Source organism: Helicobacter aurati, assembly GCF_003364265.1.
Lineage (GTDB): Bacteria > Campylobacterota > Campylobacteria > Campylobacterales > Helicobacteraceae > Helicobacter_A > Helicobacter_A aurati.
In genome coordinates this window covers 1-43,868 of sequence record NZ_NXLW01000016.1, presented here as the reverse complement: position 1 = coordinate 43,868, position 43,868 = coordinate 1, and the positions used below count along the sequence as shown (strand labels likewise).

47 protein-coding genes are annotated in these 43,868 nt (G+C 36.0%); 22 read left to right on the top strand and 25 right to left on the bottom strand.

Annotated elements, in window-relative coordinates:
• Positions 1-83: 83 nt before the first annotated feature.
• On the bottom strand, positions 84-524 hold the full coding sequence (locus tag CQA66_RS07635; RefSeq protein WP_104763353.1) for a DUF2603 domain-containing protein: 441 nt from the start codon (positions 522-524) through the stop codon (positions 84-86).
• Complete coding sequence (gene argF / locus CQA66_RS07630; RefSeq protein WP_104763358.1) at positions 488-1,468, bottom strand: ornithine carbamoyltransferase; 981 nt, start codon at positions 1,466-1,468, stop codon at positions 488-490. Before argF ends, CQA66_RS07635 begins: the two co-directional genes overlap by 37 nt.
• Before the next feature lie 447 nt (positions 1,469-1,915).
• On the opposite strand from argF, the gene CQA66_RS09320 reads away from it, so the two are divergent.
• Together CQA66_RS09320 and CQA66_RS07625 are read left to right on the top strand one after the other, a co-directional pair.
• Positions 1,916-2,086, top strand: a complete 171-nt coding sequence (locus CQA66_RS09320) for a hypothetical protein (RefSeq protein WP_181882256.1) — start codon at positions 1,916-1,918, stop codon at positions 2,084-2,086.
• 66 nt (positions 2,087-2,152) lie between these two features.
• Positions 2,153-4,276, top strand: coding sequence for an FUSC family protein (locus CQA66_RS07625; protein WP_104763352.1), 2,124 nt, complete (start codon positions 2,153-2,155; stop codon positions 4,274-4,276).
• A gap of 258 nt (positions 4,277-4,534) precedes the next feature.
• Here the strand turns inward: CQA66_RS07625 and CQA66_RS07620 are convergent, their stop codons facing one another.
• The gene (locus CQA66_RS07620) at positions 4,535-4,897 is read right to left on the bottom strand and encodes a flagellar protein FlaG (protein WP_104763351.1); all 363 of its coding nucleotides are present in this window, start codon (positions 4,895-4,897) and stop codon (positions 4,535-4,537) included.
• 154 nt (positions 4,898-5,051) lie between these two features.
• On the opposite strand from CQA66_RS07620, the gene CQA66_RS07615 reads away from it, so the two are divergent.
• The gene (locus CQA66_RS07615) at positions 5,052-6,407 is read left to right on the top strand and encodes a sodium-dependent transporter (protein WP_104763350.1); all 1,356 of its coding nucleotides are present in this window, start codon (positions 5,052-5,054) and stop codon (positions 6,405-6,407) included.
• Between the two features lie 153 nt (positions 6,408-6,560).
• Positions 6,561-7,814: an aminofutalosine deaminase family hydrolase gene (gene mqnF, locus CQA66_RS07610; protein ID WP_104763349.1), complete on the top strand. Its 1,254-nt coding sequence runs from the start codon at positions 6,561-6,563 to the stop codon at positions 7,812-7,814.
• A gap of 567 nt (positions 7,815-8,381) precedes the next feature.
• Here the strand turns inward: mqnF and acpS are convergent.
• The 8 genes from acpS to purM all read right to left on the bottom strand — a co-directional run bounded on the left by acpS (position 8,382) and on the right by purM (position 16,279).
• Positions 8,382-8,912 (bottom strand): holo-ACP synthase, encoded by a 531-nt coding sequence (acpS, locus tag CQA66_RS07605; RefSeq protein WP_158657024.1) that lies wholly within the window; start codon positions 8,910-8,912, stop codon positions 8,382-8,384.
• A 102-nt stretch (positions 8,913-9,014) separates the two neighbouring features.
• On the bottom strand, positions 9,015-10,823 hold the full coding sequence (locus CQA66_RS07600; RefSeq protein ID WP_233707763.1) for a lytic transglycosylase domain-containing protein: 1,809 nt from the start codon (positions 10,821-10,823) through the stop codon (positions 9,015-9,017).
• Between the two features lie 13 nt (positions 10,824-10,836).
• Complete coding sequence (locus CQA66_RS07595; protein WP_233707762.1) at positions 10,837-11,124, bottom strand: YggT family protein; 288 nt, start codon at positions 11,122-11,124, stop codon at positions 10,837-10,839.
• Between the two features lie 18 nt (positions 11,125-11,142).
• Positions 11,143-12,510, bottom strand: coding sequence for a glutamate--tRNA ligase (gene gltX, locus CQA66_RS07590; protein WP_104763347.1), 1,368 nt, complete (start codon positions 12,508-12,510; stop codon positions 11,143-11,145).
• A gap of 229 nt (positions 12,511-12,739) precedes the next feature.
• Positions 12,740-14,143, bottom strand: a complete 1,404-nt coding sequence (argH, locus tag CQA66_RS07585; RefSeq protein ID WP_104763346.1) for an argininosuccinate lyase — start codon at positions 14,141-14,143, stop codon at positions 12,740-12,742.
• Positions 14,144-14,213: 70 nt separating this feature from the next.
• On the bottom strand, positions 14,214-14,597 hold the full coding sequence (locus CQA66_RS07580; RefSeq protein ID WP_147289219.1) for a hypothetical protein: 384 nt from the start codon (positions 14,595-14,597) through the stop codon (positions 14,214-14,216).
• A 1-nt stretch (position 14,598) separates the two neighbouring features.
• The gene (locus CQA66_RS07575; protein WP_104763344.1) at positions 14,599-15,273 is read right to left on the bottom strand and encodes a hypothetical protein; all 675 of its coding nucleotides are present in this window, start codon (positions 15,271-15,273) and stop codon (positions 14,599-14,601) included.
• Between the two features lie 10 nt (positions 15,274-15,283).
• Positions 15,284-16,279: a phosphoribosylformylglycinamidine cyclo-ligase gene (gene purM, locus CQA66_RS07570; protein WP_104763343.1), complete on the bottom strand. Its 996-nt coding sequence runs from the start codon at positions 16,277-16,279 to the stop codon at positions 15,284-15,286.
• A 180-nt stretch (positions 16,280-16,459) separates the two neighbouring features.
• Between purM and ffh the strand changes: the two genes are divergently transcribed.
• Both ffh and CQA66_RS07560 read left to right on the top strand, forming a co-directional pair.
• On the top strand, positions 16,460-17,791 hold the full coding sequence (ffh, locus tag CQA66_RS07565) for a signal recognition particle protein (protein WP_104763342.1): 1,332 nt from the start codon (positions 16,460-16,462) through the stop codon (positions 17,789-17,791).
• A gap of 12 nt (positions 17,792-17,803) precedes the next feature.
• Positions 17,804-18,532, top strand: a complete 729-nt coding sequence (locus CQA66_RS07560; RefSeq protein WP_104763341.1) for a tetratricopeptide repeat protein — start codon at positions 17,804-17,806, stop codon at positions 18,530-18,532.
• Positions 18,533-18,811: 279 nt separating this feature from the next.
• On the opposite strand, the gene CQA66_RS07555 is transcribed toward CQA66_RS07560, so the two are convergent.
• The 5 genes from CQA66_RS07555 to CQA66_RS07535 form a co-directional block, all read right to left on the bottom strand.
• A complete protein-coding gene (locus CQA66_RS07555) occupies positions 18,812-21,463 on the bottom strand; it encodes a peptidoglycan D,D-transpeptidase FtsI family protein (RefSeq protein WP_233707761.1) in 2,652 nt (883 codons plus the stop codon).
• A gap of 26 nt (positions 21,464-21,489) precedes the next feature.
• Complete coding sequence (fliE, locus tag CQA66_RS07550; RefSeq protein ID WP_104763340.1) at positions 21,490-21,792, bottom strand: flagellar hook-basal body complex protein FliE; 303 nt, start codon at positions 21,790-21,792, stop codon at positions 21,490-21,492.
• Between the two features lie 77 nt (positions 21,793-21,869).
• Entirely contained in the window at positions 21,870-22,361 is a 492-nt protein-coding gene (gene flgC / locus CQA66_RS07545) for a flagellar basal body rod protein FlgC (RefSeq protein WP_104763339.1), read from the bottom strand.
• 36 nt (positions 22,362-22,397) lie between these two features.
• A complete protein-coding gene (flgB, locus tag CQA66_RS07540; protein WP_104763338.1) occupies positions 22,398-22,856 on the bottom strand; it encodes a flagellar basal body rod protein FlgB in 459 nt (152 codons plus the stop codon).
• Positions 22,857-22,979: 123 nt separating this feature from the next.
• Positions 22,980-23,960, bottom strand: coding sequence for an alpha/beta fold hydrolase (locus CQA66_RS07535; protein ID WP_104763337.1), 981 nt, complete (start codon positions 23,958-23,960; stop codon positions 22,980-22,982).
• A gap of 134 nt (positions 23,961-24,094) precedes the next feature.
• Here CQA66_RS07535 and CQA66_RS07530 point away from each other — a divergent pair, with 134 nt between their 5' ends.
• Complete coding sequence (locus tag CQA66_RS07530) at positions 24,095-25,714, top strand: methyl-accepting chemotaxis protein (RefSeq protein ID WP_104763336.1); 1,620 nt, start codon at positions 24,095-24,097, stop codon at positions 25,712-25,714.
• A gap of 127 nt (positions 25,715-25,841) precedes the next feature.
• Positions 25,842-26,444, top strand: coding sequence for a dephospho-CoA kinase (coaE, locus tag CQA66_RS07525; RefSeq protein ID WP_104763335.1), 603 nt, complete (start codon positions 25,842-25,844; stop codon positions 26,442-26,444).
• On the opposite strand, the gene CQA66_RS07520 is transcribed toward coaE, so the two are convergent.
• Entirely contained in the window at positions 26,445-26,945 is a 501-nt protein-coding gene (locus CQA66_RS07520; RefSeq protein ID WP_104763334.1) for a hypothetical protein, read from the bottom strand.
• Complete coding sequence (locus CQA66_RS07515; protein ID WP_104763333.1) at positions 26,945-27,226, bottom strand: HP0495 family protein; 282 nt, start codon at positions 27,224-27,226, stop codon at positions 26,945-26,947. Before CQA66_RS07515 ends, CQA66_RS07520 begins: the two co-directional genes overlap by 1 nt.
• Before the next feature lie 175 nt (positions 27,227-27,401).
• Here CQA66_RS07515 and purS point away from each other — a divergent pair, with 175 nt between their 5' ends.
• The 4 genes from purS (at position 27,402) to CQA66_RS07495 (ending at position 30,646) form a co-directional block, all read left to right on the top strand.
• Positions 27,402-27,695 (top strand): phosphoribosylformylglycinamidine synthase subunit PurS, encoded by a 294-nt coding sequence (gene purS, locus CQA66_RS07510; RefSeq protein WP_104763332.1) that lies wholly within the window; start codon positions 27,402-27,404, stop codon positions 27,693-27,695.
• Positions 27,696-27,705: 10 nt separating this feature from the next.
• Entirely contained in the window at positions 27,706-28,386 is a 681-nt protein-coding gene (purQ, locus tag CQA66_RS07505; protein ID WP_104763331.1) for a phosphoribosylformylglycinamidine synthase subunit PurQ, read from the top strand.
• An 87-nt stretch (positions 28,387-28,473) separates the two neighbouring features.
• Positions 28,474-29,979 (top strand): tetratricopeptide repeat protein, encoded by a 1,506-nt coding sequence (locus tag CQA66_RS07500; RefSeq protein WP_104763330.1) that lies wholly within the window; start codon positions 28,474-28,476, stop codon positions 29,977-29,979.
• 82 nt (positions 29,980-30,061) lie between these two features.
• Positions 30,062-30,646, top strand: coding sequence for a type II secretion system protein (locus CQA66_RS07495; protein WP_233707760.1), 585 nt, complete (start codon positions 30,062-30,064; stop codon positions 30,644-30,646).
• 63 nt (positions 30,647-30,709) lie between these two features.
• On the opposite strand, the gene CQA66_RS07490 is transcribed toward CQA66_RS07495, so the two are convergent.
• The 5 genes from CQA66_RS07490 to CQA66_RS07470 form a co-directional block, all read right to left on the bottom strand.
• Entirely contained in the window at positions 30,710-31,045 is a 336-nt protein-coding gene (locus tag CQA66_RS07490) for a CiaD-like domain-containing protein (protein ID WP_104763329.1), read from the bottom strand.
• Complete coding sequence (locus tag CQA66_RS07485) at positions 31,036-31,281, bottom strand: hypothetical protein (RefSeq protein WP_104763328.1); 246 nt, start codon at positions 31,279-31,281, stop codon at positions 31,036-31,038. The genes CQA66_RS07490 and CQA66_RS07485 overlap by 10 nt, the downstream gene beginning before the upstream one ends.
• A 47-nt stretch (positions 31,282-31,328) precedes the next feature.
• Positions 31,329-32,444 carry a 3-isopropylmalate dehydrogenase gene (gene leuB, locus CQA66_RS07480; RefSeq protein WP_104763327.1) on the bottom strand — a complete coding sequence of 372 codons (1,116 nt, stop codon included), beginning with the start codon at positions 32,442-32,444 and terminating at the stop codon, positions 31,329-31,331.
• A gap of 8 nt (positions 32,445-32,452) precedes the next feature.
• Entirely contained in the window at positions 32,453-32,944 is a 492-nt protein-coding gene (locus CQA66_RS07475; protein WP_104763326.1) for a 3-isopropylmalate dehydratase small subunit, read from the bottom strand.
• 91 nt (positions 32,945-33,035) lie between these two features.
• A complete protein-coding gene (locus CQA66_RS07470; RefSeq protein ID WP_104763325.1) occupies positions 33,036-33,308 on the bottom strand; it encodes a metal-sensing transcriptional repressor in 273 nt (90 codons plus the stop codon).
• 94 nt (positions 33,309-33,402) lie between these two features.
• Between CQA66_RS07470 and CQA66_RS07465 the strand changes: the two genes are divergently transcribed.
• Both CQA66_RS07465 and CQA66_RS07460 read left to right on the top strand, forming a co-directional pair.
• Complete coding sequence (locus tag CQA66_RS07465) at positions 33,403-34,401, top strand: tetratricopeptide repeat protein (protein WP_104763324.1); 999 nt, start codon at positions 33,403-33,405, stop codon at positions 34,399-34,401.
• Positions 34,402-34,516: 115 nt separating this feature from the next.
• Positions 34,517-35,209: an outer membrane beta-barrel protein gene (locus tag CQA66_RS07460; protein WP_104763323.1), complete on the top strand. Its 693-nt coding sequence runs from the start codon at positions 34,517-34,519 to the stop codon at positions 35,207-35,209.
• A 200-nt stretch (positions 35,210-35,409) separates the two neighbouring features.
• On the opposite strand, the gene aspS is transcribed toward CQA66_RS07460, so the two are convergent.
• Together aspS and CQA66_RS07450 are read right to left on the bottom strand one after the other, a co-directional pair.
• Complete coding sequence (gene aspS / locus CQA66_RS07455; RefSeq protein WP_104763322.1) at positions 35,410-37,176, bottom strand: aspartate--tRNA ligase; 1,767 nt, start codon at positions 37,174-37,176, stop codon at positions 35,410-35,412.
• A gap of 110 nt (positions 37,177-37,286) precedes the next feature.
• Positions 37,287-38,507, bottom strand: a complete 1,221-nt coding sequence (locus CQA66_RS07450) for an NAD-dependent epimerase/dehydratase family protein (protein WP_104763321.1) — start codon at positions 38,505-38,507, stop codon at positions 37,287-37,289.
• Between the two features lie 392 nt (positions 38,508-38,899).
• On the opposite strand from CQA66_RS07450, the gene aroA reads away from it, so the two are divergent.
• The 8 genes from aroA to CQA66_RS07410 all read left to right on the top strand — a co-directional run.
• Positions 38,900-40,267: a 3-phosphoshikimate 1-carboxyvinyltransferase gene (aroA, locus tag CQA66_RS07445; RefSeq protein WP_104763320.1), complete on the top strand. Its 1,368-nt coding sequence runs from the start codon at positions 38,900-38,902 to the stop codon at positions 40,265-40,267.
• A gap of 1 nt (position 40,268) precedes the next feature.
• Complete coding sequence (locus CQA66_RS07440) at positions 40,269-40,727, top strand: hypothetical protein (protein WP_104763319.1); 459 nt, start codon at positions 40,269-40,271, stop codon at positions 40,725-40,727.
• A gap of 75 nt (positions 40,728-40,802) precedes the next feature.
• A complete protein-coding gene (locus CQA66_RS07435) occupies positions 40,803-41,054 on the top strand; it encodes an RNA-binding S4 domain-containing protein (protein WP_104763318.1) in 252 nt (83 codons plus the stop codon).
• On the top strand, positions 41,051-42,040 hold the full coding sequence (gene holA / locus CQA66_RS07430; RefSeq protein WP_104763317.1) for a DNA polymerase III subunit delta: 990 nt from the start codon (positions 41,051-41,053) through the stop codon (positions 42,038-42,040). The genes CQA66_RS07435 and holA overlap by 4 nt, the downstream gene beginning before the upstream one ends.
• 66 nt (positions 42,041-42,106) lie before the next feature.
• Positions 42,107-42,592 (top strand): 30S ribosomal protein S6, encoded by a 486-nt coding sequence (gene rpsF, locus CQA66_RS07425; protein WP_104763316.1) that lies wholly within the window; start codon positions 42,107-42,109, stop codon positions 42,590-42,592.
• Between the two features lie 8 nt (positions 42,593-42,600).
• A complete protein-coding gene (locus CQA66_RS07420) occupies positions 42,601-43,194 on the top strand; it encodes a single-stranded DNA-binding protein (protein WP_104763315.1) in 594 nt (197 codons plus the stop codon).
• Positions 43,195-43,284: 90 nt separating this feature from the next.
• Positions 43,285-43,539 carry a 30S ribosomal protein S18 gene (rpsR, locus tag CQA66_RS07415; RefSeq protein WP_104763314.1) on the top strand — a complete coding sequence of 85 codons (255 nt, stop codon included), beginning with the start codon at positions 43,285-43,287 and terminating at the stop codon, positions 43,537-43,539.
• Positions 43,540-43,595: 56 nt separating this feature from the next.
• Positions 43,596-43,868: SIS domain-containing protein (locus tag CQA66_RS07410; protein WP_244910959.1), on the top strand; the 273-nt coding region annotated here is incomplete at its 3' end.

Below are 43,868 nucleotides of genomic sequence, written 5' to 3'. Positions count from 1 at the left end.
ATTGAGAATATAAAGAATATAATAAGTAGTGATTTAATTGCGTTTTATTTAGATAAATTTATTGTTGTAGTTTGCCCTCTAAATTAGCGAAAGAGGTTGTCTAGCTGCAGAAACAAATTAGGATGATTGGTTTTGATTTCGTGTGCAAGATTTTTAACGTTCACCATCGGCAAATTACCATCATCTTGTCGGTATTTTTCTAATTCGTAAACAGCCACAGTCATGGTATCTTCTAAGTCAATTGGCATTAAATCACGTATTTCATGTCGCAGAAGAATTTTTAACTTTTCCTCATGGCTCATACGCAAATGTCCTAGTAAACTGTTGAGCGCATTTTGAGGGAGTACAACAAATTCCTTGTTATCTTCGGTTTTAAGAAACCAAGCTTCATCACTTTTGAAACTACCCTCTACAAATTCTAAAAGCCATTTATTTGTGTCAAGTGGAGCAAGATAGGCGATATTGCTTGCATTATGTAAACTAGAGACTAAATTATGTTTTTTTTGTTTTGCCTGTTTAGCCATACCATTACTCCTTTTTGTGCATGTAATCTATTATGCGCTTCTTCGATAATTTTGCTTTGTGTGCCATCAATAACTTCTTCTGTAACCTCTAATCCTCTGTAAGCGGGCAGACAGTGTAAGAAAATCGCCTCTTTATCTGCATTAGCCATAATTTCAGAATCTACTCTGTAATTTTTGAAGTCTTGCATTCTTTGCTTTTTTTCGTTCTCTTGTCCCATGGATACCCATGTATCCGTTGTTATTACATGTGCTCCGTGACTTACGGCGTAAATATCATCAGTGAGAATAATTTTAGCACCACTTTTCTTTGCATTATCTTGTGCAAGCGCAAGAAACTCTTGTTTTGGCATGTAGTTTTTAGGGCAGGCAAGACGTAGCTCAAACCCTAATTTCGAGGCAAGCATAAGCCATGAGTTTGCCATATTGTTGCCATCTCCTATATAAGCTACAATGGGTTGATGGAATTTTGACTTATAAGGTGTAGAATCCAAAATTGCATCGGAAACAAAAATCCCACATTCTATCATCGTAAGGTAGTCGGCTAAAAGCTGCATAGGGTGAAAAGCATCGCTTAATCCATTTATTACACTTACACTTGAATGACGTGCAAATTCTTCTAATCTTTCGTGCATATGTGTGCGCACCATAATCATGTCTACCATAGAGCTGATAACTGCCGCGCTATCACGTATAATCTCTCCTCTACCCAACTGTAAATCGCTATTTGAAAGAAAAATTCCAAAACCACCTAATTGGTAGATTCCAACCTGAAAGCTTACACGTGTCCTAGTGGAGCTTTTTTCAAAAACCATAGCAAGTGTTTGCCCAGACAAATAAGGAGTAGCAATGCCTCGAGCGTGTTGCGACTTAATGGCAATTGCTAGAGAGAGCATTTCCAATAGCTCATCCTTGCTAAAGTCATTAATGGTGAGAAAATGTCGGATATGTTTATTCTCCATAAGCTTCCTTGTTTGTAGTGTCTCATTAAATCTTATGAATAACTCTATTAATTTTAACTATCAAATCAAAATACATCTAATATATGTTACTTATTTGAATTTAAATAACCTATAATATTCTGCAAAAATTGCATTATAGCATAGATTTAAAGAGTAGCATTTATCAATACATAGATTTAAAACATGGTAAATTAAATTCTCTGACAAAACATGAATGTTACGAAAATACAAAAAACGACATTACCCATCCTAATTTTTAGTTTGTACCAAGAATGACGTCCGTTAAATAGCAGTAAAATTCATGGTGCTTAATTCTTTAGCTAGATATTTGATTCTGATTGTAGGAATTTTGGCTGTACCTAATGATACTTGTTTTATGGGATAGCCTATTGTCGCAGATCCGGTGGCAATGGGCAAAGCATATAATACAGCTTGACTGGCGGAATGTTATTCGCGCAAGGTTCAGAAGCGATAGATGCAGGCAGGACTACAAATGGAGATGTGCAAGGCAGCAGAGGTATAGCAAACAATGATAATTTTGCAGATAGATTTAATATTGCAACAAATACTATTTGTGTCAAACTCTATTTAAATTTTCATTAATTAACTTTAGCAATATCTATACGATGTAAAATTTGATTCTGAATTTATATTGCAATAAGGATATTGATGAATGCTATTTGGCATTACCTTAAAAAATACGTGCAAATTTACGATCCTGGACATTTAAATTGCATTTACGCATGTAAAGCCATGATAGCCATTTCCTTAAGCGTGTTATTTCATTATCTCATTTTTGGTGCTCAAATGCTTGTATGGGCAGCTATGACTCCTATGCAGGTTTTTTTCTTAAATGCTACGTTAAGCCAACAAGCCAATAGAAAGATACACATGTTGGGCTTTGCAATTTGTTCAACTTTTGCTGTGTCATTTTTTACGATACTTGCGCAAGAAGCTCTTACAAGTCAAAGTATTTATAGTGTGTGCTGGCTGGCAGTACCTGTACTCTTGTTGAGTTTTTGCGTTGGAATGTCTCGGGCACATTCCATTGATTTATATCGCATGTTTGTGCCTGTCGTGGTAAATTCATTGGTTGCTTGTATTTATGTGGATTCTGGAGTATTTTTACCCATTACCGAGATTGCTTTTGTGGTTTTCACAAGCGCATTGATTGGAATTATTGTGGGATTCTTATTGCTTGATACGGCAAGTAATTATGGTAAATGGACACAGGTTTATTATCCTTCAGTGCTACAATCTTTAAAAAATATGGTGGTTTCTATTCATTCTGTTGAGGATTTTACTCGTTATAAAGATGCGACTTTTCTTATGATATATAATATTAAACAAACACTACATACAAAGTCTGGAATCTACAACGATAATTACATGATAAAAAATATCAAACGTGCGATTTTTTATATTTATCAGATAGAAGATATATATATGATGATTACTGTACTTACAAAATACAACATTCATCACAATTATCCTTTCTTACAACGAGAAATTATTGAAAATATTGATAGGTTGAGTAAAATTTTTGTAGGACGGATCCCTAAGATTAGACGAGTGCAAGCTGATAAAATTATTTTTGCGAATACAGATTCTTTAGAATCTTATTCGAATAATACAGAATCAGATTCTAACGCAATGATTACTGCGAGGACGCATACGGCGTTTGCCAATGTTCTTAAGATTCTATACTATAAAATGGAATCTTTTTGTCGTGTAGGTCGTGGAGCTGATTTGGCGTTTAATATTCCCGCAAAAAAAAGCTTTAAGAATATTATTACGGCATTACATGTAAGCAATGCCACTTTTAGATTTAGTGTTAAATATTCTTTGGCTATCGGGTTGTCTCTTGTGTTTGCTATGCTACTAAATATTAATCGCGGCATTTGGATTAGCCTCGGTGTTGTAAGTGTTGTGCGACCGTCTATTGGTGGTATGCAAAATATCAGCAAGGAATATTTTATTAGTGCTGCGATTGGAATTCTAATAGGAATTGTTATTTCAGTATTTGCTGTGCCAATGGTTTTTTATCTCTTTTTTGGTGTTGTTATTTTCTTAGTGGTGTATTTACGCGTGTTTCCCTTTTGGTTGTGGTCTGGCTTTATGATGTGTGGTTTTGTCATGATGTATTCTATCCTCTATGAGGACTTTCTGCGTTATGTGCTTGATAGGCTGCTTGATATTGGGCTAGGAGTGGTGTTTGCCATTCTGGTTTTTTTGTTGCTTTGGCCAAGATATTCTCATAACAATCTGAAGCCCATTATAGTGAAACAAATGACTTTGCTTAAAGATATGTTGAATATGATTATTGAATCAGATGATAAACGTGCGTTTGAAAATAAGACATTGCAAATTAAACAGGCAGATTTTTTGCATAACTTAGATGAACTAAAAAATACACTCAAAGATTCTCGAGTCGAAATCACGGGAAAAAGCAATCAGATTGTTGTTTATGGGTTTGAACTTGTGAATGTGCTAGAGGTGATTGGTCTTAGAGTGAATGAGTTGTTGCAGTTGCATTTTTCTTATCATTCTTGCGGTGATAGCGGGCAACAAAGTAGTGTTATCATAAAAGAATTAGAATACTTGAAGTTACGTTTCGAAATGATTGAGAAACTCTTGAATAATACCGCTCATGATTTTGAATTTGTTGCAAATAGTAATTTTTTTGCTGATGCAAGCGAACATTGTCAATGGATTATGAGTGAGATTTTTGGATTTCAAAACAAGCTTTATAAACTTTTAAATGAAAATTATATTAGCATTCCCGAACATTAACTTATGCTTAAATTGTCTTGAGGTTATAGGCTTGTTGAGAATACTCTGTATTAAACTAGAATTTCTAGGAATCTTTAATTGTTTTTGCTAATGCAGCGGGATTTACTAAGATTCTTAGTCTATGCTTTAATAATCTTATCGCATTGGCATACGTGATTGTATCGACAATCTTGCATATTTAGAAGTCTGGCTTATCTATCAAGATAATCATATAATATATAAATTATAGTATTAGGTAGAGTAAAGATAAAACTCTATTTACACACGTTCATCAAAGATATTCCCAATTAAGTCGCGCATTTTTCTCATAAGTTCTATAGCTTCTTTTGATGGAATCTCGCGTATGATTCTTTCCCCATTAGAATCACGTACCGTAACTACCAATCCTTTAATTTCTTCATTGTAAGAGAAATCAATATTTGTGTTTATTTTTCTCATTTCCTCTTGAAGTTGTTTTGATAAATGCAGAAGCTGCTCTTGTGTAGCCATGTCTCTTTTACTATCCTCTGGTTTTGTGTCCCGAATGGGAGCTCTTTTTACTTCATAGGGAGTCCCTGCTTTGCTTGCTAATGATATAAGAGTGCTTTGCAATGATGTTAGTGAACTTCCTTGTGTTTCCATTGTAGTCTCCTCTGTATAATGTATAAAAATTATAACACTAATCGGTAGTTTTTTGGTTTTTTAAAGCATTATCTTAGATTCTATTTTGCTTTTATTACATTTACTAATTTCAGCAATAATGTAAAAGTGTTAAATTAAGATTCAGGAAAAGATTATGAAAACTTTTTCCAAAATAGGCTTTATTATGGCTACTTTGGGCAGCTCTGTTGGGTTAGGGCATATTTGGCGTTTCCCAACTATGGCAGGATTAAATGGAGGCTTTGCTTTTATTCTACTCTTTTTAGTTATTTCTGTGGCGGTAGGCATTTCTATGTTGATAGCCGAAATGCTTATTGGTAATCGCACACGCAAGAATGCCCAAGATGCCTTTGACGCATTAGATAATACAAGGAATAAACAATGGCATTGGGTAGGATTGACATTGTGGGGAGGTCCCTTTATTCTTACCTTTTATTGTATTGTTTTGGGTTGGGTCGTGTACTATCTTGGCGTCATGAGTTTTGCCTTACCTGAAAACATTCAGGATTCTAAGGCTATCTTTTCAAATCTAAGTCAGAATTTTTTAGCACAGATTATAAGTTTTGGTATTGTTATCTTCTTAACGGCTTATTTTGTAGCCAAGGGCGTAAAGAATGGAATCGAGAAATTGAATTTTGTGCTTATGCCTTTACTCTTTGTTATTTTTATAGGGTTGCTTATTTATGCCATGACGATGAATGGGTTTAACGAGAGCTTGGAGTTTATGTTTACTCCAGATTTCTCTAAAATTACTCCGAAAGTGCTTATTGATTCTATGGGGCAAGTTTTTTTCTCTCTTTCGCTTGGTGTTGGAATTGTTATTACTTATGCGGCTTTTACCGAAAAAGAACAGAATCTTTTTTCCGCAGCAATGTGGGTATTAGTCCCTGGCATTCTTATTTCTATCATTGCAGGATTAATGATTTTTACGTTTGTGTTTGAATATGGTAGCAAAGATGATGTAGGTGCTGGAGCTGGGCTTGTCTTTATCACTTTGCCTGTGATGTTCCACAATATGGGTATTACAGGCAGTATAATTTGTGCGCTATTCTTGATCGGCTTAGGATTTGCTGGGCTCTCTAGTACAATTTCTTTGCTTGAGCCATCAGTGAAATGGCTAGAAGACAAGACAGGTAAAAACCGCGCGGTGCTTGCATGGTCGGTTAGTTTAGCCATTTTTATTGTGGGCACGGTCTTGATACTTTCTTTAAATGAAAGTTATACATCATTGAGTATCGGAGGCAAAACGTTATTTGATTGGTTTGATTGGATTAGTGCGAATATTATTATGACATTGGGAGGGCTTTTATCGAGTATTTTTGTTGGGTATGCGATTAATGCGCATATTTTGCGAGATTGGACAAAAAACTATTTTTCTGAATCTATGTTTAAGTTTTGGCATTTTGCTATTAGATTTTTAGCACCGCTTATGGTAATAGCAATATTTATTTACAATATTTATGCTCTATTGAATCCCGCTCCTGCTACATAAATTTGCTTGGCTGCAATAACCCGAAGTCGACTACATTGCTTTTAGTTGATGGAGAAATTACGCAACACCTATTGATTTAGTGTAGAATCAGTAAAAACAATTACTAGATTCTTGAGAATATTTGTTGCAATATATAATAAATAAAGGATTGCCATGAAGCTGTTAGGAGCGACTTTCGTTCTTACTTGTGATGATAATATGGAGATTTTACGCGATGGCGGAGTGCTCATCGATAACGGTAAAATACAAGCAATAGGAGATTTTAATACACTAAAAGAAAAATATCGACATTGCGATTCTCTTTTTTATAAACAACATGTTCTTGTGCCCGCGCTTATTAATGCGCATATACATTTTGAATTTAGTAAAAACACTTCAAGTTTTGTTTATGGTGATTTTGGTATGTGGCTTGATAGTATCATGGAAAATCGTGATGAGGTTTTTCAAGACAATGTTAAGGCAATACAACGAGCAATTCTTGAGCAGAAAAAAAATGGTGTTGGCACAGTATGTGCAATTAGTAGTCATGACTTGGATATAGAGTTATTATTACGTTCGAATTTGCGTGTGATTTTTTGCCATGAAGTTTTGGGTGTTAATCACAAAGACTTTGAGAATCAGGTATTGCAAATTTCTACTAGGCTTGAACGTTCTTTAAGTGTAAAAAATGACTTATTTCAGCCAGCTTTAGCCCTGCACGCGCCGTATTCTGTGCACTCTAAGCTTGCCCAATATCTTATTGATTTAGCAGCGAAATACAATCTTCTTGTGTCAACACATTTCTTGGAATCCAAACATGAACGTGAGTGGTTAGATTCTCAAAGTGGCTACTTTAGTGAGTTTTATAGTAAATATTTACAGCTTCAAGAGGTAGAATCTTTCAGTCAAGAATCATTTCTTGCTCTTTTTGCAGATATTTCTCATGTTCTTTTTACGCATTGCCTTTATGCAGATTCCGAGTTGAAGCAAAAAATACTCAATTATGGTGCCATTGTGTCGTGTCCTCGTTCTAATTTGCTGTTAAATACAAAGCTAGGAGATAATATGATTATTGGGACAGATGGAAAAAGCTCCAATAATGATGTGAGCCTTTTAAATGAAATACGTTACGCGTTCTTTAGTGCTTTAGCAAATCAAGATAAGGCATCTCAATATGCAAATATAGAATCTCTCGCAAAAGATATGCTTTACGCTGTTACTCGTAATCCTGCTTTAGCGTTGGGATTGAATAATGGTATCTTGCAAGAAGGTAAGAGTGCGGATATAGCTATTTTTAAGCTCGACTGCGAAGATAGTAGGCAGATTACTACACATTTTGTTTTGCATGCCAAAGAGGCTGTTTCTTTATTCGTTAATGGTATAGACATTATTTCACAAAATATAAATACTTGTGCTGAAGCAGAATAGTGTAGATAATTACAAAAAATACTTTCTATTATTTAGCACAATCAGCAAAATTTATAATATGAATTACTAAGAGAGTTAGAGTGGTAATCCCACTCTGTAAAATTTAAAGGAAGATAATGTGAAAGAATGTTCTTAACTTAACCCAAAACTATCAAAGGACGTTCCTTTGTTTAGAACAAATAATCAATTTCTATATCAAAATTGATATAAAGAATTATAGCTAGATAAACTTAAATAAAAATTAAAAATAAGAATAATTTCTAATAATTGCAATATTTTTTGAATCAAAATACTTTTTGATTTTTGTTATTAGATTCTAATATGCTAAATATTGAATACAAGCTTGATTTCGGCGAGCTATCCTATTTGATGAATTATCTATTAGCAGGGAGTTGTTCAAATCAAGTTTTTGTTGAACTTATGTTTGTATAAGCTAGCAAGGAATTTATCAACCGTAAGGTTAATATTCTTTGCTATTTAATCTATGTAACTATGATTAAGCCCAATGCGTATAGCTAATGTGCAAGAATAATAAATCATTGATGATAGTAAATTATTTGCGAATGGTTATGCCAATGTTACAGCGCATACTGCTATTGCAAATCCGTTATCATGGCTAATACTAACAGAGATTTTTTGTATTGTATATGAATAATGAGATTCTAAGTTTTTCTTGCATTCCTTATGTAGCGCAACATTTGGTTTTCCCAAAGAGTCTTTATAAATACAAATATCATGAAATGAGACTAGCGATCCTATTCCTACCCCAAAGGCTTTGCTAAGTGCTTCTTTGAGTGACCAATATGCCGTTATGCTAGAAACTCTGTATTCTGCAATGCAAAAGTTTGTCTCTAATGATTCTAATATGGCCGCTGTTTTGTTCTGATAGCAATCTAAATCTTGTCTGCTGAAGGTTTTTAATGATGTGCGGTGCGTATTGTCATGTAGAATAAAACTCTTATGTGAATCCAAACGTTTGTGAATCATGATTATTTCGCTTGGCAATAAAAAACGTTGCAAGAATGAAAATCCTTGACGTTTAAGAACCTTACTCATACGGTCTATTGAAGTTATATCGGTACCTATTTCAAGATTCATCATAACACCAATGTATTATTGTCAATGCAGACGCATTTCGTTGTATTGTTGTGATACAGAAAGGTATTTTTGCATTATGTGCCCAAAAGGTGAAATGATTTCTTATTTTGTAATAAGTGGATTATGGTATATCAGTGTTTTATCAAGCAGGTTTTGTAGCTGAATGTCTCTACCAAAGAGTTTTTCATAAATAATAAAGTTTGCAATAATCTTCATGCCATAGAATCGTGATTCTTCATAAGGGATAAGTTCCATACTAAGCCATGGTTCATATTCTCTGTTTTTTAGAAATAATTCATTTTTTGCAAGCAATCTTCGTAAGAATCCGGGTCCACCATTGTACGCATAGGCAACAAATAATGGATTTTTATACTCTTTTTGGAGTTGATTAATAAAATGCCTCCCCATTTCAAAGGCGATTTTTGGATTAAATAAATCGTTGTAGGTAATTTCTTTTAGCCCCATTTCTTTCGCAAAAGGTTTCACATTTGCTGGCATGATTTGCATGATTCCAAGAGCAAATGAGCGGGAAATTAATGTCGGGATAAAGTGGCTCTCCTGTTTTGCAATCGAAAAGACAAAACTTTGTTCCTCTGTATTTTTCCATTGAATCAAGCCTTCATAGGGCGTGATGTAATAATTTGTAGAGTATTTATCGATTTTCTGCATAACATAAGCAAGTTGAGGCATCGTATCTTTATAAGAAAAATAAGGGATAGTTTTTGCAAGAGCGACGGGGTCGTTGCCACTTATCATTGTTGAGGAAATATTTTGCCAAACATAAGGATCATTCGTATCAAAAGGGGGGTTAGTAAGTGCAAGAGAAGGGAGAGTATTGATAATCACAAAACTTGGAGGCTTCTTTAATGTTTGACTCGCATAAATACTGAAAATGTTTGCTTGTTTGCTTGTTAGCAGCTGCTCTAAATATTTTTTGTCTTTGGTTACTAGATACTGCCAGAATAATGCCCTGTCAATAAAAAAGGGTGTGTTACTAGCGTTTTGTGCTCGTTTAAAATAAGTTAGTGCTTTGTCCTTTGAACCAAAACGTAATTCATTAATACCTAGCAAAAAAAGGGTATTGTGCGGGGCTTGTGTAATATTGCTTTGCAATAAAGCGGCTTTGAGATTATGCAACTTTGAATCTATGATGATGGCATTCACGATAGAATAAAACCCGTTTGTTTTGTAATTGCTTAATCTTTCCAAGTCTTTTGCAGGGGTATCAGTTGACATTTTGTGTTTTTCTTCGGCATTAAGCGCATGATATACCATTGCAAAGACTAAAGAATTTTCTTTGAAAATATCCTTAGTGCGGTTTGATGAATGCAAAACCTTAATAGCGCGTACCGTATCCTTATGTGTTTTTGCAAGTCTCGCGCTAATAATATCTACTTCTTTGCTTGGAAGTGTTTTGAAAGATGAGAGTTTATTGCGGACAGCGAGAGCTAAACAAGAGTTATCTTGCTTAAGTGCCGTCTTAAAGTTCATTTTTGCGCATTCTATATCGTGAGGGAGCTTCTCTGTTTTTCCTAATTTATCAAGTGCTCTTCGTAAATAGGGGTTTTTTGCATTTAAGAGTCTGTATGCTTCATTAATTTCTTGAGAATTTAATGTGTTTTCTGTGAGATATTGCCAGATATAAAAATCACGTACAATACCTTTTGGTTTATCTTTAATGTAAAAATTAAAGAAATCTTTACCTTTGAGATGTATATGGGAATTTTCTTTATTTGTTGTAGGACGTATTGTTTGTGGGTGATGTATAGCTTCATTAAGTGTTATAGGTTGTGGCGAATATGTTTCATTTATAGGAAAATTCATAATGCTATCTGCCCATGACATTCCCACAAAGCATTTTATTAATATCAAGCGGATTATTGTGTATCGTATCTGCTTATTGTTTAGCATTATTGTCCCTTAATCAGTGAAATCCCATAAGGAATCTTGCCACAGTGAGATTGATAAATTGCGCAATAAGAATAATCAAAAATGGTGCAAGTTCTAGCCCATTGTACTCGGTTTTTATAAATTTTTTTAATGCAGCGTATGCAGGATAGGTTAGCCGATTGATAATGACAACAAGATTACTAGATGGATCAGCGCGAGCAAGATTGAGAATTGCGCCAATAAAAATTATCCAACAATATATTGTGATTATCCAATATAGAATCGTACCTATCGCATTGCATACTAATACCAAAAATGTCATAATATCTCCTTATAAGAACTACAACGTTAATATGAAAGGAATATGTTGTTTCAACACGGAATAGAGCTTATCTAGCTCTATTCCGTGTTCTTGTCCACTTAGAATCATGCGTAGAGGTTTAAAAAATGCCTTGCCTTTGAGTTGTGATTCTGCTACGAGATAGTTTTTCATATCTACATAATTTGTAAAATTAGGCTGCTTATGAAGAAGTTGCACAAGAGTATCAAATTCCCTATGAAATTCTTGTAACCTTTCTCTTTTTGTAGCAATGGGGACAAATATATTACAACAATGTGCGATTAGCTCAGCCGTTGTGCTCACTTCTTGCGCGTATAAGAGAATCATTTCCTCAAAGTTTTGACTAATGTTCAACTGCGATTTTTTATTGCAAGATTCTAATTGCCTATCGAGCGCGTTTTGTAATTTTACATAAACGGAGTGCTTATTTCGTTCATTGCGCAAGGAATTTCTTAGCACATCCCGATTGATTTGTAAGAGCTTTTTGTAATCAAAACGTGCAGCATTGCTAGAGATATGCTCTATGGAAAAATGCGATAAGCATTCTTGATACGTAAATAATTCGCCAATATGCTGTTCTAGCTTACTATTGCCCAATAATATTAGATAGTTTGCTATTGCTTGCGCTTCTAAGTCCTGAGACAAAAGCCATTCCACACTAGATGCTTTATCTCTTTTAGACATTTTTTTGTGGGCTTCATTGAGGATAAGCGGTAAGTGTGCGTATTGTATCTTGGTATTGAATCCTAAGGCTCTTTGGATAAGAATCTGCTTGGGAGTGTTGCTAATATGATCTTCACCGCGAATAATATAACTCATCTCTCTGTCATCAATGCTACAGGCAAAATTATATGTAGGGATGTCATTTCGCATAATCACAAAGCTATCCAACTCATTGCTATGAAATTGCAATTTTCCTCTAATAGAATCATGGAAGCTTATGTCAATATTTGCGCGCAAACGAATAATAGGACTTGTTTGTTTATTACCTTTTTCTAGTTGTGCCCATGTATCGTCATAGCGAAAAGCAAGTTTGTTTTTCTTGGCTTCTTCTCGTTTGGATTCTAAAAATTCTTTTGAGCAATAACAGTAAAACGCTTTCCCTTCTTTAAGAAGTTTATGCGCCAATTCTCTATGCAACGGGAAGTTGTTACTTTGGTAGATAATATCATCATATTTAATGTTAAAGCAATCTAAAATCTGCAAAATCTGTTTATCTTTATTGTCTATGTTGCGTTCTAAGTCTGTGTCTTCTATACGAATAATAAACGGCTGTTGTAATTTTTGCGCCATAAGATAATTAAAAATCGCAGCGCGCAAATTACCAATGTGCATATCACCTGTTGGCGACGGGGCAAATCGTAGCATAAAAACCTTTGATGTGAAACTCGTTGCGATTATAGCGCAAATACGAATGTACTTGGTGATTTTGACAAAAAGATTTTATTAACGACAATAAATTAGGTAGAGATTAGCATCGAAGCTATGTTGCTTACTTGATATACCTAATGATTAAGAAATAATAGCAAGATTCTATGATTATTTTCGGGACAATCACTAATACCCACAATGTTAGTTGAGGATAGAATGCCCACTCCTATATGTCTAGCCATGTCTCTATGGCGTGAATCTGTCTTTTGACTTCATCACTGCTGCAACCTCCTAGGCTGTTTCTTCTTTGCATGGAATCTTCTAAGCTTAAAGCAGAAGCAAGTTTATTTTTGTTAATCGTTATCGTGTCGCCTAATTCTCGTATGAGAATGGATTCTAAGTCTGCTATGTCTACTTTACTTAAGTCTAGCCCTTTTTCTTCTGCATAGCGAACACAAATACCCGTAATATGGTGCGCTTCACGAAATGCAACAGAGTATTCTTGCACCAAAAAATCTGCCAAGTCAGTTGCTACTAAGTGCCCAACTTCACACATTTTTCTCATATTTGCTTTGTTGATATGCAATGTTTTTAGGCTTTCGTTAAGAATTTCAAGACACATGTAAGCCGTTTGTACAGAATCAAAAACGGCTTCCTTGTCTTCTTGCATATCCTTATTGTAAGCAAAAGGTAAAGATTTCATAGTTGTTAGGAGACTCATGAGATTTCCATAGGCACGTCCACATTTCCCGCGTAATAATTCTGCTACATCGGGATTTTTCTTTTGTGGCATAATGGAACTGCCTGTTGCAAAGTTATCGGCAAATTGCACAAAGCCAAATTCATAACTGCTCCAAATAATAAGTTCCTCAGCAAGTCTTGAGATATGCAACATGATCATAGCAATATCATAAAGCAAATCCAGAGCAAAATCTCTTTGTGCGACAGAATCCATAGCGTTAATGCTTGCTGATTCAAAACCCAAACTTCGCGCAAGATTTTCTCGTTCATTTTTGTATGGAGTGCCTGCCATAGCGGCACTGCCTAATGGGCATTCATTGCTTAATGTAAAACTCGCGCGCAGTCTTTGTATATCACGTTTGAATCCTATACACCATGCGACTAAGTGATAACCAAAGCTAATTGGTTGGGCATGTTGTAGATGCGTCATGCCTGGCATGAGTGTTTGTGTATGTTCTTTGGCAATATTAAGAAGCGTTTGTATCAGTGTGCTAAGAATCTTTTGTAACGCTTGATTTGCTTTGCGACAATAGAGCATAAAGTCAAGTGCCACTTGATCATTGCGACTACGTGCTGTGTGTAGCTTTTTGCCAGCTTGTCCAATTTTCTCGCTCAAAGCAGATTCTATGGCGGTATGAATGTCTTCATTGTCTAAAGAGAATGAAAAATTCCCTCGTTTAATTTCTTCAGAAATTTCTTTTAACCCCGCTAGAATATAATCTAATTCACCAATTTCTAGCAGTCCAATGCTATAAAGCATTTTGGCATGTTCTATTGAACCTTGTATGTCTTCTTCCCAAAGATTTTTATCGAATGTGATACTTGCATTGAATCTGTCAAGAAGTTCATTTGCAGACTCGTTGAATCTACCTCCCCAGAGTTTTGCCATAGGTGTTCCTTTCTAATAGTGTTTATTCGCCAAATTATAATATTTTTGTAAAAATGTCATATTGTTGAAATTAAGGCAATAAGGCAAATTTATATAAAACGATGTTTGGTTTGGATATTTCATTTGTAGTTGCCTGTCCAGAGAATACTTGAAAGACATAAGTGTGGTTATTGGCACTTTGAATGGTTACTTCTTTGTTGGGATTATGTTGCGTGATATTCTCTATAAGGTTGCGGTTTGCTGCCTGATAGAGAGAGATTTGCTCTTGAGATTCTAAGAGTATTTCTTGCTGCAAGTGAGCAATACTTATCAGAGTAAAAGAAGCAATAGTTATTGCAAATATGCAATCAAGCAGGAGAAAGCACGGGCTGTTTTTATGTGTTTTGTAACCCAGAGTATCTGCGGGCAGTCGATATTTATAATTCATTTTGTAACGTGTTTGATGTGCTTGCATATTAGAGGGCATACTCTAGTGAAGATTGGAGAGTATAGCCGTGAATATACTCGTTTTTTTGATTTTTGTATCGCACAAGATTCCATACGCTGTTGATTAATGGATTCTTAGAGAGATAACATAATGCCGCATTGTGTTGAGCAATGAGCTGTACTTTTTCGCCTTTAAGAGCGGTATACAAAATAATTCCATTGGTATTTGGCGTTTCATAGATAGCAATGGGTTGGGATAATATTATCCATTTTGGCATGTTGATTTTTTGATTTACGTTGTATTGATGTTGTTTTTTCACTTCAATTGCGTAGGTATTACGTTCTAAATAAGGATGCAAAATTGAATGTGCTGTTGGTTGTTCGATAGGTGATTGTTTGAAGTTTTTGTTTGCATAGGATTGTTTTGTTTTGTTGTTTGGAGTATCAAGCTTAGTGTCAGACACAGCTAACGGAGTTGTTATAAATGCAATATTTATGCTTCTATTGTTGTGTTCTTCTGTATCATTGTCAAGATGAATCAATGCATCATTTTTTGTTATTGTTTGATGCTCTTGCGGAATTGTGATTGTATCTTGTTGGCGACTAATCATTGTGGAATCAAACATAAAGAAAAAGGTACTAAGTCCGCTTAATGTAAGAATGATAGGTAAGACGAATACTTTGCAATATATTTTATAATTCATTCTAATAACTTTATTGAATAATAACTTCTTGCTCGCCAGATTCTATATGCCCGATTGGATACGCATCGCTATGGGTTATAATATAGCTTGCCTCTTCTTTTGTAGTAATAGCCGTCATGCCAATTCCCATATTAAACACCAAAAATGCTTCTTCTTTAGTAATATGGGGGAGGAAAGGTTGAAACACAGCAGAGACTCTGATAGAAGATTCTTGAATAATTGCACGTGTATTGCACGGCAACACACGAATGAGATTTTCTTTTAATCCTCCTCCTGTAATGTGTGCTAAAGCCTTTAGCCTATCTTTAAAAGTAAGAAATTCGCGCACATAAATTCTTGTAGGTTGCAACAGAGAATCAAGCAAAGTGCTATCCCGTTCTGTTGACTGCATAATATCAATGTTTTTGGTTTCTATTATTCCGCGAAGAAGAGAGAAACCATTGCTATGCAATCCATTGCTAGGAAATGCTAAGACAATATCGCCATTACGGATGTGCTGTCTCTTTTCTAAGTCCATTTTTTCAGCTATGCCTACGGCGAATCCTGCTAAATCAAATTCGTTTTGTGCATAAATACTTGGCATTTCAGCAGTTTCGCCGCCAATTAATGCGCATTGGGATTGCTTGCAGGCTGCAACAATACCTTTCATAACGCGCAAAGCAGTGTCTTTGACAAGCTTATGCGTTGCGTAATAATCCAGAAAAAAAAGCGGCGTGGCAAAATCACATAACAAATCATTAACGCACATAGCTACTAAATCAATGCCTATGTTATCAATTTTGTCATGCTCTATTGCTAACTTCAGTTTTGAGCCCACACCATCGGTAGCAGAGCACAAAATAGGGTTTTTGTAGCCTTTTGGAATTTCAAAGCAGCCTGAAAACCCCCCTAATCCGCCAAGTACTAGAGGATTAAAAGTTGTTTGAACAAGGGGTTTTAATTCTTGCACGAAGTGATTACCTTCTGCAATATCGACACCAAAATTTTTATAAGTTAGAGTATTCACGTTTATCCATTCACATGTAGTGCTTTTGTTATAAATAAATCGTATCTTAATAGAATCTTTTTAAAGAAATTTTGTTTTTATTATGAAATTCAAACTTGCGATATTAGTAGATTTTATCGCTTAGAGTATGTAGTCAAATTTTCGTTATAATTAATAGGTTAGTTTGGTAAGGGGGATAAAATGTTTGAGAGCTTAAGCAGCGGATTTCGCAGTATAGTTAATAAAATGCGCTTTAGTGATGATGAAAAATCACTAGAGAGAGCCCTAGATGAGCTTAAAAAGATTCTATTGAAAAGCGACGTGTATCATAAGGCGACAAAAGAAATACTCCAAAAAACAAAAATACAAACAAAAGACAAAGGAATAGGCAGAGAAAATTTTTTGCAGGCTTTGAGCAGCTCGTTATTGGATATTTTGGCAGTCAGCGGGAATTATGGTTTTACTTATGCAACAAAGCCGCCCACTAATATTCTTATGGTTGGTTTGCAAGGCAGTGGAAAAACAACTACAAGTGCTAAATTAGCGAATTATCTTAAATTACGTAATAAAAAAGTTTTGCTTGTGCCGTGCGATTTACAACGGTTGGCAGCAGTAACACAGCTACAAACATTAGGAGCGCAAATTGAAGTAGAAGTCTTTGAGTCTACAAGTAATAATCCTTTGGAAGTTGCCAAAGAAGCAGTGCAATATGCAGCTAATTCGCAGTTTGACGTTGTGATTTATGATACAGCTGGTAGGTTAGCAATTAGTGAACTTCTTATGCAAGAACTATATGATATTAAAGCAATTGTAAAGCCCCACGATGTATTCTATGTCGCAGATTCTTTAAGCGGGCAAGATGGGGTGCGAAGTGCGGCTAGCTTTCATCAAAAAATTGGCTTAAGTGGGGTAATTTTAAGTAAATTCGATAGTGATTCTAAGGGCGGAATCGCTTTGTCTATTGCGTATCAATTAGGGATTCCATTACGTTTTGTGGGGGTAGGTGAAAAGATTGCTGACATTGATTTATTTTTACCAGACAGGATCGTTTCAAGACTCATGGGTGCTGGCGATATTGCAACATTGGCAGAAAAAACTGCTATGGTCATTGATGAGAAAGAAGCAAAAAATATCCATAAAAAAATTAAAAGGGGCAATTTTACTTTTACTGATTTCCTTGCTCAAATTGAGAATGTCAGGAAGTTAGGCTCTGTTAGTTCAATTATGTCCATGATTCCGGGTATGGGAAACATGGCAAAATCATTGAAAAATGTAGACTTAGAAAACTCTGAAGAATTAAAAATCATTCGTGCTATGGTAAATTCCATGACGCCAAAAGAGAGAGAGGACCCGAGTTTGCTTAATGGTTCGAGACGCAAACGTATTGCATTGGGGAGTGGATTGCACGTTAGCGATATAAATCGCACGCTCAAGCAATTTGACCAAGCCAGTAAGATTGCCAAGAAGCTTAGTCAAAAAGGCGGCGTACAAAATTTCTTAGGTATGCTTTCCCAGCAACAGATTCCAAGATAAAGATTTGTAACAATGAAAAATCTTATTTGTAGAACAATGATTCGTCGATTGGGAAATTTCTTGCCATTTGCTATCTTTTTTTGCTTCTGTATGAGTGTATATGCAAGTAAAAACAATGAGATGCAGGCAAGACAAACAAAGATAGCCTGCATTATTGATAACAATAAAGAGGCATGCACAAAATTAATCGCAAGTAGATTGCCAAATGTCCATGAATGTAACGTTGAAAAAGAGTGTGGTGTTGTAGGTGTGATTTATCATCATGCGGGGAGAAATAAAGAAGCACTGCCCTATTTTAATAGAATCTATGCAGTAAGCGAACTAGAGAGCCTTGATCAGTTAGGAATCTTTTACAAGCAAAACAAGGACTACGTAAATGCTAAACGGCAATTTGAATTAGGTTGCGATAAGCTCTATATGCCAAGCTGTTTGAATCTGGGTGTGTTGTATGAAAGTGGGTTGGGTGTTAAACAGGATTACCAAAAAGCTCTTAGATTCTATGAAATGTCTTGCAATAATCATCTCATTAGTGCCGCTTGCTATAATATTGCAGTTTTATATTTTAATGGGCAAGTAAACGCAGTACCTGATGCAACGACTAACACCAACAAAAGGCTAAAAGCCAATCAAATAATGAAAAACAACATTGCACAAGCAAAGATATATTTTGAAAAGGCTTGTTCTATGGGGCATGAAGATAGCTGTGAATGGAAAGACAAAATTACGCAAGATTCCCATTAATATCTCTTTATTCGCAAAATACTATCACTTTGATTGAAATTATATTGTTATGATTCTATGTGATAAGGCTACGCATTGCATTCATTCATACATTGAATTGACTTTAGCAAGGAATGTTATATTTCTATCTTTCTTTGTCTATTCCGAATTGCAAATCATATAATTTGTATAGCGTTCGCGTAAGAATCCAATACACAACAATTATGAGAGATTGAGTTTCTATGAAGTGTATCAGGTTAATTTGGTGTAGATTCTTTGCGATTGTTACCAAGAAGTGTTTTATTTTTGGACTTTTAAATATCCTTCTTGCATAAGCGTTTGCGCAATTTTAGCAAATACTGGAGCAGCAGTTTGTCCAGCGTAGTAGTCTTCACTTGCTTGCGAACCATAAGCAACTACGCCGATTGTATAAGTTGCTAATCCATCGCTTGCATACCCAAAGAATGAGCCGTTATAGATAGTTTCACCCTTGTTTTTCTCCCTAGCTGTACCCGTTTTGCCGCCAATAATTAGTCCTGCTACATCGGCTCTCTTGGCTGTACCTTCTCTTACAACTCGTTGCAAGAGTTTTTGCATGAAATCAGCACTTTCCTTTGTGATGATTCTTTTTGGTCTTTTAAGTGTGGGGTAGAAAATTTTAAAGTTAGGAGCAATAAAGTGTTTTGTTACATGTGGAACAACTAAGAATCCTCCATTATTAAATACAGCATAGCTACGCAAGAGCTGCATAAAACTCATGCGTAAACCATACCCATAACTTGCTGCTCCCTTTTCAACTTCACGTCCTAAAATGCTGGCTTTTGGCAATAATCCTGTCGCTTCATTGGCAATATCAACGCCTGTTGCATGTCCTACACCAAAGGTTTCAAAAAGCTCGCGCATTTGTGTCCCATTAAGGTTTTTTGTAAGTTTTGTCATACCGATGTTACTTGATTTAATGAGTATTTGCTCTGGTGTTGCGCTTTTAAGTGGTGTTGAGTCCCGAATCGTGAAAGTTCGCAATTTATAGATTCCATCGTGTAAATCAATTTTTTCTGAAAAATTAATCTTTTTATTATCAACAAGATAAGAAAATACAAGCGGTTTTATTGTGCTGCCCGGTTCAAACGAACGTTCCGCAGCTGCCACTCGCATTGCCGTAGCAATATTTTTACTCCTTTGTCCGCGATTAGGGTTAAATGTGGCTGATGATGCTAATGCCAAAATTTCACCTGTTTGTGGATTCATAATACCAGCAACAATTTGTTGCGCTTTGTATTGTTTATTTGCCTCTTCGACAATGTGCTGAATTTTGGCTTGCAACACGAGAGGTATAGTAAGTTTAATGTTAAACCCATCTTCTCTAGAATTACTTTGAGAATACTTATTGAGAATAATGTTTCCCCCTCTGTCAGCCAAACCTGTTACTTTACCATCACGTTTGGGGGAGAGAATACCATCGCGATATTTTTCTACTCCAGATTGGGCAACAAACTTCATTTTATCATCAAGTATTTTTCCATCAATATTCTTTTTTGGATAATTAGTGAATCCTAAGAGTGGCTGCATTAGTTCATTGAATGGATATTCGCGCTCAATTTGATTCACTGTTATATCAAGCCCTCGTTCAATTCTTGTGATTGCACCATCGCGGACATCAGGATTATAGGTAAAGATAGGAGTATAACATTCCCTTGCTAAGTCAATGCTTTTGTTTTTGTATTCGGCTAAAGAGATGTTGAGTTCATGGATTGCTTGAGATTTCTCAATTTTTCCTTGCTCAAGGTTTTCTAGCGTTCTTAGGATTCTAGAATCTAAAGAAGTTTCTTTGCCTTTCTCACGTACGATTTGCGCATGTGCTATCATTGTTTGTATTTCCGAATCTTTGATACTGGTTTTATTAATATAGCTGAATGTACATTTTTTATACACGCCTAGGGAGGAAAGTTTTTGATTGAGTATTCTTAGATTTGCGGCAATAAGGGAATTAGCATTATTGGTAAGTGTAACGTTGCCGCCTTTCAATAAGGTAAAACGAACGGAATTTTTATTCAAGTTAGCGTATAGATTCATAAGACTAATTAAAAGTTCACGTTTTTCTTCATAAATCGATGGTGCATAAAGAGCTATTTTGTAGAGTTTATGGCTTGAAGTAACCACATAATCATCAAGGCTTGAAATTTGTCCACGCAAGGCAATATCCACATCTGTTTTGATAGACCACGGATAATCTCTTGATTTTTTGTTGTACGGTTCCATAATTGGCGGTTGAGAGATGATTTTTGCATAGACAGCGAAGAGAAATACAGTAAAGGACAGGATAAAAATACCTAGAACAATAAGAAGCCTACCTGCCTTAAAAGACTCTGCTCGTTCATTAATTGGCTCTTGCATGAGTGCGTTAGATTGAGTAAAAGTAGCCTGTTGTTGAATATGTGGGGGAGTATGCAAGTCTTTTTTGTCGTTTTTGGGAGATTGAAATTGATAGTTCTCCGCTATATTATCCAACATAATAGAATCAATCTTGTCATATCGCATTGCATCATTGCTGTGCTTATCGCTCATTCCATTGTTTCTGAATTCTTTTGTGACGTGCGAAGAGTCTTCTTTATTGGCAGATAAAACGTTGCGTATGTGGTTAGATGATGGGTTTTTATTGTTTGCTCGTGTGGAGTTACTTGGATTGTTTATTGTTTTGTCATTGTCTTTAGCCATCGCAAATCGTGGTTGCGATACAGAATCTGCTTGTATGGAATTTGCCATGAAAGCCAAATTCTCTTGGACTTTCAGTTCTAAATCATTGTATGTTCTATGTGATTGCTTTGTGTTATGTGGGGGTTGAGTAAAAGTATTAAGATTCTGTGAGGATTCTGTTGAAGAATCTTTAATAGAATCTACTTCTTTAGATAAAGCACCAACAGAGTCTTTATTGCGAATATTGCGTCCTTGCATAAATTGGGGGGATTAAGAAATATATTCTATACTTGCGTTCTTAAGATTTCTTTATATGCACTAATTGCCTTATTTCGCACTTCCAGCATAAGTTTCATGCTAGTTTCGGCTTTGCCTATTGTAATTGCCGCTTGATGTAAGTCTTTTACTTGTCCACTTGCCATATCTGCCAATGCTTTATCAGATTCCTCTTGAGATGCGTTTAATTCATCTAGGGATTTCTTAAGCAGCGAAGAAAAATCTCCTTGTTTTCCCTTAATTTCATTATTAACATCCGTTAGAGAAATATTACTAAGTCCAGCAGTTTGAATCGGTGTAACTTGTGCCATGTATTTCTCCTTATATTAATGTTTAATTTGATTATATCGTATATTTTATATTTTAAGCCTACAATTTTATATAGTTGTTAAGCTTGAAACATTGTGATTGCATTGTTCGCCATGTTTTTTGCACTTTGAAATGCCGCAACGTTTGCTTGATAAGCTCTTGTTGCTTCTACTAAATCGGCCATTTCTACAACAGGATTAACATTTGGATAAGCAACATAACCCTGCGCATTTGCATCTGGATGTGTAGGATCATATTTCATAAGCGGTTTATTATCGTCCCGTACAATTTTATCAATATACACACCATTAATGGGTGGAACAGGCTTCCTGCCGTATTCTCCCTCTTGTAGCGGATCTTTATATTCAAGTAAATTGTTATCTTTTGCTAATTTTTTATTAAGTTCCTTATTAAAGTCAAATGCACGAAATACTACTTCTTGTCTCCTGTATGGACCACCTTCATCTGTACGTGTTGTATGGGCATTTGCGATATTTGCAGAAATAACATTAACACGTACTCTTTGAGCTGATAAACCATATCCACTAATATCAAATGTGCTTAAAAACATTGTCTATCCTTTATAAAAAGCCATAACAATAAATGACTATAAATTTTTTCCAGAATCTAGAGCATAGGCGAAAATCCCCTTATGCTTTTTCAAGGCTGTGGTAAGTGCTTGGTACATCATGGAGTTTTTGCCTAATTCAGTGGTTTCAACGTCCAAGTCTACACTATTGCCATCGTTTCTAGCTAAATGCCCATCCCTAAAGAATAAGGCTCCTGTTAATCTATTGGGATGTAAGCCACTAACATGTTGCGGCATAGTTCTAGTGAGTTCTAAATCTTCCATAGGGGATTTATTGTGAAAAATTTGTGCAGCTCTTTCAGCTAACATATCTTCAAAATGCACATCTTTGGGTCTATAATAAGGTGTGCTAACGTTTGCCAAATTGCTAGAGATTAAATCTTGACGTAAAGAACGATAATCTAGCGCGCTATAAACAAGGCTATAAGCCTTAGAAGTCTCGAATGAAGTGCCAAAAGCCTGTGAGAGCTTATTCATAATATTCCCTTTAATTGCGTGTCCAACATGATGTTGTTAATGTAAAAGCAAAACTAATTCCACAACGTTAAAGCTTGGCATATTCTACACTGGCTTTGTAAATAAAATATATGTTGCAAAGATTTATTCTCCGCATAGGTTTAGCCACACGAGAATATCTTCTAGTACCTCTTGTTTGTTTGTTTCATTAAGTATTTCATGTCTACTATCTTTGTAGAGTTTTAACGTAATATTATTATATCCCTGCATAGCGAGTATATTCTTTGCTTCTTCGACCCCTTTACCGAAGTTGCCGCAAGCGTCCATATCACCGCTAATGAAAAGAATAGGCATTCTTTGAGAAGTACTATTTGCATGCTGTTTAATTGTGTAAATATCCCTTAAGGCTAGAAATAAATGTAAAAAACTTTGTAATGAAAAGATAAATCTGCATTTAGGATCGTTAATGTAAGTTTGCACGACAGAAGGATCTGAACAAAGCCATTCAAAACCAGTATATTGATAATTTCCCTTAGGAAGTTTTTTGAGCAGGCTCGCATTGAAGCCACCAAAAGAGAGTTGATTGAGCAATTGCATTCCTCGATTCTTTAAGCCAAATAATTGTAATGTTTTGGCAAGCAGAATTGCAATATTGATAAGTGGGTTTGGCGCAGGCGTACCACTTAGAATCAAAGTGTCAATGGTTTGTGAATACTTAAAAAGATAAAGTCGTGCAATAATTGAACCCATAGAGTGCCCCAAGAGAATAACCTTCATACCGCGAAAGCAAGAACGTAGTTCTTGATTGAGCTTATATAAGTCTTGCACCGATTGATTGATTCCATCTTTTTCCATTTCTCCCCAAGAAATATGGTTGTCATTGTGGATTAGATAGCTTTTGCTTATACTTTCTCCATGTCCTCTATGGTCGCTTATCCCAACAATATAGCCTCTTTTTGCTAGAGATGTGCCAATCCATTCATATCTATTCTTATGTTCTACCATGCCATGTGCAATCTGAATAATACCTATTGCTTGCTGTAACGGCTCATATAAATCCCAGAATACAGAACCAAAATCAGAATCTAATGCAATGTTCCGAGTAATTTTTATTGCGCTATTCATTTATTTCCTTAAACTCTATTTTTCATTATTTATATGGATTATACAAGATATGTTGTTGTATGTCATTAAGTCGTAATAAATCATAGTAGAATACTTTTTAAAACATTGTTCAATATTTTAGGAGAATTTATTTTATGAAGAAACAAACTACTAAAGGCGTATTTTTGTTATTGGGAACGGGCTATTCTTTATTCTGTCTTATTATTATGGTTATTATCTGGTATTCTCTTTATCAAGTCAATATGATAGATCAAAAGCTCAGCGAAATCAATTTTGTAAATTCTGCTAAACGAGAACTCTCCTTTAACATGGAGGATAGCGTTAACGGCAGATCAGTTGCAATTAGAGATATAGCACTATATAGGCAAGGCGATATACAAAGTATCGAATCACTTGTTGCAACTATTGCAAAATTAGATTCTGATTACGCGAATGCAAGAATGAAAATAGCGCAGAATTTTGGTGCTACAAATATGCTAGATGCCAAAGAAACATCTATTTTACATCGTGTTGATTCTATAGAGAACAATATAAAACCCTTAATAGAAAAGATCGTGCAACAAAAGGCAGATATTTCTGATTTGAGTCTTATTAGACCCTTGTTTGCTCAATGGGTAACAATCCTTAATGAATTTATGGATTATGAAGAAGAGAAAAATTTAAGTATTACTCCATTGATAGCACATCAAATTGATATTTTTCAAATTGTGTTGATTGTGAGTGTTTTCTTTTCAGTTGTATTAAGCATAGTTTTAGGTATTTTTATCTTTCGGATTTTTAAGGTAGTTAATGAAACAAGCAATAGTATGCTAGAAATATCTAATGGTAATCTTATCTATGATATTCCAAAGCAAGTATGTACAAGTATGTTGGGCGATATTGTAAAAATGCAAAACGATCTTAGAAGCACAGTGGCAAATATGCTTGGTGCTGTTGATAATGTAACGCAGGAAATAAGGCTAGTATCTGGGTTTGCTGAGGCGACTAAGCAAGCGTATCATAAACAGACTAGTAGTGCACAGGATTCTCAAGCAAGAGTTATGATCATTAATGAACAAATAACTACCATAATTGATGAGGTTAAGGAAACAGAAAGAAATTCGCAAAAAACACTTGATATTATCAAAGACGGACAGGTTGTCATTGAAAATACGGCAGAAGTGATAAATGTCGTGAATGATTTGGCCAATGAATCTAACAATAGGGTTTCACAACTACAAGAGCATTCCAAGCAAACTGGAAATGCTGTGCAACTTATAGGCGATATTGCAGACCAGACTAATCTCTTAGCGTTGAATGCAGCAATAGAAGCGGCACGTGCCGGAGAGCATGGCAGAGGCTTTGCCGTGGTTTCTGATGAAGTACGAAAACTTGCCGAAAAGACTTCTCAAGCAACACAGCAAATTACCATATTAGTACAACAAGTGCAACAACAAAGTAATGATATGGTGCAAATTATTGAACAGATAGTCCCAAATGCCAATAAGGGCATAGAGCTTATGAAGCAATCTTCACAATTATTAGAGGATATACGGGTGCAAGCAAATAACTCTCTTCAAAACGTAAAAGAAGTAAATTCACATTCTCAAGCGCAACAAAATGAGGCAAAAGATATTTCTTTGTTGATTACACAAATGGTTGCAAGCTCAAACGGTAGTCTTGAGTTATCAAAAAAGATGAATAGTGCTATATTAAATCTCGAGAAAATAATCAGTGAATTAAAAAGCAGCGCAGAATCCTTTAAGCTCCAATAATGCAATTTGCATTAAATTTCATATAAATATTTATTAATTGTCTTTCACGATAAAAGCATTTTGTAACTTTAGACGTTTTGGGTTAGAATCAGCAAAGATTGTTTATTTGTTCTTAAGAAGGAGTATTATGCAATATGCAAATATCTTAACAGGTGGTATAGGGTGCGGGAAAAGCACTGTATCGAAGCTCTTAGCACTCGAAGGATTCCGCATTATTGATGCTGATATAATTGCGCATGAAGCACTTAATGAAAAAAAAGAAGTTGTGATAGAAGCTTTTGGAAGTGAAATTGTAGAATCTTCGCAGTCTGATACGATAAGTATTAATCGCAAGATGTTAGGGCAGATTGTTTTTAGTGATTCCAATAAGAAAGTTTTATTAGAATCCATTTTGCATCCCATTATTCATGCAAAAATTGTGAATCTTTGCCAACCATTAGAATCCTATAAATCTCCTTATTTTGTTGAAATTCCCTTATACTTTGAAAGTACATCTGTTTATGAAGCTCGCTATGTGATTTGTGTTTATGCAACAAGGCAAACACAGATACAAAGGGTACAAAGACGCAATAATCTTACTTTAGAAGAAGCCCAAAGTCGTGTGGATTCTCAAATTGATATTGAAATAAAACGAAAAAAAAGCGATTTTGTCATCGAAAATCTAACAGATTTAAAGACATTACAGAAAAACACAGAATCTTTCTTGCAAGCATTCCTGCCGTTATTTTAGTTAACGTTTGGTGTTTAGAAGAAATAGACGCATAAAAAAGGTTATCAATAAAGTCATGCAAAGCAGTTGCAGTACAAGCTCTGTTTGATTGAGAAACGATTCGGATTCTGGTGTGGCAGCGATACGTGGCTCATTATTAAAAATCTTTGTAACGCCTGGTAAATAAAAGAAACACAATAACAACATTAAGATCACATTCAGCACGTTGAGAATCCATACAAAAAAACTACTCTTTTGGAATCTAAAACTCAAAGTTTCATAAACAAAAATTATTATTGCACTGATGAGCAGTATATAAAAGAGGTTATTCCAAATGACACTCATAATGAGTCCTTGGTCATATCGCGTAATAAGTGTTTCCGTGTACGCGTTGGTCCGAAAAATAGAATCTAAATTGAAGATATTTGATTCTATAAAAATACACATTAGCAAAGCCCCAACAGTTAACGTTGTAGATAGAAGATATACTCCCGCAACAATCCTAGAAATTTCAATTTTCATTATATCACCATAATAATACCATTGTGCTTGACAAGATTATCAAAGTAGCTCGTTCGTTCTTCATCGGATTCTACTTGTATAGAGCAATTGATTGCGATGTATTTGTGATGGCTAGAGAAATGTTCGATGGGGGAGATGGTTGCTTTCTCTCCAAACACTTGCGTAATGGCTTCTAAAACTACTTCTTTTTTGAGCCCTATAATTCGATAATTCCAAGTGCATGGATAGTCAATATGAACTTTTATATTGGACGAAATGTCAATGTGTTGTGGATGTTGCATTGATTTTCCTTTTAGGTATGGAATGCAAGAATTGTAACATGTTTTAGGATGCTCGGAGTAATTGATAAATGGTATCCGCATTATTTCTGAAGCATTGCCGTGTCTATTATTTCTTTAAAAATGGAGAAAAAGATTCTATAATTAAATTTAAGATTTCATTAGTTAAGGAATATTCATGCAGTTTGAAGCGCAAATAGAAATCGCTACTCGAGATGGCATTCTCAATCCTGAATCTAAGGCTGTATTGCAAGCATTGCAGTCGCATAATTTTGCAATCTCAAGGTTAGAAATGAACAAAAGGTTTTATCTTTCTTTGGAATCAGATTCTAAAGAAAACGCCATGAAAACAGTGCAACGGGCATGTGAAGAACTCTTAGCCAATCCTATTATTGAGGATTACACTATACACATAGAATCTGCTGCAAATAACATATCTTCTCAGGATCGTCTGAATAACTGTTCAAAATAAAGGATTATCTATGGTGGCAATACTTGTTTTTCCGGGCACAAACTGCCATGAAGATGTAGCTTATATTTATCGGCATCTTAATTATGAAATTTGTTTTGTTTGGCATACACAAAAAGCCTTACCAAGAGAGACTAAGTTAGCTGTCATTGCGGGCGGATTTAGTTATGGAGATTATCTTCGCTGTGGGGCAATTGCTGCTATGTCGTCTAGTATCAAAGCACTTAGACAATATAGCGATAATGGGGGTCGCGTGCTTGGTATTTGTAACGGGTTTCAGATTCTTTGCGAAGCAAATATGTTGCCCGGGATACTTATGCGTAACACAAGTCTTAAATTTATTGCGCAAAATGCCCTATTGGAAGTTGTCAATACGGACAATGCTATGCTTAAGAATCATCAAAAAAAACAACATCTTAGAATCCCAATAGCTCATGCAGAAGGTAATTATCAAGTAGATTCTCGAACCTTAGAATCTCTTTATGCCAATGAACAAATCCTTCTTGCTTATGCGCAAAATATCAACGGTAGTGTAGATAGAATAGCCGGAATATGCAATAAAGACAAGAATATTTATGCGCTTATGCCACATCCTGAACGTGCTATTAATTTTAAATCCATTAATGTAGACACAGAGGATAATTCAAGCGAAAATATTGCGGGCATAGAGTTACTGAAAACAATATATAATTAATTCTTGAAGTTATAAGCAATACACAATATTTTATTGGGCATATCTTTTGCTTATTATTGAAGTATTTAGGGTATAAAGGATATAACGATGAAAAAAAGGATATTTTTTCTTTGTATGTTATCTTTGGTGTGTTCGCTCAATCTTTACAGTGCAGATGAAGAAGAACAGCCGAATCAAAAAACGCAAAACAATGCACAATCACAAAACTCCAACAACACAAATAATGCCAATAGTGGCACTAGTGGAAAAAACAATAATGGTGATATAGCCCGGGGACCTGTAACCAATGTCCCACGAAATGGAGGCTATGACTTAAGAGATCCAAGATATTATGATGGTAGATATTATAATGACGGGGGATATTATCAACCTAGTTATCCTAATTATTATGGACCCCAACGTTACGATCCTTACGATCCAAGAAATTACGGACAATATTATTACGATCCGTATGATCCTCGCAATTATGAGCGATATTATTATCCGCCAGTCTATCCATCTTATCCGCAATATGCACCGTCTTATAATGCGCCAGCGACGCCAGATTCCCCCAGTCAGAATCCACCGCCTAATAATACAAATACGAATGAACATAAGTGGTTTGATGATGACAGGGGCGCGCAGATACAGCTAGCACCTCTTCCCCCAGCTGATATTGCTATAAGCTATGCGCCTCGAATCCCACCCATGCCATATAGTCCAAATAATGTCAATATTATTCAGCCTAGCTATAATTTTCCTAGACCCGATGATAATCCCTTAGAGAATGCTCTAGCTGACCCTAAAAGCGCGAGCGCAACTTTAAATGCAGGTGTAGATGCTGCGAGAAAAGGCGACTATAAAAAGGCTTTAAGCATGTTCAATACCGCGTGCGATCAGGGTAACCCGGCAGGTTGTTTTGGTGTAGGTGTTATGTTTATGTATGGTGCGGGCGTCCAAAGCGATACGCAGAAAGCCATTAAATATTATCAAAAAGGTTGCGCGGGAGGCGATCCGACTGCATGTGCTAATCTTGGCATGATATATGATGAAGCTCCAAATATGGGGAACAATAAGCAGAAAGCGGCTGAAATGTATATGACTGGTTGCGCGGGAGGCGATATTGAGGCGTGTAATAATATCGGTTGGGCGTATGCAAATGGCTCGGGTGTTCCAAAGGATATTAATAAAGCCTTGCAGTATTACCGTTTTGCCTGTGATGCGGGGAGTCAACTTGGCTGTTATAATTTAGGTTTGTTAAATAACGCTACGAATGTGTATGGACTTAACGCTGCTGCAATGAATCCAGTGGATTTGAATTTTGTTGCTTGCAATGCGGGAGATATTGTGGGATGCGCTAATTTGGGTTGGATTTACTCACAAGGAATCGAAGGAGCACCAAGAAACTATGGACTTGCGGCACAATACTTTAATACAGCTTGTTTGGGCGGTGTAGCGAGTAGTTGTAATAATTTAGGCGTATTGTATGAGCAAGGGAGAGGAATTACGCAAAATGCTGGACAGGCTTTAGAAATGTATAGCCTTGCCTGCGAGTCCGGATTGAGCAATGGCTGCGATAATTACAAAAACCTTAGAGCAAGAGTAGGTCGATAAGGGCATTGGCGGCTGCGGGAGTATGTTTCGTTGTAATTGTGGAATTCTTGCATTGTATTGAGATTCAATAATGGGAGCAGGTATGTTTTCTAAGCGCAATAACCACAAAGGCAAATTTATTCGCAGTTTCTTTTGTAACTACACTTTCTTGTTTTGCAAGAAACAATCTACAAAATCAATGGCACAGTCAAATTTTCCGTGCGACACTAAAATGTTCTTTAATCCTCATGTTAAACCCGCCTTTAGTATGATGGAGCTGCTGTTTGTTATTGTTATCTTAGGAATCTTAGCGAGCCTTGCATTACCTCGTTTGCGGTTTTCTCGCACAAATGCGCTAAGCGTAGCTATTCAAAGTGATATACAGACTATTATCACTAACATACAAGAATATGCAATTATTAATGAAATTCTCCCCCAAAACGCTAACCCTCAATGGATCGTCTCTTCCTTGCATTTATCTCCGCAGCGATGGGCAGTTAGTGGCGACACGATAAAGATTGCCAAAAATGGAAAAGTAGATTCACAAAATGATTGTGTAAGCATTCGTTTTGATGGTATTGATTACTTGCAAATACTTTTTAACCACAATATAAAGTCTAGTTTATGCGAACATCTATTAAAAAATTATAACGGAGATATACTAATCCCTTTAAATATCGCCTTATAATTATATTTATATCAATATCAATTTATTTGAATATCGATATTCAAGAATATTCAAACAGAGATTCTAAGAATAGCCAAGATTAGAATTTCCTTCCTCTGCATCCATCATTTGCCTATTTATCGAATCTAATCTTGCATCAATGAGAGCTAATTGGAATTGCAGAAAGCCCAATATCAGTTCAAGTTTGGATTCTGCTTTGCTTTGTGAATCTTGCGCCTCTTCAGTCCATAACTCATCCTGACGTAATCCCTCAAAAAGTACAAATAATCTTTCTTTAAAACTTTGTAAAAATTCTATTTCACCTGTATTTACCCCGAAAGTAATATCCTTAAAGCCTTTTTCATCAACACCATTTTCAATTTCATTCAGTGTTTGCAATACCACATCTTTTAATTCCATTGACTAAACCATCCTATAAGATTATTAGGATTTTCCTTAAAAACACTAATTTTTTGTTCTAACAAAGGAATATTCATGTTTTTCTTGATAAGTCCGGGGTCTGTTCTGTATCTTATTGCTAATTGATTTGCTTTGAGTCCTATTCTTGCCTCTGTTACAATATTTGCATTTAAGTTCTTAGAATCTTTTTCTAGCACTTGTTCAAAAAACGTGATAGCCTGCTCATGTTTACCCATTATTTCATAGATATATCCTAAACTTAATAATTTTCTGCTCAAATCACTTACTCCAAAAATACTTTTGCAATGGCATTTCCCATTTCTTCGCAGCCTAATACTTGTGTAGATCCAAAGCTCGCTAAATCTTTACTTCTTACACCACTATGCAATACTTTTTCTATGGATTGCCTGATGGCTTGCGCTATTTCCTTTTGTTGAAAGCTATTTTCAAACATCATTGCAACACTTAAAATACTTGCCATAGGATTGGCAAGATTCTGTCCAGCAATATCAGGTGCACTCCCGTGAATTGGCTCATAAAGCGCGTAAGAATCCCCTATGCTTGCGCTTGGCAATAGACCGATAGAGCCTGTTAGCTGGCTTGCCTCATCGCTAAGAATGTCGCCGAAGAGATTGTTGGTTACAATTACATCAAAATCAAGTGGGTTACGGATGAGCTGCATGCTAGCATTGTCGACATATTGATAACTAACGGCTATATCATTATATTGTTTTACTATTTCTGCGACTACTTGTCTCCATAATTGACTTACCTCTAGCACATTCGCTTTATCAACAACACAAAGCTTTTTGCGTCGTTGTTGTGCAAGTTTGAAAGCGTAATGTACAATGCGAGCAATTTCGCTTTCACTGTAAATCATTGTATTAAACCCCACGCGCTCACCGTTGCGCACTTCAATGCCACGTGGTTTTCCAAAGTAGATTCCACTAATGAGTTCACGTACCACTACTAAGTCAACGTTTTTAATAACTTCTGGTTTAATGGTGCTCGCTTCAAGTAGAGATTCGAAGACAAACACTGGACGGATATTCGCATACACTTGTAAATTTTTACGTAAAGCTAGCAGCCCTTTTTCTGGAGTGTCATAGAGTAAATGTGCAGAATCTTTATTATTCGCGGTATTGGTTGGTTGTTTATCCCATTTGGGTCCACCTATTGCGCCAAAGAGGACTGCATCTGCTGCTTTGCAACCCTTTAAGGTAGACTCTGGAAGTGCGGTGTTATAAGCATCGAGTGCTGCGCCGCCGACTAAATATTCTTGCGTTTGAATGTCAATACCGAATCGTTTTTGTATCGCATTTAACATTTTTAAGGATTGGTTGCTTACTTCAACGCCTATACCGTCGCCCTTAAGAATAGCTATATTATATGTTGTCACAACTACTCCTAATTATCTTGTATTTTGCTTTTTGCGTATTGCATGAGTCCACCTTTATCTAAGAGTTCTTGCATAAACATTGGAATAGTATGGAAAGTGTATTCTGTATGTTGTGTCTGATTCATAACTTTTTGTGAATGTAAATCTATGTCTAGTTCATCACCTTCGTAAATAGAATCTATATCGTTTTTGTCAATTTCTAAAATCAATAAACCCGTATTAAAAGCATTACGATAAAAAATACGTGCAAAGTATGGGGCTAAAACGGCTCTAATACCAGCTTCACGTAATGCTAGAGGGGCATGCTCTCTACTGCTACCACAACCAAAGTTTTCTCCTGCTACAATAAAATCACCTTGTTGTATTTGTTCCGCTATACCTTTACGACCATCTTCAAAGATTTTTTTTGCTAGTTGTTTGCCATCACTTGTATTAAGATAACGTGCAGCGATAATAATATCAGTGTCAATGTTGTCGCCAAATTTCCATGCTTTACCCATAAATATGCCTTTGTAATTTGTGAAATTTCATACAATTATAACTTAAACAAGTTATTTGTAGCAAGGTAATATTCTGATAGATACAATATATCTAACCTAGTCGAGAGAATTGTTCTATGGCTTTTGCTAGTTCTTCTAAACTTTTTTCAATGTCGCCGTTTTCTACACCGTTGCGCATACAATGTGTGATATGACTCTCTAGGATAATTTGTCCAACTTTATGTAAAGCAGATTTTGCAGCATTAATTTGTATAAGAATGTTAGGGCAAGATTGATTATTGTCTATCATTGTGTTGATGGCGTGTAATTGTCCAATGATTTTCTGCAAACGTCTATGAATATTTTTTGCTCTCTCTCTTTCCATAGTGTGCCCTAATTGATTTTGACTTAAGGAGTCTATTTATGCTATTATATCTAAAAATCAAGTTAGGGAAAAGAGGGGAGGCGAAGAAACAAATATGAAAAAATTGCTATTTTTGTTATTAGTTTGTGTAGTTTTCACTCCTCTCTATTCTGCTTCAAATATTGCTAGCTTGCTTAATCGATGTAATGAGTTTCACAATAAAACATCATGTTCTGTGCTGGGTGATGCATATTATACGGCAGATGGTGTCGCTAAAGATTATGACAAAGCTAAGACATTTTGGCAAAAAGCCTGTGATTTGCAGGAAGCAAATGCTTGCTATAATTTAGGGATTCTCTACCAAGAAGGACAAGGAGTAGAAGTAGATTTAGATAAGGCGCGTGAGTTTTACACGTTGTCGTGCAATATGGAGCATCCAGCTGCCTGCCTTAATCTTGGATTTTTTTATCAATATGGTAAGGGTGTCGAGGTTGATGAGGCAAAAGCACGTGAATTTTATGTTATTGCGTGTAAGGGCAATAAGGCGAATGCTTGCTATGGATTGGGCAATTTGTATTTCTATGGCAAAGGGGGGGACACAGAATATGAAAAGGCAGCAGAGTCTTATGCAAAAGCATGCGAGCTAGATCATGACGATGCTTGTGATAATTTAGGCGTTATGTACTCCAAAGGAGAGGGAATACCACAAGATTACGATAAGGCACAGAAATTTTTTACTAACGTTTGTGCAAAACGTAAAGTCGGTGCTTGCTATAACTTGGGAATTCTGTATGATTATGGTTGGGGTGTAGAGCAGAGCTATCCCCGAGCTATCGAACTTTACACTTTTGCATGTGATAGGCATCATGCTAAGGCTTGCTATAACTTAGGGATTCTTTATAATAAGGGCTATGGTGTGAATGTTGATTATCCTAAAGCAATAGGATTCTATACTATATCATGTAACAGAAAGCATCCCCCAGCCTGTTATAACTTGGGTGCTTTGTATTTTACAGGTGAGGGTGTGTTACAAAATAAAGATGTTGCTAAAAGATACTTTGCAATGTCCTGTGAGTTAGGAGATACTGAGAGCTGTGAACGCGATGAAGAATAGTTTATTGATTAATCAAAGATATTGAATCTGTATTTTAAAAAATATTGAATTGTTTTGTTTTTATTCCGATTGTTTGAAGTATAATCTGTGTACTTGTCAATATAAAGGAAACATAATGCAGCCTACTAGATATTTTTTACCATTTTTTTCTCCATATAACAGGTTTGTTACAATTCTATTATCTAGCGCATTGCTCATAATGCCACTTAAGGCTGAAGATAAAGGCTGGTTTTTAGGGCTTAATTTGGGCGGTTCTCTCGCTACAAGTGCTAGCTTTCAGAGGAATAATGCCAATAATTCAGGCAGCATTATGCTTAGCACAGGTGTATCTTTTGGCGGAAAGTTAGGCTATCAAGCATTTTTTACCAAGAATAGCGGAATGCGATTCTATCTTTCGGGAATTACAACATTTGGCGTATATCCTGATGCTGTTAATCCGACAAATTCAGACATGCCACTTGTTATAGATTTTTATATATTAGGGGATATTAATGCTGATTATTTGTTCAATTGGGTAAATGGCTCTAACTATAGTTCAGGATTTTTTATCGGATTCTTTGGTGGTGCGTTAACTGCAATTCCTCTTGAGAATCCTAACCCTATGGCTTCACATTCTATCGGTATCACGGCTGGAATCAATCTGGGTATTCGCTCTACAATGAATCTTAGGCATCAAATTGAGTTTGGTGTTAAGGGAGGCATGGCAATGTTCTTTGGCGATGTTACTGATGCAAATGGCGTTAATAGTGTATTCACTAATATCGGTGGATTATTGTATGCAGGTGCAGGATATCTTTATAAATTCTAACTCTCTATCATTTTGGGTATAAAGTTTCTGATAATTCTTCAGCAGAGATTGGTGTGAATATAAAGACAAATTTTTAAACTAAATTTGTATTGCATTGTGTAAACGAGATTAGATTAATTTCCTATTTCATTTCTACATCAATCTCTATTATACTTGGAGCTATAAGACGTGGGTGTCTTTAGAATTTTACGTGCTTAGAATCAATTATTTACTTTAATATGCAGCTCGCTTAATTGCTCTTTGCTCACGGAGTTTGGGGCGTTCATAAGCGGACAATTGGCTTTTTGTGTTTTTGGGAAAGCAATAACGTCTCTTATGCTATTTGCACCACTTAATAACATAATAAGCCTATCAAATCCAATTGCGAATCCTCCATGCGGTGGCGCGCCATATTGCAACGCATTCAACAAGAATCCAAATTTATCTCTTGCCTCTTCTTGTGTGATATTAAGCAAGTCAAAGATTTTACTTTGTATTTCGTTTTTATGGATTCTCATGCTGCCTCCCCCGAGCTCTACACCATTAAGCACAATATCATAAGCAAGGGATTCTATTTCTTCTATGTTTTCTTTTTCTAAATTTTTTGGCATAGTGAAAGGATGATGCAAGGCTTTAATGCCATCGCTTGTTTTCTCAAACATAGGGAAATCCACGACCCAGACGAAGCTAAGTTTCTCTTTGTCAATAAGATTCATAGCTTGCGCCACTTCTAGTCGTAGTCTCCCCATATAATCCCATACAGTTTTTTTCTCCCCTGCGCCAAAGAAAATAATATCCCCTTTTGTAGCCCGTACCCTTGTAAGCAACGTTCGCAATTGCTTAGAATCTATGAACTTCACTAGAGGACCCTTGAGACATGATTCTATCTCTTGTGCACTATAGTCTTTGCATTCTTCTTTGACTTGAATATAAGCTAAACCTTTCGCACCAAATCCTCGTACGAATTGCTCCAAATCAGAAAGCATTTTTCGACTAAAAAACGAATCCCCCCTTTCGACACGAAGAGCTTTGAAACGATTGTGTTGAGAATCTAGAGCGATTTTTCGAAAAATTTCATTGCTTGATTCTGTAAATAAATCCCCAACTTCAACCAACGGCAAATCAAAGCGAGTATCAGGCTTGTCGCTCCCATATTTCTCCATAGCCTCATGGTAGCTTATATGTGGAATTTCGTAGTCTATTTGCTTGCCCAATGCAGCAAAGATGGTCAGAATTAGGGATTGAGCTACTTGCATCACTTCGTGTTGTGTGCAGAAACTCATTTCTACATCAATTTGTGTAAATTCTGGTTGTCTATCTGCACGTAAATCTTCGTCGCGAAAACATTTTGCAATTTGATAATACTTCTCAAATCCCCCCATCATAAGTAATTGTTTAAACAGCTGTGGGCTTTGCGGTAGGGCATAAAATTCTCCCTGATGAATGCGACTAGGGACTAGATAATCTCTTGCACCTTCTGGGGTTGCTTTTGTGAGAATGGGCGTTTCAACTTCTATAAAGCCTTGGGATTCTAAAAAATTCCTTGTAACACTTGCAACTTTAGAGCGAATTTGAAAAATTTGTAAATTCTTGGGGTTACGTAAATCGAGGTAACGATATTGCAATCGTAATTCTTCATTCACGGTTTCGTCTCCAATAATAATGGGCGTTGTTAAAGCCTTATTTTCAATTTCTAGCAATTCCAATACTACTTCGATTTGCCCCGTCTTGAGCTTAGGATTGCTCAATCCTTCCCCTCTGGCACGCACTTTACCTTTTGCTGACAAAACAAATTCGTCTCGGACGTTTGAAGCGGCGTGATACGCTTGTGAGTTGGGGTCTGCTACAAGCTGGATAATGCCACTTTTATCGCGCAAATCAATAAATATCACGCCGCCGTGGTCGCGATAGCTGTTGCACCATCCACATAGTCGCACTTCTTTGTCGATGTCTTCAATGCTTAAATCTGTATTGTAATGTGTTCGCATTCTATTCCTTCTTAATTTAGAATCTTAGCTCCAATAGCGATGAAGCAAGCAATTGTGGAATTTTAGCATGTTTCGTTGAGTCTGATAGAGTCTGTATGGAACTAGGATTCTTAGCAAAACGCCTCTTTTTTGCCGTCCTGTATTTCTTGAAAGATTTGCTGAATGTAAGTAGCATAATCTCTAATGCCTTCCTCTAAGCTAAAAGCGGGCTGGTACTGCGGTACAAAGTTTTGTGAATCTGCTAAAGTATGATTTTGAAAAAATACATAGGGATTTTTGATATATTCTATTTCAAAAGAGATATTGAGCTCTTGCTGCAAAATAGCAACCATATCGTTGAAACTGCGCGAAGTACCGAAACCAACATTATAAATAGCACCGTTCTCTAGCCATTGTTCTGCAAGCTTTTGGCTCAGCATTTGGAAGTTATTGCCAAAGACTTGCTGCAATATATTATGTGTCGGAGTTGATACTTTGGGGATAGAATCATGAAATATTTTATGCGCCTTTTGCCAATCTAAAGCATGTTTTGTTTGTGAACGCAAGCTAAAGACAAGGTAAATTGCCTCTAGTGCGCGAATATTTGCTTGTATTACATCATTAATATAAACGAAATCTCTTTGTTGTTCCCCAAATTCAAAGAGTTTTACTTTCTTCTTCTCTAATGCTTGCAAGCCTAGTTGCAGAATCATTGAACTAGTTCGTCCTTTGTAAAATTCGTTTCTGCCATAGACATTAAAGTATCTTAGTCCAATAAGTCCCAATCCCTTTGAGTGAAATTCTGCCTGTCTTCTTGCGTTTTCTCTATCCATGCAAAGCTTTGAGAAACCATAAATATTTTCTGGAATCTCATTATTACCTACGCTATTTGGTGCTTGTGTGTTGCCATAAGTTGCTGCGGAGCTAGCATATATCAAATGCGCTTCATTACGTAAAGCAATATGAATAATATCCCTGAAAGCGTGCAGATTCACTGCTAATACACGATTCATATCCATACAAGTTGTATCCGAGATAGCTGCTTGATGAAAGATATAGTCGATTTTGCCATGATGTTTGATTGTTTTCATTGCATGAGTATTAGTGATGTCAATGCACAGAATCTCTACGTTGCGAGAAAGTGTAAGATTCTTAAAATGCCCCAATGTTGTAGGATTGCCGTGTGAAAATATCATGCCATCGCGGAAATAATCAAGTGCTAAGATTCTTGCTTTAGGATAATGTGTAGAAAAATAAGCAACTAAATTGCTACCAATAAATCCAGCTGCACCTGTGATAAGAATGGTTTTAGAATCTAAATCAAGTAGAGGAGAAACATAAAACTGTTGCATAGGAATCCTTATAGGAGTGATGAAATGATTCTATCATGTTTGTAGAATTTATCTACATAAATCCTTAGTAGTCTTGGTTTAGATATTGAAAGCCTAATTGTAGTTTGCAAATAGAATTTGTGGGGTTTGTTCGAAGAGTGAAAACGTGCATGCTTGGTATTCTGTTAAGAATAAATGCTTTTAAGAGGTTGTAATACCCCCCCTATATCTATTTTGTTTGCGTATAATGATGGATACCACAGACACAGGAAGCGGCAAAACATACTACTAAATCCAATATAATTTGGATACAATTATTTTACATTCTAAGGAAGAGAACTAAGCTTTAAATCAAGAATTACACAAGTTGTAATATTATGTTAATGATAGTCGCTTTTTAGTAAGGAAGTATTATGAATCTTACCATTCAACCACGAAAAACACCTTTTCAACAAGAGCTCGATATTCATGCGAGTGATAAATCCCTCTCTCATCGTGTTTGTATGTTTGCCCTTTTTGCAGATGGGGCGTGTAAAGTTTCTCATTTTCTGCAGGCTGAAGATGCCTTGCATAGTCTGCAAATTGCCCAAGCGTTAGGACTGACTTGTCGCCACGAATCAAATGATACAATGATTTTGTTGCCACCCAAAGCAGGGTTAGAAGCACCAAAGGATGTTTTATACTGCGGAAATTCTGGTACTTCCATGCGATTGTTTGCTGGGCTACTAGCTGGAGCTAACCTTTATGCTGTACTTTGTGGGGATAAATATCTACATTCTCGTCCTATGAGGAGAATTGTTGCCCCATTGCGACAGATGAAAGCTAATATTGCTACAAGAGTAGTGCGACAAGCCAATGTAGATTCTGGAGTTATGGAATTGGCACCTCTTACAATTATTCCTCGTGCCAATAATTTAGAATCTCCATTTGTCTTAGAGGGTTGTCATTATGAGTCAAAGATTTCTTCGGCACAAGTGAAAAGCGCGATGATTTTAGCAGCATTGCAGGCAAAAACCCCTTCTTGTTACAGAGAAATTTCACTAAGTAGAAATCATACAGAGCATCTTTTGCTTGCTTACCAAAAGCATAATTATTTGCAAATAGATTCTCAACAAAACATTCATATAGAGCCATTTAGCGCATTTGCTACTGCGTATGCCCATTTACGTGCCTTTGAGATTAGTATTCCCAATGACCCTTCTTCTGCGTTTTTCTTTGCGGTGTTAGCATCTATTGTGCCGCAATGTCAACTTACATTAAAGCGAATTATGCTGAATGACACAAGAATAGAAGCTTTTAGAATCTTAGAAAAGATGGGGGCGAATATACGTTATGAGAATATACAAGAGGATGTGGAAAAAAGCGCAGATATTATTGTCCGTAGTGCCCAATTGCAGCGAGTTGATGTAGCAAGCAATATTGCATGGCTCATTGATGAAATACCCGCTTTAAGTATTGCCTTTGCTATGGCTAAAGGTGTTTCTACAGTTCGCAATGCCGCGGAGCTTAGAGTCAAGGAGAGTGATAGGATATCGTCTGTGTTAGAGGGCTTAAGGAACTTTGGAATAGAAGCCTTTGAATATCCCGATGGCTTTGATGTTGTGGGCGGGGAGCTTCGCTATGGCAGAGTGGATTCCAAAGGAGATCATAGAATTGCTATGAGCTTTGCAATAGCGGCTTGTGTAGCAGGAGGCGAAATATTAGATTGTGCATGTATTAACACTTCTTTCCCGCAGTTTATTTCTATTCTTTCGCAATTTAGTCAAGTTACACAGAGCTAGTATGATACCACCTTGTAAATCATGGGATCTAAGCACTCTCGTTTTCCTCGCGCAAACCGATACAACAATAGGATTTCTCTCCAAAAATAAACAATTAATTAATCAGAGAAAGGGAGCAAAGGAAAATAAAGAATTACTTATGGAATTCGCAAATTTGCAAGCGATACATTATCGCGTACCGGTCTATTTCCGAAATTTTATTCGTAGAGCTAAGAAAACTTCTTTTATCGTAGCAAAAACTAAGAGTTTTCGTGTAATTACAGATTCTTATCATTATGCTTTTTTGCAGAATCTGCAGTATCTTTATTCTTCTTCGGCAAATCCAACAAACAAAGGTTTTGATAAGCAATTTGCCGAGCAGAATGCGGATATTAGCGTGATTGATGAGCGGGGGTTATTTTCTGCGAAAAGTAGTCGTATTCTTCAAATAAAAGGACAAAGAATAAAAAGAATACGTTAAGAATCTTATCTTCAGAATCAGATCCTAACGTGCCAATCAATAGCTACAACAACAAATCATAAACAAAGGAGATTTATGCGGCTTGATAAATTTCTTAATGCGACTAATATTACGAAACGTAGGGCTATCGCGCAAGATATGTGTAAAAGCGGTGCAATTTCTATCAATGGAGTACAATCAAAAGGAGCAAAAGAAGTGCGAGTAAACGACCTGATTACCTTGCATTTTTTAGAATCCCATGTAACTTATAGGGTGTTAAAAATACCCACTCTTAAAACAATTCCCAAAGCGCAAAAACATGAATATATAGAAAAAGTCCAACAATGACAAGAAACGCCTTAGAGAAAATGCTTACTACAACATTGCCACGTTGTATTTTGTTGTATGGCGAGAGTGATTTTCTGATTAATTATTATTCACAAATGATACAGAAAAAGTCCATGTCTAATATTGTTTCTTTTTATTTTGAAGAGTATCAACATCATGAAATTATTACACTTTTAGGGGCGAATAGTTTATTCGGCGAAAACAATATCATAGTTGTTAAACAATATAATGTGCTAAACAAAACACAACTTCAGGAAATCTTTTTTACGCTTTCGCATAACCTCAACAATTCAATGATTATGGAGCTCTACAAATCGCCTAGCATTAGCGATTCGGAATATGCAAAGAGATTCCGAATGATGAGCGGATTCTTTAAATCGACACAGCAGTGTAAAGAGATTTTTGAGGCAAGGCTTTATAATCCTCTGCCTGCTGAAATGTTGCAGATTCTTACACAAAGAGCAAAGGAGTTACAGCTTAATATCACTCACGGTTTGCTTGAGTATCTCCTTACAATACAGAATCACGACATCTCTATGGCTTATAATGAGTTGGAAAAGTTTGTCCATTACGCCACTATTGATAAAAGGTTGATTGACGAATTGAGTTATAGTCTTGGTAATGTCGATATAGAATCGCTGCTGAATGCTTTATTTGACAAAAAGGCGAATCTTGCAATAGTGTTACACACTCTTTATGAAGAGGGGATTGATAATATGGAATTGCTGCGGGAATTGCATCGTTATTTCTATACTCTTTTTAAACTTTATGGGCATTCGAGAAAATATGGCAATATGGATTGCAAAGAAGCATTGGGCTATCAAGCACCCGCGCATATTTTTACTACATGGAGCAAAAGAAGTTTAAAGCTTACTACACAAAAATACCTTACTCTTTTTGACATACTTACTGCATGGAGAAACGCGCAATTTAAAGGAAAGGACTCGTGCATGCAATATTTAATCGCAATACAAGAAATTTTATGATAGAATCACCCTTTACCTTGTTCTATTTAATAGGCTAAATAGAACTTTACCCATAAGGAGAAATATATGAGCGAACAGCAGGCACAAGAACGACATTATGAAACGATGTTTATTATCAAGCCTACTTTAGTAGAAGAGGAAATAAAGGCTAAAATAGATTTTTTCAAAGAAGTCATTACAAAGAATAACGGCATGATAGAGACTTGCCTAGATATGGGAATGCGCACATTGGCGTATGAAATTAAGAAGAATTATAGAGGTTATTATTTTGTTATTTATTTTAAGGCACAACCGACCTTAATAAAAGAACTTACTCGTCTTTATAGAATCAACGAAGAAATTTTGCGCTTTATTGTCATTTATTATAAAACAAAAAGAGAACAAAAAGCATGGCAAACACTTGTTGATAGAGCTAATAAAAAGCCAGAGAAACAAAGAACACTTAAAAGAGACGATGTAAGTAAAGAATCCACAGAGTCATCATCTCCGCAGTCGCAGCTTTCAGATTCTAATGAGACGGATACTAGCAAAGAAGATACCACAAAGCAGTAAGGTAGGTTATGTTTAATAAAGTTGTGATGATAGGAAATCTTACCCGTGATGTTGAATTGCGCTATCTTAATACGGGTACAGCTGTCGCAACTATCGGTTTAGCTAGCAATCGTAGATACAAGAGACAAGATGGTTCGTTTAGTGAAAACACTTGTTTCATTGATGTTACGTTATTTGGTAGAAGCGCAGAAATAGCCAATCAATACCTTAAAAGGGGCTCTAAGATTCTGATTGAAGGAAGATTGCATTATGAGTCTTGGCAAGATCAACAAGGCAATAAAAGAAGCAAACATACTATTGTAGCGGAGAGTATGCAAATGTTAGATTCTAGGCAATCTCAAGGATATAGTATGCCACAAGGAGATATGCAGGAATATACAGACAGTAATTACAGCAATCAAGTGCAAGATATATATGGTCAAAATACCAATCAGACTCAAGTCAATACATCTGGCTATCATGCAAACCAAGGTTATGCTAATACAACATCTAATGGACAGACTCCTAGTAGTCCTCGACATTCTTATAATGCTAATGCACAAAATTATCAACAAGATATACCCGAAATCAATGTTGATAGCGATGAGGAAATTCCATTTTAATGTCAAGGATTCTTTATAGTTAGGATTTATAAGAGTTTCAATATGGTGAAATTATTATAAATCCTACAAAATTCATGCAAAGGATAGTTTATGGAACGCAAAAAATATTCTAAGAAATACTGCAAATACACAGAAGCGAAGATTGAATTTATTGATTACAAAGATGTTGAGATAATCAAGCATTCTTTATCAGAACGGTATAAAATTATGCCAAGAAGACTCACAGGTAATTCTAAAAAATGGCAAGAGAGAGTAGAAGTTGCTATTAAGAGGGCAAGACAGATGGCACTTATTCCTTATGTTATAGATAGTAAGAAAGTTGTTGAGAATCCTTTTAAACTTTAACATTTTGTATACGTTAGGTTACCGATTTGCAATCACAAAGCTTTCAAAAGATTTTTTTGCAAACACTCCGAGAAGAAGCAAATGCCCTTTATAAATATAACGGGAATCTTGATGACTTAGATTCGATTGTGCAAGTGATATTGCAAACGGCAGGCAAAATTGCATTTATAGGCGTTGGTAAAAGTGGATTAGTAGCGCAAAAAATCGCAGCAACGTTTTCTAGTACAGGCACTCCAAGTTTTTTCATTCATCCTACAGAAGCAATGCACGGCGATTTAGGTATGCTAGACACCAAAGATTGTGTTTTAGCAATCAGCTATAGTGGCGAA

Bases quoted from the DNA above. Each gene is read 5' to 3' on its own strand.
- CQA66_RS07635 (WP_104763353.1), bottom strand. From the start codon at position 524: ATGGCTAAACAGGCAAAACAAAAAAAACATAATTTAGTCTCTAGTTTA.
- CQA66_RS07625 (WP_104763352.1), top strand. From the start codon at position 2,153: ATGAATGCTATTTGGCATTACCTTAAAAAATACGTGCAAATTTACGAT.
- CQA66_RS07620 (WP_104763351.1), bottom strand. From the start codon at position 4,897: ATGGAAACACAAGGAAGTTCACTAACATCATTGCAAAGCACTCTTATA.
- CQA66_RS07615 (WP_104763350.1), top strand. From the start codon at position 5,052: ATGAAAACTTTTTCCAAAATAGGCTTTATTATGGCTACTTTGGGCAGC.
- mqnF (WP_104763349.1), top strand. From the start codon at position 6,561: ATGAAGCTGTTAGGAGCGACTTTCGTTCTTACTTGTGATGATAATATG.
- acpS (WP_158657024.1), bottom strand. From the start codon at position 8,912: ATGAATCTTGAAATAGGTACCGATATAACTTCAATAGACCGTATGAGT.
- CQA66_RS07600 (WP_233707763.1), bottom strand. From the start codon at position 10,823: ATGCTAAACAATAAGCAGATACGATACACAATAATCCGCTTGATATTA.
- CQA66_RS07595 (WP_233707762.1), bottom strand. From the start codon at position 11,124: ATGACATTTTTGGTATTAGTATGCAATGCGATAGGTACGATTCTATAT.
- gltX (WP_104763347.1), bottom strand. From the start codon at position 12,510: ATGCTACGATTTGCCCCGTCGCCAACAGGTGATATGCACATTGGTAAT.
- argH (WP_104763346.1), bottom strand. From the start codon at position 14,143: ATGGCAAAACTCTGGGGAGGTAGATTCAACGAGTCTGCAAATGAACTT.
- CQA66_RS07580 (WP_147289219.1), bottom strand. From the start codon at position 14,597: ATGCAAGCACATCAAACACGTTACAAAATGAATTATAAATATCGACTG.
- CQA66_RS07575 (WP_104763344.1), bottom strand. From the start codon at position 15,273: ATGAATTATAAAATATATTGCAAAGTATTCGTCTTACCTATCATTCTT.
- ffh (WP_104763342.1), top strand. From the start codon at position 16,460: ATGTTTGAGAGCTTAAGCAGCGGATTTCGCAGTATAGTTAATAAAATG.
- CQA66_RS07560 (WP_104763341.1), top strand. From the start codon at position 17,804: ATGAAAAATCTTATTTGTAGAACAATGATTCGTCGATTGGGAAATTTC.
- CQA66_RS07555 (WP_233707761.1), bottom strand. From the start codon at position 21,463: ATGCAAGGACGCAATATTCGCAATAAAGACTCTGTTGGTGCTTTATCT.
- fliE (WP_104763340.1), bottom strand. From the start codon at position 21,792: ATGGCACAAGTTACACCGATTCAAACTGCTGGACTTAGTAATATTTCT.
- flgC (WP_104763339.1), bottom strand. From the start codon at position 22,361: ATGTTTTTAAGCACATTTGATATTAGTGGATATGGTTTATCAGCTCAA.
- flgB (WP_104763338.1), bottom strand. From the start codon at position 22,856: ATGAATAAGCTCTCACAGGCTTTTGGCACTTCATTCGAGACTTCTAAG.
- CQA66_RS07535 (WP_104763337.1), bottom strand. From the start codon at position 23,960: ATGAATAGCGCAATAAAAATTACTCGGAACATTGCATTAGATTCTGAT.
- CQA66_RS07530 (WP_104763336.1), top strand. From the start codon at position 24,095: ATGAAGAAACAAACTACTAAAGGCGTATTTTTGTTATTGGGAACGGGC.
- coaE (WP_104763335.1), top strand. From the start codon at position 25,842: ATGCAATATGCAAATATCTTAACAGGTGGTATAGGGTGCGGGAAAAGC.
- CQA66_RS07520 (WP_104763334.1), bottom strand. From the start codon at position 26,945: ATGAAAATTGAAATTTCTAGGATTGTTGCGGGAGTATATCTTCTATCT.
- CQA66_RS07515 (WP_104763333.1), bottom strand. From the start codon at position 27,226: ATGCAACATCCACAACACATTGACATTTCGTCCAATATAAAAGTTCAT.
- purS (WP_104763332.1), top strand. From the start codon at position 27,402: ATGCAGTTTGAAGCGCAAATAGAAATCGCTACTCGAGATGGCATTCTC.
- purQ (WP_104763331.1), top strand. From the start codon at position 27,706: ATGGTGGCAATACTTGTTTTTCCGGGCACAAACTGCCATGAAGATGTA.
- CQA66_RS07500 (WP_104763330.1), top strand. From the start codon at position 28,474: ATGAAAAAAAGGATATTTTTTCTTTGTATGTTATCTTTGGTGTGTTCG.
- CQA66_RS07495 (WP_233707760.1), top strand. From the start codon at position 30,062: ATGTTTTCTAAGCGCAATAACCACAAAGGCAAATTTATTCGCAGTTTC.
- CQA66_RS07490 (WP_104763329.1), bottom strand. From the start codon at position 31,045: ATGGAATTAAAAGATGTGGTATTGCAAACACTGAATGAAATTGAAAAT.
- CQA66_RS07485 (WP_104763328.1), bottom strand. From the start codon at position 31,281: ATGGGTAAACATGAGCAGGCTATCACGTTTTTTGAACAAGTGCTAGAA.
- CQA66_RS07475 (WP_104763326.1), bottom strand. From the start codon at position 32,944: ATGGGTAAAGCATGGAAATTTGGCGACAACATTGACACTGATATTATT.
- CQA66_RS07470 (WP_104763325.1), bottom strand. From the start codon at position 33,308: ATGGAAAGAGAGAGAGCAAAAAATATTCATAGACGTTTGCAGAAAATC.
- CQA66_RS07465 (WP_104763324.1), top strand. From the start codon at position 33,403: ATGAAAAAATTGCTATTTTTGTTATTAGTTTGTGTAGTTTTCACTCCT.
- CQA66_RS07460 (WP_104763323.1), top strand. From the start codon at position 34,517: ATGCAGCCTACTAGATATTTTTTACCATTTTTTTCTCCATATAACAGG.
- aspS (WP_104763322.1), bottom strand. From the start codon at position 37,176: ATGCGAACACATTACAATACAGATTTAAGCATTGAAGACATCGACAAA.
- CQA66_RS07450 (WP_104763321.1), bottom strand. From the start codon at position 38,507: ATGCAACAGTTTTATGTTTCTCCTCTACTTGATTTAGATTCTAAAACC.
- aroA (WP_104763320.1), top strand. From the start codon at position 38,900: ATGAATCTTACCATTCAACCACGAAAAACACCTTTTCAACAAGAGCTC.
- CQA66_RS07440 (WP_104763319.1), top strand. From the start codon at position 40,269: ATGATACCACCTTGTAAATCATGGGATCTAAGCACTCTCGTTTTCCTC.
- CQA66_RS07435 (WP_104763318.1), top strand. From the start codon at position 40,803: ATGCGGCTTGATAAATTTCTTAATGCGACTAATATTACGAAACGTAGG.
- holA (WP_104763317.1), top strand. From the start codon at position 41,051: ATGACAAGAAACGCCTTAGAGAAAATGCTTACTACAACATTGCCACGT.
- rpsF (WP_104763316.1), top strand. From the start codon at position 42,107: ATGAGCGAACAGCAGGCACAAGAACGACATTATGAAACGATGTTTATT.
- CQA66_RS07420 (WP_104763315.1), top strand. From the start codon at position 42,601: ATGTTTAATAAAGTTGTGATGATAGGAAATCTTACCCGTGATGTTGAA.
- rpsR (WP_104763314.1), top strand. From the start codon at position 43,285: ATGGAACGCAAAAAATATTCTAAGAAATACTGCAAATACACAGAAGCG.